This window comes from Streptomyces sp. NPDC017676, from assembly GCF_044329325.1.
Taxonomy (GTDB): domain Bacteria; phylum Actinomycetota; class Actinomycetes; order Streptomycetales; family Streptomycetaceae; genus Streptomyces.
Map to the genome: position 1 here is coordinate 1 of NZ_JBIRJA010000022.1, position 56402 is coordinate 56402.

At 70.9% G+C, this 56402-nt stretch carries 49 protein-coding genes and 2 pseudogenes (1 of these 51 running past the window's edge); 24 read left to right on the top strand and 27 right to left on the bottom strand.

What is annotated here, in order from left to right:
- A pseudogene (locus tag ACH4LD_RS36205) lies at positions 1 to 101 on the bottom strand (ketol-acid reductoisomerase); the annotation flags it as partial.
- Positions 102 to 650: 549 nt separating this feature from the next.
- Between ACH4LD_RS36205 and ACH4LD_RS36210 the strand changes: the two are divergent.
- Both ACH4LD_RS36210 and ACH4LD_RS36215 read left to right on the top strand, forming a co-directional pair.
- Positions 651 to 1718 carry a ferritin-like protein gene (locus ACH4LD_RS36210; protein WP_398058412.1) on the top strand — a complete coding sequence of 356 codons (1068 nt, stop codon included), beginning with the start codon at positions 651 to 653 and terminating at the stop codon, positions 1716 to 1718.
- A 185-nt stretch (positions 1719 to 1903) separates the two neighbouring features.
- On the top strand, positions 1904 to 3124 hold the full coding sequence (locus ACH4LD_RS36215) for an IS701 family transposase (RefSeq protein ID WP_398058413.1): 1221 nt from the start codon (positions 1904 to 1906) through the stop codon (positions 3122 to 3124).
- 301 nt (positions 3125 to 3425) lie between these two features.
- On the opposite strand, the gene ACH4LD_RS36220 is transcribed toward ACH4LD_RS36215, so the two are convergent.
- Positions 3426 to 4319, bottom strand: coding sequence for a helix-turn-helix transcriptional regulator (locus ACH4LD_RS36220; RefSeq protein WP_398058414.1), 894 nt, complete (start codon positions 4317 to 4319; stop codon positions 3426 to 3428).
- Between the two features lie 249 nt (positions 4320 to 4568).
- Between ACH4LD_RS36220 and ACH4LD_RS36225 the strand changes: the two genes are divergently transcribed.
- From ACH4LD_RS36225 to ACH4LD_RS36240, 4 genes are read left to right on the top strand one after another with little or no spacing between them, the layout of a single operon-like run.
- On the top strand, positions 4569 to 6032 hold the full coding sequence (locus ACH4LD_RS36225) for an MFS transporter (protein WP_398058415.1): 1464 nt from the start codon (positions 4569 to 4571) through the stop codon (positions 6030 to 6032).
- Complete coding sequence (locus ACH4LD_RS36230) at positions 6022 to 6915, top strand: alpha/beta hydrolase (protein ID WP_398058416.1); 894 nt, start codon at positions 6022 to 6024, stop codon at positions 6913 to 6915. The genes ACH4LD_RS36225 and ACH4LD_RS36230 overlap by 11 nt, the downstream gene beginning before the upstream one ends.
- Positions 6912 to 7433: a hypothetical protein gene (locus tag ACH4LD_RS36235; protein WP_132789331.1), complete on the top strand. Its 522-nt coding sequence runs from the start codon at positions 6912 to 6914 to the stop codon at positions 7431 to 7433. Before ACH4LD_RS36230 ends, ACH4LD_RS36235 begins: the two co-directional genes overlap by 4 nt.
- A gap of 14 nt (positions 7434 to 7447) precedes the next feature.
- Complete coding sequence (locus tag ACH4LD_RS36240) at positions 7448 to 8422, top strand: MsnO8 family LLM class oxidoreductase (protein WP_398058417.1); 975 nt, start codon at positions 7448 to 7450, stop codon at positions 8420 to 8422.
- Between the two features lie 67 nt (positions 8423 to 8489).
- Here the strand turns inward: ACH4LD_RS36240 and ACH4LD_RS36245 are convergent, their stop codons facing one another.
- The 7 genes from ACH4LD_RS36245 to ACH4LD_RS36275 all read right to left on the bottom strand — a co-directional run bounded on the left by ACH4LD_RS36245 (position 8490) and on the right by ACH4LD_RS36275 (position 16681).
- Positions 8490 to 9749, bottom strand: a complete 1260-nt coding sequence (locus tag ACH4LD_RS36245; protein ID WP_398058418.1) for an acyltransferase family protein — start codon at positions 9747 to 9749, stop codon at positions 8490 to 8492.
- Positions 9750 to 9858: 109 nt separating this feature from the next.
- Positions 9859 to 11100, bottom strand: coding sequence for an FG-GAP repeat domain-containing protein (locus ACH4LD_RS36250; RefSeq protein ID WP_398058419.1), 1242 nt, complete (start codon positions 11098 to 11100; stop codon positions 9859 to 9861).
- Between the two features lie 20 nt (positions 11101 to 11120).
- Positions 11121 to 11912: a hypothetical protein gene (locus ACH4LD_RS36255; protein ID WP_398058420.1), complete on the bottom strand. Its 792-nt coding sequence runs from the start codon at positions 11910 to 11912 to the stop codon at positions 11121 to 11123.
- Complete coding sequence (gene wecB / locus ACH4LD_RS36260; RefSeq protein ID WP_398058421.1) at positions 11909 to 13105, bottom strand: non-hydrolyzing UDP-N-acetylglucosamine 2-epimerase; 1197 nt, start codon at positions 13103 to 13105, stop codon at positions 11909 to 11911. The genes ACH4LD_RS36255 and wecB overlap by 4 nt, the downstream gene beginning before the upstream one ends.
- A 41-nt stretch (positions 13106 to 13146) precedes the next feature.
- Positions 13147 to 14850, bottom strand: coding sequence for an FAD-dependent oxidoreductase (locus tag ACH4LD_RS36265; RefSeq protein WP_398058422.1), 1704 nt, complete (start codon positions 14848 to 14850; stop codon positions 13147 to 13149).
- Between the two features lie 84 nt (positions 14851 to 14934).
- On the bottom strand, positions 14935 to 15720 hold the full coding sequence (locus tag ACH4LD_RS36270; RefSeq protein ID WP_398058423.1) for an SDR family NAD(P)-dependent oxidoreductase: 786 nt from the start codon (positions 15718 to 15720) through the stop codon (positions 14935 to 14937).
- A gap of 28 nt (positions 15721 to 15748) precedes the next feature.
- Positions 15749 to 16681: a UTP--glucose-1-phosphate uridylyltransferase gene (locus ACH4LD_RS36275; protein ID WP_398058424.1), complete on the bottom strand. Its 933-nt coding sequence runs from the start codon at positions 16679 to 16681 to the stop codon at positions 15749 to 15751.
- Positions 16682 to 17583: 902 nt separating this feature from the next.
- Between ACH4LD_RS36275 and ACH4LD_RS36280 the strand changes: the two genes are divergently transcribed.
- Complete coding sequence (locus ACH4LD_RS36280) at positions 17584 to 18237, top strand: NAD(P)H-binding protein (protein ID WP_398058425.1); 654 nt, start codon at positions 17584 to 17586, stop codon at positions 18235 to 18237.
- Between the two features lie 131 nt (positions 18238 to 18368).
- On the opposite strand, the gene ACH4LD_RS36285 is transcribed toward ACH4LD_RS36280, so the two are convergent.
- Positions 18369 to 19130 (bottom strand): DeoR/GlpR family DNA-binding transcription regulator, encoded by a 762-nt coding sequence (locus tag ACH4LD_RS36285; RefSeq protein WP_132789337.1) that lies wholly within the window; start codon positions 19128 to 19130, stop codon positions 18369 to 18371.
- Between the two features lie 87 nt (positions 19131 to 19217).
- Between ACH4LD_RS36285 and ACH4LD_RS36290 the strand changes: the two genes are divergently transcribed.
- The 3 genes and pseudogenes from ACH4LD_RS36290 to ACH4LD_RS36300 form a co-directional block, all read left to right on the top strand.
- A complete protein-coding gene (locus tag ACH4LD_RS36290; protein WP_398058426.1) occupies positions 19218 to 20405 on the top strand; it encodes an MFS transporter in 1188 nt (395 codons plus the stop codon).
- 814 nt (positions 20406 to 21219) lie between these two features.
- Positions 21220 to 22125, top strand: a complete 906-nt coding sequence (locus ACH4LD_RS36295) for a YceI family protein (RefSeq protein ID WP_398058427.1) — start codon at positions 21220 to 21222, stop codon at positions 22123 to 22125.
- Positions 22124 to 22278: pseudogene (locus tag ACH4LD_RS36300) on the top strand (zinc-binding dehydrogenase); the annotation flags it as partial. The gene ACH4LD_RS36295 and the pseudogene ACH4LD_RS36300, both read left to right, overlap by 2 nt.
- Here ACH4LD_RS36300 and ACH4LD_RS36305 read toward each other — a convergent pair.
- A complete protein-coding gene (locus ACH4LD_RS36305) occupies positions 22257 to 23354 on the bottom strand; it encodes an NAD(P)-dependent oxidoreductase (RefSeq protein ID WP_398058428.1) in 1098 nt (365 codons plus the stop codon). The pseudogene ACH4LD_RS36300 and the gene ACH4LD_RS36305 sit on opposite strands and share 22 nt — an antisense overlap.
- A gap of 167 nt (positions 23355 to 23521) precedes the next feature.
- Positions 23522 to 23842 carry a MoaF-related domain-containing protein gene (locus tag ACH4LD_RS36310; RefSeq protein WP_398058429.1) on the bottom strand — a complete coding sequence of 107 codons (321 nt, stop codon included), beginning with the start codon at positions 23840 to 23842 and terminating at the stop codon, positions 23522 to 23524.
- Positions 23843 to 24243: 401 nt separating this feature from the next.
- Between ACH4LD_RS36310 and ACH4LD_RS36315 the strand changes: the two genes are divergently transcribed.
- Together ACH4LD_RS36315 and ACH4LD_RS36320 are read left to right on the top strand one after the other, a co-directional pair.
- Positions 24244 to 24735, top strand: a complete 492-nt coding sequence (locus ACH4LD_RS36315; RefSeq protein ID WP_398058430.1) for a DUF2975 domain-containing protein — start codon at positions 24244 to 24246, stop codon at positions 24733 to 24735.
- Positions 24735 to 24956, top strand: coding sequence for a helix-turn-helix transcriptional regulator (locus tag ACH4LD_RS36320; RefSeq protein WP_132789344.1), 222 nt, complete (start codon positions 24735 to 24737; stop codon positions 24954 to 24956). The genes ACH4LD_RS36315 and ACH4LD_RS36320 overlap by 1 nt, the downstream gene beginning before the upstream one ends.
- A 120-nt stretch (positions 24957 to 25076) precedes the next feature.
- Here the strand turns inward: ACH4LD_RS36320 and ACH4LD_RS36325 are convergent, their stop codons facing one another.
- Positions 25077 to 26195, bottom strand: coding sequence for an FAD-dependent oxidoreductase (locus ACH4LD_RS36325; protein ID WP_398058431.1), 1119 nt, complete (start codon positions 26193 to 26195; stop codon positions 25077 to 25079).
- A gap of 53 nt (positions 26196 to 26248) precedes the next feature.
- On the opposite strand from ACH4LD_RS36325, the gene ACH4LD_RS36330 reads away from it, so the two are divergent.
- Positions 26249 to 26941 carry a TetR/AcrR family transcriptional regulator gene (locus ACH4LD_RS36330; RefSeq protein WP_398058432.1) on the top strand — a complete coding sequence of 231 codons (693 nt, stop codon included), beginning with the start codon at positions 26249 to 26251 and terminating at the stop codon, positions 26939 to 26941.
- Between the two features lie 349 nt (positions 26942 to 27290).
- Here the strand turns inward: ACH4LD_RS36330 and ACH4LD_RS36335 are convergent, their stop codons facing one another.
- Positions 27291 to 27506, bottom strand: coding sequence for a tautomerase family protein (locus ACH4LD_RS36335; protein WP_103812128.1), 216 nt, complete (start codon positions 27504 to 27506; stop codon positions 27291 to 27293).
- Positions 27507 to 27789: 283 nt separating this feature from the next.
- On the opposite strand from ACH4LD_RS36335, the gene ACH4LD_RS36340 reads away from it, so the two are divergent.
- From ACH4LD_RS36340 to ACH4LD_RS36360, 5 genes are all read left to right on the top strand, one after another.
- Positions 27790 to 28218 (top strand): Rrf2 family transcriptional regulator, encoded by a 429-nt coding sequence (locus ACH4LD_RS36340; protein WP_132789352.1) that lies wholly within the window; start codon positions 27790 to 27792, stop codon positions 28216 to 28218.
- 83 nt (positions 28219 to 28301) lie between these two features.
- Positions 28302 to 29039: an NIPSNAP family protein gene (locus ACH4LD_RS36345; protein WP_398058433.1), complete on the top strand. Its 738-nt coding sequence runs from the start codon at positions 28302 to 28304 to the stop codon at positions 29037 to 29039.
- 436 nt (positions 29040 to 29475) lie between these two features.
- Positions 29476 to 30165, top strand: coding sequence for a restriction endonuclease (locus ACH4LD_RS36350; protein WP_398058434.1), 690 nt, complete (start codon positions 29476 to 29478; stop codon positions 30163 to 30165).
- Positions 30166 to 30401: 236 nt separating this feature from the next.
- The gene (locus tag ACH4LD_RS36355; protein ID WP_398058435.1) at positions 30402 to 31301 is read left to right on the top strand and encodes an aminoglycoside phosphotransferase family protein; all 900 of its coding nucleotides are present in this window, start codon (positions 30402 to 30404) and stop codon (positions 31299 to 31301) included.
- Between the two features lie 240 nt (positions 31302 to 31541).
- A complete protein-coding gene (locus ACH4LD_RS36360) occupies positions 31542 to 32105 on the top strand; it encodes a dihydrofolate reductase family protein (RefSeq protein WP_398058436.1) in 564 nt (187 codons plus the stop codon).
- 142 nt (positions 32106 to 32247) lie between these two features.
- Here the strand turns inward: ACH4LD_RS36360 and ACH4LD_RS36365 are convergent, their stop codons facing one another.
- A complete protein-coding gene (locus tag ACH4LD_RS36365; protein WP_398058437.1) occupies positions 32248 to 32436 on the bottom strand; it encodes a hypothetical protein in 189 nt (62 codons plus the stop codon).
- Positions 32437 to 32450: 14 nt separating this feature from the next.
- On the bottom strand, positions 32451 to 33035 hold the full coding sequence (locus ACH4LD_RS36370) for an ArsR/SmtB family transcription factor (RefSeq protein WP_398058438.1): 585 nt from the start codon (positions 33033 to 33035) through the stop codon (positions 32451 to 32453).
- Between the two features lie 96 nt (positions 33036 to 33131).
- On the opposite strand from ACH4LD_RS36370, the gene ACH4LD_RS36375 reads away from it, so the two are divergent.
- On the top strand, positions 33132 to 36983 hold the full coding sequence (locus ACH4LD_RS36375; protein WP_398058440.1) for a protein kinase: 3852 nt from the start codon (positions 33132 to 33134) through the stop codon (positions 36981 to 36983).
- Here the strand turns inward: ACH4LD_RS36375 and ACH4LD_RS36380 are convergent.
- From ACH4LD_RS36380 to ACH4LD_RS36410, 7 genes are all read right to left on the bottom strand, one after another.
- On the bottom strand, positions 36931 to 37173 hold the full coding sequence (locus ACH4LD_RS36380; RefSeq protein WP_132789366.1) for a hypothetical protein: 243 nt from the start codon (positions 37171 to 37173) through the stop codon (positions 36931 to 36933). The genes ACH4LD_RS36375 and ACH4LD_RS36380 overlap by 53 nt on opposite strands.
- 62 nt (positions 37174 to 37235) lie before the next feature.
- On the bottom strand, positions 37236 to 39158 hold the full coding sequence (locus ACH4LD_RS36385) for a P-loop ATPase, Sll1717 family (protein ID WP_398058441.1): 1923 nt from the start codon (positions 39156 to 39158) through the stop codon (positions 37236 to 37238).
- A gap of 273 nt (positions 39159 to 39431) precedes the next feature.
- Positions 39432 to 40901, bottom strand: coding sequence for a hypothetical protein (locus ACH4LD_RS36390; protein ID WP_398058442.1), 1470 nt, complete (start codon positions 40899 to 40901; stop codon positions 39432 to 39434).
- A gap of 498 nt (positions 40902 to 41399) precedes the next feature.
- On the bottom strand, positions 41400 to 42647 hold the full coding sequence (fmdA, locus tag ACH4LD_RS36395; protein ID WP_398058443.1) for a formamidase: 1248 nt from the start codon (positions 42645 to 42647) through the stop codon (positions 41400 to 41402).
- Positions 42648 to 42679: 32 nt separating this feature from the next.
- Positions 42680 to 43333, bottom strand: a complete 654-nt coding sequence (locus tag ACH4LD_RS36400; protein ID WP_398058444.1) for an AmiS/UreI family transporter — start codon at positions 43331 to 43333, stop codon at positions 42680 to 42682.
- A 137-nt stretch (positions 43334 to 43470) separates the two neighbouring features.
- Entirely contained in the window at positions 43471 to 43746 is a 276-nt protein-coding gene (locus ACH4LD_RS36405) for an FmdB family zinc ribbon protein (RefSeq protein ID WP_398058445.1), read from the bottom strand.
- 607 nt (positions 43747 to 44353) lie between these two features.
- Positions 44354 to 44662, bottom strand: a complete 309-nt coding sequence (locus tag ACH4LD_RS36410) for a hypothetical protein (RefSeq protein ID WP_398058446.1) — start codon at positions 44660 to 44662, stop codon at positions 44354 to 44356.
- On the opposite strand from ACH4LD_RS36410, the gene ACH4LD_RS36415 reads away from it, so the two are divergent.
- The 3 genes from ACH4LD_RS36415 (at position 44663) to ACH4LD_RS36425 (ending at position 46115) form a co-directional block, all read left to right on the top strand.
- Positions 44663 to 44989 (top strand): hypothetical protein, encoded by a 327-nt coding sequence (locus ACH4LD_RS36415; RefSeq protein WP_398058447.1) that lies wholly within the window; start codon positions 44663 to 44665, stop codon positions 44987 to 44989.
- 257 nt (positions 44990 to 45246) lie between these two features.
- The gene (locus ACH4LD_RS36420; RefSeq protein WP_132789384.1) at positions 45247 to 45510 is read left to right on the top strand and encodes a hypothetical protein; all 264 of its coding nucleotides are present in this window, start codon (positions 45247 to 45249) and stop codon (positions 45508 to 45510) included.
- A gap of 347 nt (positions 45511 to 45857) precedes the next feature.
- Positions 45858 to 46115: a DUF2630 family protein gene (locus ACH4LD_RS36425; protein ID WP_398058448.1), complete on the top strand. Its 258-nt coding sequence runs from the start codon at positions 45858 to 45860 to the stop codon at positions 46113 to 46115.
- Positions 46116 to 46579: 464 nt separating this feature from the next.
- Here ACH4LD_RS36425 and ACH4LD_RS36430 read toward each other — a convergent pair whose 3' ends face one another.
- Positions 46580 to 48220, bottom strand: a complete 1641-nt coding sequence (locus ACH4LD_RS36430) for an alkaline phosphatase D family protein (RefSeq protein ID WP_398058449.1) — start codon at positions 48218 to 48220, stop codon at positions 46580 to 46582.
- A gap of 373 nt (positions 48221 to 48593) precedes the next feature.
- Complete coding sequence (locus tag ACH4LD_RS36435; protein WP_398058450.1) at positions 48594 to 49127, bottom strand: PaaI family thioesterase; 534 nt, start codon at positions 49125 to 49127, stop codon at positions 48594 to 48596.
- 113 nt (positions 49128 to 49240) lie between these two features.
- Between ACH4LD_RS36435 and ACH4LD_RS36440 the strand changes: the two genes are divergently transcribed.
- Positions 49241 to 50236 (top strand): helix-turn-helix domain-containing protein, encoded by a 996-nt coding sequence (locus ACH4LD_RS36440; RefSeq protein ID WP_398058451.1) that lies wholly within the window; start codon positions 49241 to 49243, stop codon positions 50234 to 50236.
- Between the two features lie 244 nt (positions 50237 to 50480).
- Here the strand turns inward: ACH4LD_RS36440 and ACH4LD_RS36445 are convergent, their stop codons facing one another.
- Entirely contained in the window at positions 50481 to 51692 is a 1212-nt protein-coding gene (locus tag ACH4LD_RS36445; RefSeq protein WP_398058452.1) for an MFS transporter, read from the bottom strand.
- A 702-nt stretch (positions 51693 to 52394) separates the two neighbouring features.
- Here ACH4LD_RS36445 and ACH4LD_RS36450 point away from each other — a divergent pair.
- Positions 52395 to 53375, top strand: coding sequence for a hypothetical protein (locus tag ACH4LD_RS36450; protein ID WP_398058453.1), 981 nt, complete (start codon positions 52395 to 52397; stop codon positions 53373 to 53375).
- A 157-nt stretch (positions 53376 to 53532) separates the two neighbouring features.
- Here ACH4LD_RS36450 and ACH4LD_RS36455 read toward each other — a convergent pair whose 3' ends face one another.
- Positions 53533 to 56402, bottom strand: the 3' portion of a protein-coding gene (locus ACH4LD_RS36455; RefSeq protein WP_398058454.1) for a family 78 glycoside hydrolase catalytic domain. It continues 400 nt past the right edge of the window; 2870 of the gene's 3270 nt are visible here — the last part of the coding sequence; its start codon lies off the right edge, out of view; it ends in the stop codon at positions 53533 to 53535.

A 56402-nucleotide genomic window follows, 5' to 3' on the forward strand; every position in this document is an offset into this window, starting at 1 on the left:
AGGGCGTGGGCGTGGCCCTGGCTGCCGTAGCCGATGACCGCGACCTTGCGGCCCTGGATGATGGACAGGTCGGCATCGGCGTCGTAGAACAGCTCAGCCATGGGATACACCTTTCATGGGTAACTCCCCAGGCGCATGCTTGGCGAGAGAGCGACCGAGAGCGAGCATGGCGCCTCCGGAGAGCGGGGAACACGAGAAACAGGGCCGGGGGAGTCCGGGTGTGTCCTGCCAGGCAGGAGTTCGGAAACCGCGGCAGGACCGCCGCCGTCGGCCCGGCGGTCGAAACACTATCTCACACCTACCATGCATCGACGGATGCACGCGCAGTGGTTCCTCAGCGTCCGAAGGTGTGTTGCGCGATGCTGGGGCGGGCAGGTCGTGCGACTGCTCCCGCCTGTGAGAGTGCCGCAGCACAACTACCCTCTGAGGACTGCCACTTCGGCTCGATCAGCACCGATGGTTGCCTGATCTCAGTCTCCGTGTCACAGATGGGTCGTCTGCCCTGTCAGTGAGGTGACTCCAGGGTATGGGCCTGTTCTTCCGGCTGCGAACGAAGAGCTCCGTCGTCCACTTGGCGGCTTCAACGCTTCGCAGTCAGTTGCCGGGGGTCTGTTCCCTTGCTTCTCCGACACCGAAATGAGCCTCTCCTCATGTTTCAGGACCAGCCCGACAAGGTCGACACCGCCTCGACGACAGGTATCGCCACGTTGGACGATCTTCGCAGGCACTTGCAGTGGGCCATCGAACTCGAACACGCCACGCTGCCGCCCTACCTCACGGCCCTGTACTCCCTCGACCCCGAACGGAACGCGGAGGCCGCACAGCTCATCGGAGGCGTCTTCGTCGAGGAGATGATCCACCTCGCCCTGGCTGCGAACCTCCTCAACGCGGTCGGCGGACAGCCCCGCCTGGACGCGCCGCACCTGCTGCCCCCACACCCGCGGACCATGCCGCACGCCGACCCCTCCATCGACCTGTCTCTCCTGCCGTTCGGGCCGGAGGCCCTGGAGATGTTCCTCCGCATCGAACAGCCGGCGCACCCGGGAGATCCGGCCGAGGGCGACAACTACGAGACGATCGGGCAGTTCTACGACGCCATCGAGAAGGGGCTGCGGCGCCTGTGCGCCGAACTGGGTGAGGACCAGGTCTTCACCGGCGACCCCGCCCGCCAGGTGGCCGGCGGCCCGTTCGCCCACACGGCAGGGCACCTCAACCCGGTCACCGACCTCAGCTCGGCGCTCGCGGCGCTTGAGGAGATCGTCGAGCAGGGTGAGGGCGCGGCCCGCGCTGACGTCTGGGACGGGGACATGGACCTGTTCCACCCCGAAACCAAGGCGGTCTCCCACTATTACCGTTTCCAGGAACTCGCGGCAGGGCGCCGCTACCAGCCCGGTGACACGCCCGAGTCCGGCCCCACCGGGGAGGCCGTGACCGTGGACCCCGCCGGCGTCCGCCCCTTGCGCCCCAACCCGCGGCTGGAGGACCACCCCGAGGGCAGCGCGATCCGCACCGCGCAGGAAGCGTTCAACCAGACGTACTGCAAGATGTTGCACCAGCTGGAGCAGGCCTTCAACGGCAACCCGGCCATGCTGGGCATGTCAGTCGGCACGATGTACGCGATCAAGGGACAGGCACAGAGCCTGATGGCGATGCAGGACGACGCCGGCCTGGCCGCCGGCCCCACCTTCGAGTACGTCGCACCCGAAAACCGGGCCTGAGCCCTCCATCTCCTCCGGCCCGGATCATGCCCGGATCATTTTAATCTGCCGTTATCCGGTCGTGAGGTCTGCGTCACGGTCCGTGCCGGACCTGGATGGTTTGATGTGCGGCGGACTTGTTCTCGCAGTGTGATGAGGGAGCAACAGCCGTGTTCTCGTTATCCGCACATCAGACCGCGGCGGACGTGGGCGCGCGATCCGTCGAAGGCTTCGCCCGGCAGATCTTCGGGTATCTGCCGAGAGCCGATCAACGCCGGTGGGCCGCCACCTATCTGAAGGGACTGCTGCTCACCGACGGCAAGAAGTCCGTGCGCCGACTGGCCGGGTCCGTGTCCGACTCGCCGACCGTCTGGTACTCGTTGCAGCAGTTCATCAACAGCAGCCCCTGGGACTGGGAGCCGGGCCGCGAGGCGCTCGTCCGGTGGATCGGGCAGCGCTCGTCCGTCCGGGCGTGGACCGTCACCCCGGTGATCCTGCCCAAACGCGGCGACCAGTCGGTGGGCGTGCACCAGCGCTTCGACCCGTTGTCCGGACGCAGTGTCAACTGCCAGATGGCGACGGTCCTCTTCCTGTCGTGCCCGGGAGCCAACTTCCCCGTCGACTGGCGGCTGTTCCTGCCCCGGCAGTGGGCCGACGACCCCGGACTGCGGAGCCGCGCCCGCATCCCGAAGGCCGAGACCTTCCGCCCGCAGTGGCGGCACGCCCTTGACCTGATCGCCGACCGGGCCTGTCGCACCGGCTCACCGCAGGTGCCGGTGGTGGCCGACATGACCGAGGCACCCGACGTGACGGAGCTGACCGAACTCCTCGATGCCACCGGACGGGACTTCGTCGTCGCCGTTCATCCGCGCGCTCTGTCCGAGGGCACGGGGCGGGTCAGCGAGCGGCGCCGCCCGGCAGGGCAGCCGCGCGGGGCGGTGCGGGGGCGGCCTCGGCGCGGGCCGGGGGAAGTGGCGGGCGTCGCGGCGGGCGCGGGCGCGCCGCGGATGTGGAACCGCCATGCCGCTGCCGTCACCGGTTCCGACGGCCGCTTCCGGCAGGCCCAGGTGCTGTCCGCACTGATCTGGCGGCCCGTGGGGGAGGGGCCGGGAACCGGCGGCGAACGGCGGGCCTACCGGCTGTTCAGCGAACTCGGCCCGGACGGGGCGCCGGACTCCCGGATGTGGCTCACCAACCTCGTGCACCACCGGCTCGACGAACTCCTGGAACTGGCCCGCTGCTACGTCAGCTCCCTCGACACGGCCGAGTGCCTGGACGGTCGGTACGAGCTGCTGGACTTCGCCGGGCGCTCCTTCCCCGCCTGGCACCACCACATGACCATGGTGTCCGCCGCGTACGCCCATCTGCGCCTCGTCGGCTCCGCCCGCCCGTCCGTGCTGGTGCCGACCGGGCGGCGACCCGCCTGAGCCGGGCCGCCCCGCCGGATCGTCTCGTCCGCGCTGGGCGGCCCGCATCGGCTCATCCGGTCCGGGCCGTCCGTAGTGGCCGGCTCGGACCGGACCGTCTGCCCCGGGCCCGTCCACACCAGGTCGCCCGCACAGGAGCGTCGACGCCAGGTCGCCCGCACCACACCCTTTGCCGGCCCGTCCACACCAGGTCGCCTGTACGGGACCCTCTGCCCGCGCCCGTCCATTCCGGGTCGCCCGCACCACATCGCCCGCCCGGCCGCTCCCGCCCGGCCGGTCTCGCCCGCCCGCGACCGCGCCGTCAGCGTCGCGCGGTCGCGGAGACGTCCTCGTCCGTCGAGCCCCCGGAGGCGGCCACGCTGCCCAGCAGGCGCAGCGCCGCCTCGGCGGGCGAGCCGGGCTCGGCGGTGTAGGCGATCAGCCGCTGTCCGGACGTACCGGGGATGACGAGGTTCTCGAAGCTGAGGTCCATCGCGCCGACGAGCGGATGGTGCAGCCGTTTCACGCCCGAGGTGCAGGTGCGCACCGGGTGCCGTGCCCAGCGGGAGGCGAACTCGTCGCACTGGACGGTGAGCTGGCCGACGAGCTCGGCCAGCCGGCGGTCGTCGGGGTGGCGGCCGGCCACCAGGCGCAGGGAGGCGACGGCGAGCTGCGCCTCCTCGTCCCAGTCGGTGTACAGCTCGCGGTACTGCTCGTCCAGGAACAGCATCCGCGTCAGGTTGGGCCGGCCGGCCGGGGTGTCGGGGCTGTCGGACGGCAGGTGTCCGGCGAGCAGGGCGTGGCCCAGCGCGTTCCAGGCGAGGACGTCGTTGCGGCGGTCCAGGACGAGCGCCGGCACGTCGGTCATCGCGGCCAGCAGCTGGCGTGCGGAGGCGCTGGCGTGTTCCACCCGCGGCGGTGCCGGGCGGGACGCGGCGGACGGCCGGGCCAGGTCCTTCAGGTGCGCGGTCTCGTCCTCGGTGAGCCGCAGGGTGCGGGCGAGCGCGTCCAGCACGGCGTCCGACGCGCTCGTGGCACGGCCCTGTTCGAGACGGGTGTAGTGGGTGATGCTGACGCCGGCGAGCATGGCCAGCTCCTCCCTGCGCAGCCCGGTGACGCGGCGGCGGGTCGGATGCGGCGTGATGCCGACGTCCTCGGGCCGCAGTGCGGCACGGCGGGACTTGAGGAAGTCTCCCAGCTCGGACGGAGCGTCCATCGATGCCTCCCCTGTCGTACATGCCCGGCCGCACGGCCGCCGGGCGACGGTGCTTGCGGGCGCAAGCGGCTCTTCGTCCATGATGCCCGCAGGTCACGGCAGTCGGGAGCGGTAAGGGTGGTCATGAGATGACCACCCTCGCGCTGACTGTGCGAGACAGGGTTCTGGCTGGCCTTCTGGAAGCGGACGAGTCTCTGTCCCGAGCGGCGCGCAAGACGCCCGCGCTTGAGAGAAAGGGATATCGACCTCATGTCCATCACCGATGCGGAAACCGCCGGTACGGCCGGTACTGCCGGTGCCCCCGGTGCGGCCGCCGGTACGGCCCCGGCCGTCCTCACCCCCCGGCTGCGGCTGGTGCTGGTGCTGCTGCTCGCGGCCCAGTTCATGCTGGCCGTGGACTTCTCCATCCTGAACGTCGCCCTGCCGGTGATCGGCGAGGGCCTCGGCTTCTCACTGGCGCACCTGCAGTGGATCGGGACCGCCTTCGCCCTGTGCGCGGCCGGGTTCACCCTGCTGTTCGGACGTGTCGCCGACCTGTTCGGGCGTCGGCGGCTGTTCCTCGGCGGCCTCGCGGTGCTGGGCGTGGCCTCGCTGGCGGGCGGCCTGGCGCAGAACCCCGAGGTGCTGATCGCGGCGCGGGTCTTCCAGGGTCTGGCCACCGCGGCGGTGACCCCGGCCGGGCTGTCCCTGCTCACCACGTCGTTCCCCGAGGGGCCGCTGCGTGAGAAGGCCCTCGGCCTGAACGGCGCGCTGATGTCCGCCGGGTTCACGACGGGCGCCATCCTCGGTGGTCTGCTGACCGACCTGCTGTCGTGGCGATGGGCGTTCTTCATCAACGTGCCGGTCGCCCTCGCCGTCCTCCTCGTCGCGCCGACCGTCATCAAGGAGTCCCGTCCCGACGAGCGCCCGAAGCTGGACGTGCCCGGCGCCGTCAGCGTCACGCTCGGTCTGCTCGCCATCGTCTTCGGCCTCACCCAGGCCGGCGAACACGGCTGGGGCTCGTCCTCGGCGCTGCTGCCCCTGGCCGTCGGCATCGTGCTGCTCCTGGTCTTCTACGCCGTCGAGCGCAAGGTGGCGGCGCCCCTGGTGCCGATCGGTGTGCTCGGCAAGCGGTCGGTGGCCTGGGGCAACCTCGCCGGTCTGATCGCCTTCCTGACCGAGACCTCCCTGGTCTTCCTGCTCACCCTCTACCTCCAGGAGGTCCTGGGCTTCTCGGCGCTGGCCGCGGGCCTCTCCTTCGGCGTGCTGGGCATCGGCACGGTCGTCGGCGGATCCGTCGCCCCGAAGGTCATCGGGAAGATCGGCAGCAAGAGCACGCTGATCACCGGCGGGCTGCTCCAGACGGTCTTCACGGCCGCCCTGCTCGGCCTCGGCGACGACCGCGGGTGGATGTGGCTGCTGCTGGTCGCCACCTTCGCCGGCGGCGTCGGGAACATGCTCGTCATCGTCGGCTTCATGGTCACCGCCACCTCCGGGCTGGCCGACCACGAACAGGGCCTGGCCACCGGGCTCGCCACCATGACGCAGCAGATCGGCATCACCATGGGCACGCCGATCATGAGCGCCATCGCCACCGCCGCGATGACCGGCACCGGCGCCCCGGCCATCCTCGGCGGTCTGAAGGTCGCGATCGCGGTGAACGCCGCCATCGTGCTCCTGGGTGTGCTCACCAGCGCCGTCTTCCTGCGCGGCGCGGCCTCCCGTGCGCAGTAACGCCCGGCGGTACGCGCCGCACGACGACCGTCCGGGCCGCCGCGAGGCCGTCGCGGCCCGCCCGGACGGCCGTCGGCCCGGCGGACCCGCCTGGGAGGCCCTGTGGCTCGACGCCGGGACGCACCGCGTCCCGGTCCGGGTCTACCGCCCCGGCGCGGAAGCCTTCGGCTGGCTCGTCTGGGCGCACGGCGGCAGCTGGCAGGCGGGCTCCCTGGAGCACTGGCACGAGCCGGTCATGGACCTGGCGCGGGTCTCGGGATGCACCGTGGTCAGCACCGGCTACCGCCTCGCCCCCCGCTACCGGCACCCGGCCCAGCTCGACGACCTGCTCACCGCGCTCGCCTGGGCCGAGGAGCAGGCGGACGGCGAGCCGCTGGCGGTCGGCGGGGACAGCGCGGGCGGGACGCTGGGCGCCTGCGCGGCCCTGGCCCGGCGCGACCGGAACGAGCCGCTGGCCGCGCAGGTGCTGGCCTACCCGCCGCTGGACCCCGGCTGCACCGCCCCCGCCTACACCCGCGACCCGGGCGCCTTCCCGGCCGCGGACGACCTGCGGCGGGCGTGGCGGATGTACCGCGGCGGAGCGGGTACGGCCGTACGTGGCGGCGTACCGCTGTACAGCACCCCCCTGGAGGCCGACCGGCTCACCGGGCTGGCGCCGGCCGTCCTCGCCGTCGGGGACCTCGACCCGGTCCGCGACGACGTGACGGAGTACGCCCGGCGGCTGCGCGAGGCGGGCACCTCCGTGCGGCTGCGGGTCTTCCCGCACACCCCGCACGCGGCCTTCCTCGCCGGTGACGGCCCCGGCCGGGGGAACCCACGTCTGCGGTGCTGGCTCGGCACGACCCTGCGCCGGCACCTCACGTCACCGAAGGAGACGACATGACCACCGCACACACCGAGACCGAGCTGCCCCACCTCGCCGCACTGGCCCGGCACTTCGCGGACCTGCGGGACGGCACCCACGGCGAGGGCGGCGACACGCACACGCGGCAGGGCAAGGAACGGCACTTCGAGCGCGCCGTGGAGCTGCTCCACCCCCACGCCGTCCAGGTCCTCCAGGAGTTCGACGCCGTCCTGCTGCTGAACACCGGCGAGGTGACGGCGAGCGGCGTGCGGCGCACCTCGGACGGAGGGCTCGGGGCCGAGTGGACGCTGTCCTGGCCCGAACAGCGGGCGGCCGGGATCGCCCCCATCACGCTGCTCGCCTTCTACGGCCGGGGCTTCCACCATCCGCACCTGCGGGGCGCGACCGTCCACGACTGGCCGCTGAACGTGTTCACCCCCGAGCAGGCCGCGGCCGAGGTGCCCACACTGCGGGCCATCGCCACCGGGGACCTGCACAACCTCGTCTTCCAGCGCGACTACCGGATCGTGCCCGCCGTCGTGCGGGCGGGACAGTGAGAGGAGGAGCGCCGATGGTCCCGCGGTTGTCGGTGCTGGACCAGTCGCCCGTCGGCGCGGGCTTCACCCCGGCCGACGCCCTGCGGGCCTCGGCCGACCTGGCGCAGGCCGCCGAGGAGTGGGGCTACGTCCGCTACTGGGTGGCCGAGCACCATGGATCGCCGGGGTTCGCCGGCAGCGCGCCGGAGGTCCTGGCGGCGGTCCTGCTGGCCCGCACGAGCCGGATGCGGGTCGGCACCGGCGGGGTGCTGCTGCCCCGCTACTCGCCGGTGAAGGTCGCCGAGGTCTTCGGCGTACTGGCCTCGCTGTACCCGGACCGGGTCGACCTGGGCCTCGGCCGGGCGGGTGGTCCGGCCCACGACTTCCCGGAGCGGGTGCGGGCGCTGCGGGTGCTCCTCGGCATGGACGGTGCCGAGGCGGAAGCGGGGGAGGGGGCGCAGGTCCCGCCCGTGCCGCCGCGGATGTGGCTGCTGGGCGCGGGCGGCGGGTCGGCCGCCCTCGCGGGGGAGCTGGGGACGGACTACGCGTTCGCCCACTTCCTCGACCCCCGCCCCGCGCGGGAGTCGCTCGCCGCCTACCGTACGGCCTTCGCCGAGCGGGTGGGCCGGCCGGCACCGGGCGGTGTCCTGGCGGTGCGCGTGGTCACCGCCGAGAGCGAGGACCGGGCCGAGGCGCTCGCGCACAGCGTCCTGCTGTGGCGCAGCCGCAAGGACCTGGGCGAGGACCTTCCGCTGCCCACCCCCGAGGAGGCGGTCGGCCACCGCTGGACCTCCCTGGAGGTGCAGCGAGCCGCCGTCCGCCGGGCCTCGCTGGTGTGGGGGACGCCGGAGCAGGTGACACGGCGGCTCGCCGCGCTGGCCGACGAGCACGGCGTCGACGAGATCATGGTCAACACGCTGACCTGCGACCCGTGGGACCGGTTGTCCTCGTACCGGCTGCTCGCCGAGTTCTCATCGGCCGGCGTGCTGCCGGCCCCGGCCGACGTCTGAGGGGCCGGTCGCGAAATACAACGGGGGGACCGGGACGATCCCGGTCCCCCGCCCGTGTTCCCAGGGATCAAAGGGCGCCCAGCGACGTGGGCCGCGGCTCGGCGGCCTCGGCCGGGGTGTCCGGGGCAGCCGGAACGGTCGGTTCCGCCGGGGTGGCCGGTGCCGGGCGGACCGCCCTGCGGCTGCGGCCGAAGCGGTGCATGGCCGGCGTCTCCACGAACCGGTACAGCAGCCAGCCGCCCAGCAGGGACGTGCAGAAGAACCCGACGACGACCAGCAGCGCCACGGGCACGCCGTAGGTGGCGCCGTCCAGCAGGGACCGCAGGTAGAAGATGGACACGCCCTGCACGAGGTAGAACCCGAAGGACACCTCGCCGAGCCAGACCATCGGCCGGCTGCGCAGCCAGGTGACGCGCCCGGCGGCGTCGGCCGCCGCCACCGAGGCGATCAGCGCACCGATCGGGACGATCGTCGCGACGACGAACGTGTACTGGAACGGCACGGCGAACCCGGCCGCGTACCCCAGCGCGCACAGCGCGAGCGACACCCCGATGCCCATCCACCGCGGCCAGCGGCCGGCCAGCACGATCCGCGCCAGCAGGATGCCGAGCACGAACTCGAAGAGACGGCCCGGCGGGAAGAGGTAGCCGAACCAGAACTGCTTGTCGGAGATCGGGGTGATCGCCGACTTGGGGGTGTCGGGCACCAGGTACGTCGAGACGAGCTGGACCACCACGGTGCCGGCGACCATGACCGCCGCCCAGCCCCACAAGGCGCCCTCCCGCAGCCTGCGCACCGGCACGATCAGCAGCGGGAACAGCAGGTAGAACAGCAGCTCGCTGCCGAGGGACCAACTCGGCGGATTCATGCTGAGGTTGATCTCCGGCTGCGGGAAGAAGGTGTGTACCAGCAGCAGGTTGGGCAGCCACTGCCCGACGGACGTGATCGTGGCGCCGGCGAAGAGCACGAGCGAGGCCGTGAACACCACGACGTGGTTCGGGAAGATCTTTGTCATCCGGCGGCGCCAGAAGGCGTGCGCGGACTGCCCTGGCCGCGCCGACCAGGTCAGCACGAAGCCGGAGAGCACGAAGAAGAACGACACCCCGATGTACCCGGTGTTGAGGAACGCCTTCTCGTAGGCGTGCGCGACGCCGGCGTCGGCGAACGGGTTGATCGGGTCGTTGGGCGGGATGGGCGAGTTGGACAGGGAGGTGTGGAAGAGGAAGACGAGCAGCGCCGCGAAGAACCTCAGGCCGGTCAGCGACGGCAGCCGGGCCGGACCCGTGGATCCGGTCTCCGCCGCGGAACGCATCGTGGAAATGCTCATGACATAGGCTCCAGTGGAGGTGTTCCCGGTCCCGGAGAAGACCTGTCGTACGGGGGGAAAGCGGTCCGGGGCGGCCGGTCGCGACCGCCCCGGAAGTCCGGCGCGCGCCCTACCTGGCGGTGCCGCCGGCCATGTCGATCTCGTTGCGGTGGACGACGATCTTCGCGTCCTTGGCCACGTAGTAGTTCTGCACCGAGTACGCGATGGTGGCGAAGTCGAGCCGGCCGTCGCCGCTGAAGTCGGCGGTGGCGATGCGCGCGACGGACTCGTCCGACACCCGCCACTTGGCCCAGACGCCCTTGGCCGCGTCGACGGCCTTGTAGTACATGACGCCCTGCCAGGGCCACGGGCCGCGCAGCGCCACCAGGAACTCGTCGTCGCCGTCGCCGTCGAAGTCGGCGCACACGATCTGGTGGCCGGGACCCTCGCCGTTCTCGTTCGGGTCGCCGTAGACGTCCAGCAGCGTCCGCTGCCAGCCGGCTCCGCCGTCCCGCTTGGTGTACACGGCCACCGTGTTGCCGTGGAACGGCTCCACCGCGGCGACGTACGCCATGGGGTCGCCCCCCAGCCGCCCGGCGTCCAGGTCACCGCTGCCCCGGAAGCCGGTCCGCTCGAACTGGGTCGGCTCGCCGGCGCCGATGCGTTCGCTGACCCACTCACCGCGCTCGGCGTCGTAGTACAGCCACGTGACCCCCTCGTCGGAGGCCAGCAGCAGCGAGTCGCGGTCCGAGCCGGGAATGAGCCCCCGCTTCTTCTCCGCCCCGTGGATCATGCGGAAGCTCGTGTCGTCGATGATCGTCATCGGCCATTCCTCGGCGGTCAGCACGTCGTCCGGCCGGGAGAACAACACCACCGGCAGCACCGCGTGCACGTCGGCCTCGGCCACGATGGGCAGGCCGATGATCTCCAGCCGCTCCGACTGGGTGAAGTAGCCCGCCCGCAGCCGGTGCATGCCGGTGGCGCGGCCGACGTAGTGCTTCTTCCAGCGCGTGGGGTCCTTGTCGGGCGCGCCCGGGTTCTCCAGCCAGGCGATCTTGCCGCCCTGCGGGTCGGGGTCGACGATGGTGCCGATCGGCCCGTACAGCTCGTAGCAGACGATGATGTCGGGCGAGCCGTTGCCGCTGACGTCGGCGAAGTCGGCGCCGACCGGCATGCGGAAGCCGTCGGCCGCCAGGCGCCGGGTCCACTCGCCGTCGTTCTGGTACCAGTAGATCTCGCCCAGGCGCAGCCCGTAGCCGAACAGGTCGGGCCGGCCGTCCCCGTCGATGTCCGGGGCCTCCAGCCAGTAGCCGTCGCGCAGTTGGTCGGCCACCAGCTCCGGGGTGAACTTCGGGATCCTGATGTCGCTCATGTCCTCACTCCGCTCAACGGTCACCGCGCCAGGCGGTGGTACTCGATCGCCAGCCACACGCAGTCGGTGTCGGCGTGGTACTGGTGCCAGGGGTGGACGAAGGCGCCGTCGGACCCGAGCGAGCAGAACGGGTCCGGTGTGGTGTGTCCGGGGCTCATCGGCAGGTCCTGGTAGAGCGTGCCGGGGTCCTGGCGCCGGAACTTCTGCATCCGGCCCCGGCCGGCCACCTGCGTGTGGACCTCGATGAACTCGTGCCGGTTGTGGATGAAACAGTCGGTGCCCGCCGGGGCGAACCACAGGTTGACCCGTACCTCGAAGAGCTCCTCCGGTCCGGGAACCGGGGCTTCGCGCAGGATGTGCGCCGGGTCGAACGCGACCCGCCCGGCGGTCTCCTGAGGGCCCCGCCACAGCGGGATCCGCGCGTCGAACGGCACACCGCCGGTGGTGCCGGGCCCGTCCGCGATCCGGTCGCCCAGCAACTCGCCCAGCCGGGCCCAGCCCGGCGCCCGCCTGATGGCGCCGATGTCCGCCGCGTCCTCGTCCTCCGTGCGCAGCACCAGCAGGAGCCCGGCCTCGACGATCACCGTGTCGGCCAGGATCGTCGAGGTCAACGGGGGGATCGGCCGGCGCGGGGACTCGGCGACGTACGCGTCGCGCGTCCCGCAGTTGACGACGATCGCCCGCCCGTCGACCCGGAACTCGCGCGCGTCCGCCACCGCGGTCGCCGTGACGTGGCCGCCGCCGAGGTCCAGGGCGCGCACCGCGCCCACGGCACCGGCGTCCACGGTCTGCGTGGTCGTCAGCCCCGTCATGAGCGCGCGAACTCCGCGGTCCGGGCCAGCTCCACGCTCAGCTCGTCGGTCTCGGTCTCCGGCACGAACGGCTCGGCCGGCGGGCCGTCGCCGAAGAAGTGCGCGATCGCGTCGACGGTGCGCCGGGTGGCGCGCCCGTCGCCGTACGGGTTGGCGGCGGAGGCCATCCGCGCGTAGGCCTCCTCGTCGCGCAGCAGCTCGACGGTGTGGGTGTACACGCCGTCGTAGGAGGTGCCGACCAGCCGCGCGGTGCCCGCGACCACGGCTTCCGACCTCTCGGTGACATTGCTGATCACCAGCGTCGGCTTGCCCAGCGCCGGACCCTCCTCCTGGGCGCCGCTGCTGTCCGACAGGATGATGTCGGCGCGCCGCATGAGCCGGCAGAAGTTCAGGTACGGCAGCGGGTCGACGACCGTGATGTCCGGGTGGCCCTCGATCGCGGGCAGCACCGCCCTGCGCACCGCCGGGTTGCGGTGCAGCGGTACGACGACACGGGTGCCGGGCTCGTCGGCGACGGCCGCGAAGGCGCGGGCGATCTGCGGCAGGTGGGGCCAGGCGTCCCGCCGGTGCGCGGAGGCGAGGACGACCTTGCGGGTGTCGGTGTCCAGGTCCTCCAGCGCCGGGTGGCCGAAGCCGTCCGCCTTGTTCCCGGCCCAGTGCAGGGCGTCGATGACCGTGTTGCCGGTCACCGCGATCGTCTCCTCGGCGATGCCCTCGCTCAGCAGGTTCGCCTTGTTGCCCGGCGTGGGGGCCAGGTGCAGCGCCGCGATCTGGGCGATCATGCGGCGGTTGCCCTCCTCCGGGAAGGGCGACCCGAGGAATCCGCTGCGCAGGCCCGCTTCCACGTGGATCAACGGGATCCGGTGGTGGAAGGCGGCGAGCGCGCCGGCCATGGTGGTGGCCGTGTCGCCGTGCACCAGCACGGCCTGAAGCTTCAGTGAGTCGAGTTGCCCCTCCAGTTCGCGCAGCGCACGGTAGGTGGTCTGCGAGAGCGTCTGCCCCGGAACCATGACCGCGAGGTCGATGTCGGGGCTCAGATCGAACTCGCGCATCGTCTCGTCCAGCATCTCCCGGTGCTGACCGGTCGAGATGACGATCGGCTCGAAGCGGGGGTCCTCCCGCAGAGCGTGTATCACCGGGGCGAGTTTGATGGCCTCCGGGCGGGTGCCCAGGACCACGGCGACGGTTCGCATCAGGTGTCTCCCGATTCGGATGTCGGATCGAGCCGGCGGGGTCACTTCCGGGCGGGCTCGACGGACAGGGCGTGACGGAAGAAGTTCCCCGGGTCCCAGCGCTTCTTGACCTGCTGCAGCCGGGGGTAGTTGTCCTTGTAGTAGAGGCTGTGCCAGGAGATGCCCGAGCGGTTGTGGCGCGGGTCCGCCATGTCGGTGTCGCAGTAGTTGATGTAGCAGCCGTCCGTACGGCCGCCGATCACCGGAACCCCCTTGGTCTCGGCGAAGAACTCGGCGTACAGGCCGCGGATCCAGTCCAGGTAGAAGTCGTCGTCCCGCGCGTCGGGCCAGAAGGTCTGGAAGGTCATCTTGAACACGGAGTCGCGCTGCGCGTTCGCCGTGGCGTCCGGCGCGACCGCGTTGACCTGGCCGCCGAAGGAGAACAGCACCAGCATGGTGTCCGGGTTCTCGAAGTCGGGCCGCGTCATGTACTTGTACAGGGCGGCGATCTGCTGGTCGCTGAAGTTGCGGCGCATGTAGCCGGACTTGTGCGCGGCCCGGGACACGGGGTTGGTGATGGTCGGGTTGTTCGTGCCGACCAGCCGGGCGGCGTTCAGCCACGGCATCACGCGGGGCTCCGCCAGGTCCGGCAGGTGCGGGATCTCCCCGTTGCCCTTGGCCATCGGCCGTGGGGTCAGACCGGTGCCGGCGGTGATCGCGGCGAAGTAGTCGTCCAGCAGCGTGCGGGCGCCGGGCACGGTCGCGTCGACCTGGGTGAACATGCCCAGGCTGCCGTGGGCCCGCGAGCTGACGTTGAAGAGGCTGGACAGGTGCCGGTAGGGGGAGTCCGGCGCGCTGTGGGCCTCGTGCCAGGCACCGAAGTTCTTCAGCAGCCGGGTGAACCTGGCCTCGTCGAGGTCCTCCCAGGGCAGGTCGACCGCGTGGACCAGGACCTTGGAGGGCGGGGACATCAACTGGTCCTCCGGAGCGGTGCCCCTGGCGTCGGGCGAGCGGAACCAGTAGCGGGTGACCAGGCCGAAGTTGCCGCCGCCCCCGCCGGTGTGCGCCCACCACAGGTCCCTGGCGGGGTCGTCCGCCTCGCGGGTGGCGACCGTGGTGCGGACCCGCCCCCGCTCGTCGACGGTGACGACCTCCACCGCGTACAGGTGGTCGACGACCAGGCCGTGGGCGCGGGAGAGCAGCCCGTAGCCGCCACCCGCTATGTGGCCGCCGGCGCCGACGCTGTAGCAGATGCCACCGGGGATGGTGACACCCCAGCCCTTGTACAGCGCCTCGTAGACGTTGAGCAGCCGGGCGCCGGGCTCGACGTAGAAGGCGCGTCTGGCAGGGTCGTAGCCGACGTCCGTCATCTCCGAGAAGTCCAGGATGACCTCGACCTCCGGGTTGCACACCAGCGGCGCGAAGCAGTGGCCCCCGCTGCGCACGGAGACCCGCTTGCCGGCCCGGTGGGCGGCGCTCAGCGCGCGTTCGGCGTCCCGGGTCGAGCGGATCATCTTCACGTAGTCGGGCCGGGCGACGTACCGCTGGTTGTTCCCCGTGGTCAGAAGGGGGTAGCGCGGGTCGTCGGGGCCGATGAGCGCGCCCTTCTCGTACGGCTCCGCGGCGTGCGCGGGGGAGGCGGTGGCGGTCAGCCCGGCCGCCGCCGCCGTCACACCGCCGGCAAGGGCGGCGCCGCGGGTGAGGAGGGAACGGCGGTCCAGGGGTGCGGCGGTCCTGCGCGTGGATGCCGTGGCAGGCGATGTCATGTACACCTCATGTGGAATCGATGGGTCGGGGAGGGAAAGTGCGATTGCTCACCGGGGTGAGGCGGTGGCTCCGTCCAGGTGTCGTCAGATCTGGCGCAGGGCGCCGCCGTCGACGGTCCATTCGGCGCCGGTGACCTGACCGGCGAGGGGGGAGAGCAGATAGGCGACGACCGTGGCCACGTCCCGGGGGTGACCGATGCGCCCGCTCGGCAGCCGGCGCTCCTCGCGGACGAAGCGGTCGACGGCCTCGTCGGGGGAGGTGCCGTAGCGCTGCGCGAGCTGCTCGGCGAAGCCGCCCGGCGCGTCGAACAGTTCGGTGCGGGTCGGGCCCGGCGAGACGACGTTCGAGCGCACGCCCACGGGCGCGAACTCCGCCGAGAGCGACTTGGAGACCGACAGCAGCGCCGTCTTGGCCGCCGCGTAGTCCAGCAGGGGCGGCGCCGGGTAACGGGCGGCCTCGCTCGCGATGTGCACGATGCTTCCCGAGCGCTGCTCGACGAGTGCCGGCAGCACCGCGCGGGTCATCCGGACCGCGGAATGCAGATTCAGTTCGAACGTGGCTTTCCAGTCGTCGTCGGTGGTTCCCAGGAATCCCGTACGGGCCGTCAGACCACCGGCGTTGTTCACCAGACCGTCGATACGCCCGTACCGGCCCAGCGCGGCTTCGGCAATACGCCGGGCAGCCTCGGGATCGGTGACGTCAGCGGTGAACGCCCATACGTTTCCGTCAGCCGGGTCCCACCTCTCGGCGCGGCGTGCGACACCGACCACGCGGGCTCCCTCGGCGGCCAGCAACCGTGTGACGGCCGCGCCGATCCCGGCAGACGCACCGGTGACGACGTACACCTTTCCGGAGAGTTCCAGGTCCACGGGGACTCCCTTCCGTGTCGCTTTCCCCTCAAGCGGCTTCCAGGCCTTCCGCGGCTGCCGGAAGGCGCGTGCGGGAGGCCACGAATTCGCCGAGCCACCGCCGGAAATCCGGTCCCAGGTCCTCGCGTTCCCAGGCCAGCCGGACCACGGCGCGCAGGTACTCGCCGGGATCGCCGGTGTCGTAGCGGCGCCCGGAGAAGACCACCGCGTGCACCGGGCCCGCGGTCCCGGTCCCGCACATCGTGCCGAGGGCGTCGGTGAGCTGGATCTCACCCCCGCGCCCCGGCCCGGTGCGGCGCAGGACACCGAAGACGCCGGGGTCGAGGACGTAACGGCCCAGCACCGCGTAGCGGCTCGGCGCCCGGTCCGCGGACGGCTTCTCCACCAGCGCGGTCACCCGCAGGACGTCGTGCTCGTCGGTCTCGGTCACCGCCGCGCACCCGTACCGGGAGATCTCGTGCGGGGCGACCTCCATCAGGGCCAGCACGCTGCCGCCGTACCGGTGGCGGACCTCGATCATCCGGGCCAGCAGCGGATCCCTGGGGTCGATCAGATCGTCGCCGAGAAGTACCGCGAAGGGGTCGTCGCCGACATGGGACGCCGCCCGCAGCACCGCGTGGCCGAGCCCCCGCGGTTCCCCCTGACGCACATAGTGGATGTTCGCGAAGGAAGCGGGAGAGGCGAGCCGGGACAGCTTGGTGTCCTCGCCTCTTTCCCGCAGCATGGTCTCGATTTCGAAACCGCGGTCGAAGTGGTCCTCCACGGGGCGCTTGTTCCGCCCCGTCACCATCAGGATGTCGGAGAGGCCCGACGAGACGGCCTCCTCCACCACGTACTGAATGGCCGGCCTGTCGACCAACGGCAGCATTTCCTTCGGCACGGCTTTCGTCGCCGGAAGGAATCGCGTGCCCAGTCCGGCGGCCGGGATGACGGCTTTCATCAAGCGGCGGGAACTGGTCATGCGGCGAATTTATCGACCGGGCGCCCGGCCGGACGAGGAGTTCCGGCCGACGCGGAACCGATTCAGTAGCTTCGCCCTTCACCTGCGCCCGCCAGGGCTGCCGACCGTCCGGTGAACTGCTGAGATCGCGCGGTGGGCGAGCCCGCGGAGCGTGAACTTACCGAAGACGTCGATCCGGTTTGCGTTTTCCCCTTCACCCACTCTCGGAGGAAGCGGCACACCGCCAGGTGGACACGGGGAGGCGACGCGCTGTGCCGAGGACGAGGCCGCCCGGTGCCCCGAGCACCAGCGCGAGCAGACCCGTACCGGCTCCGGCTCGGCGGCGGCCTCCGCCGGATCCGGGACAGCCCTGAAATGCGACGTCCCGGTGGTACGGGGGAGAACCACCGGGACGTCTCCACCCAGCCTACGCCGCACTTTTCGCCCGCGCGCGGAGATTGCGGGACGCGTCCGGATACGGTCGTGCGGGCCGACGGCTGCCCGGCCCGACGACGGCATCGGATGCCCAGAGCGGGCAGACCTCCACCAGCGTCCCGGTGGCAGGCCGGGGCACGGACGCGGCGAAGAGCACCGTGGCCGCAAGCGGAGCATCGTCACCGAGACCCTGTGACTGCTGCCGACGGTGCCGGTCACCGCGGCGAGCGCGCAGGACTCCGTCACAGGGACCGAGCTGATCGCGCCGGGCGGCAGTCATGACACGTATGGCAGCTCCAGCGCTCGGCAGCTGACCGCATGCGAAGGCGGCCTGGGTGACTGTGTCCGGCCGATGACGTGCCATCGAGCTCACGGGCCCGGCGGCCTGTGCGTGGCCGCAATACCTGTCGGACACGCGCCGTTGCTCGCATGGATCGGGTCTCGTGACCGAGCCCGAGCGTCGGCATCGAGAGAACGGAGCATCCGGCGTGGACGTCTTCATCATCGGCATCACCGGCGGCATCGGCGATGCGCTGGCGCGGAGACTGCGCTCTCGGGGAGACACCGTCCACGGGCTCGTTCGCCGGGGTGACCAGCAGGCCGCCCTCGTGGCGCACGGCGTGCGGGCAACGGTCGGCGACCTTGCCGGCATGACCGTGGAGGAACTGGCGGCGGCATTCGGCGACGTCGACGTGATCGTCTTCAGCGCCGGCTCGAACGGCGGCAGCAAGGAGGTCACGAAGGCCATCGACGGCGACGGGGCCGTCAAGGCGATCGATGCATCACGCCGCGCCGGTGTGGAGCGCTTCGTGCTGGTGTCGGTGCTTCCTGAAGCGTGGCGGGAACGCAGCCTCGGCGACGAGGTCGAGTACTACTTCGCCGTGAAGAAGGGGGCGGATGTCGCTCTCAGCCGCAGCGACCTGAACTGGCTGATCCTCCGTCCGTCCCTCCTTGTCGACGACCCGGGAATCGGCACCGTATCCCTCGGGCCGGCCGGGTTCCACGGCCGGATCGCCCGCGAGGACGTGGCCGCCACGCTCGCCGAACTGCTTCACGAGCCGCGGATCGGGCGGCAGATCCTCGAACTCGACACGGGATCGACATCCGTCGAAGAGGCGGTCCGGGCGAACGTCCGCTCCTGACCACCCGGTCGGCTCGCCGAGGCCGTGGGAGGAGGCCGCCAGCCGTGGACATGCCCCCGCCACCGCGCAGCCAACGGCTACCACGGCCGATCGCGACGTGCGTCTTCGTCGGGGGGATGCGGTGGACGAGTTCACACGATCTTGAGCGTGGTGCCGCTGTTCTCAAGCGCGGTGGTCTCGTCGGCGGGCGCGGTGGCGTCGGTGACGAGGATGTCGACCAAGGTGGAAGGGCCGACGTAGGCGTGTGTGGTGCGGCCGAGTTTGCTGCCGTCGGTGGCGGCGATGACGCGACGTGCCGATGTGATGACCGCCTTCTTCACCGCTGCTTCGTCGAGGTCGTAGGCGGTCATGCCGTCGCCGGCCGTCAGGCCGCAGCAGCCCAGGACGGCGGTGTCGAACCGCAACGCCGACAGGGAGGCCAGGGTGAGGGGCCCGGTGAGGGCTCCTTCGCCGGCGCGGGGCCGGCCCCCGGGCACGAGGAGTGCGGTCGGTTCGGGGGCGTCGCTGAGGACATCGATCGCCTGCAGTGACAGGGGCATCACGGTGATCTGGCGTCCGCGCAGCAGGCGCGCGACTTCCAGACAGGTCGTGCCGCTGTCCAGCAGGACGGTCTCACCGTCGGCGATGAGCGCGGCCACCTCCGCCGCGATCCGGCGTTTGGCGTCGACGGCTTCATGGGCGCGCAGCGCGAAGGGCGGTTCGTCTCCTCGCAGGAGGAGCGTGCGAGCCCCGCCGCGGAACCGTTCGAGGACGCCTTGGGCGGCCAGGTGGTCCAGATCGCGTCGGATGGTCATTTCCGAGGCACCCGTCAGGCCGGCCAGTTCGGCGACTGTGGCCGTTCCCGCCTTCTGGACGGCCTGGGCGATCAGTCGATGACGTTCCACGGTGCTCATACCGTGATTCAACACCACGCTCATCGAACATGTGGAGCGTTCGAATAGCGCGGTTACAAACAGAGGCATGTTCGTTATGGTGTTCCCATGAAAAGAGCGCTGCGCGTCTCCCGCGTTGTGACGTTTGTCTACTTCATCCTCAATGGCACGTTGCTGGGCATGTGGGTGGTACAGATCCCGGCCGTCGAGGAACGCGTGGGCATCAGTCACGCTGCCCTGGGCGGGTTCCTCGTGTTGCTGGGGGCAGGGGCCTTCGCCGGCATGCAGGTCGGCGGGCGTCTGTCCGACCGGCTCGGCACGCGCAGCGTCGTCCCGGCGGCCGGAGTGCTGTGCAGCGTGACCCTGGTGCTGCCTGGTCTCGCCCAGGAGCCATGGGCCCTCGGAGCAGCACTGCTGGTCTTCGGTTTCGGGAACGGCACCCTCGACGTGAGCATGAACGCGCACGCGGTGCAGGTGGAGAAGGCGTACGCACGGCCGGTCATGTCGGCCTTCCATGCCACGTTCTCCGTCGGCGGCGTCCTGGCCGCGCTCGCCGGCGCCGTGGCCATCGACATCGGATGGCACCCGACCACGACGCTGGGCGTTGCCGCAGGCGTCGGCGTCATCACCGCCCTGGTGTCGGCCCGTGGTCTGCTGCCCGCCGAGCCGGCCGCCCCCGTGGCCGATACGGAGGGGGAGCCAGAGGTGAGGAACCGCTCCGTTCCCACCCGGATCTGGCTCCTGGCCGTACTGGCTCTGCTGATCATGTTGTGTGAGGGCGCCGCCAACGACTGGAGCGTCCTGCATCTGAAGACCGTTCTGGGCGCGTCGGAGAGCACCGCCGCCTTCGCCTATGGGACGTACGCGGCGACGATGACCATCGGCAGGCTCCTGGCGGACCGGATATCCGCGCGGTTCGGGCCCGTCGCCGTCCTGCGGGGCGGCTCGGCCCTGGCCGCCGTCGGTATCACGGTCGTCACCTTCTCGCCATGGGTCCCGGGGGCACTGACCGGCTGGGCGCTCTTCGGTTTGGGCCTGTCCGGCTGTATCCCACAGCTGTTCAGCGCCGCGGGACACACCGACCCCGCGGCCGCCGGCACCAATGTGTCCCGGGTCGCCGGACTCGGCTACATCGGCATGCTCGCCGGACCCGCTGTCATCGGCTGGATGACCCATGTCATGGCCCTCAACCACACCTTCCTGCTCCTCGCCCTGTTCTGCGCGGCGGCTGCCGCGGCGGCCGGCGTCCTGCGGCCCTCGCCGGAACGGTCCCGGGTGGCCGAGCTGACATCCTGACCGCCTGCGCGGCGCGGCCTGACGACGCGCCGCGCAGGCTTGTTCCCCCTGATGCGGGGTCGCCTTCCCGACGCGTGGACCACCAGGAATGCGAGATTCCGACAACACGCGCCCGGCCGCGTGTCGGGGTGGCCAGGGCGGCCAGGGCGAGGGCGCTGACGGCCGAGACCACCACGAACACCTCACCGCGGCCGCCGCGTTCGGCAGCCCGCTGATGCTCGGTGGACTGGCGGCGGCCTGCCTGCCCTCGCTCCGTATCCGGCCCACCACACCATCGAGCGGGCAGTCCGCCGCTCCAGCCGGCCATCCTGGGCCGTCGGCAAGTGAGTTCTGCGCTCTCGGCGGTGACGGACGGTGCCGCCAAGAACAAGACTCCCACTGTGACGGATGTCCGCCGTTGGCGTGCCGTCCGATTCGCGGCGCCGGCGCGAGCAGCAGATACACAACTCTGCCGGTCTCGCGGTCGGGGCGCGCCGCCCGGCGCCTGTGTCAGGTCCGTGGGGAAGTCGCAGACCGGTTGTGAATATCCAGGTCCCCGTCCGTGCCCTTCGCCACAGCATTGCTGCAAAGCAGCGAAGTCGGCGTGCCGATATGGCCCCTCTATATCCTGATATCTGAGCCCACATCCACCGCCGGGCTGGGCGGGCAGTGCCGAGGGCGGGGCCAATCACCTGCGCCTGGAGGGCTTTATGATCTACGACGGAACTACTGGCTCCGCGTCCGTCCTCCTGTCGCCGACGATTCTTGGCGACCGCGAACGTAATCGTCTGAGCGGATCGCGTGACGGTGACGCAGGTGAAGAAGGGTGAACTCCATGGCTCTCGGGCTGCTCCGACGTCGGCGTTCCCGCGATGCCGGGCCGAGCATCTCGGTCCCCCTGCCGCCCGGTGCCGGCGCGTTCGGCTTCGAGGTCGTCGATCCCATGGAGCAGCCGATGGGCGGAGCCGAGGTCACTGTGACCGCGCTGGACAGCCACAGGGTCGCGACACGGGGCACCACGGATCCCCACGGCTACTTCATAGCGACGCTGCCACCGGGCTCCTACAGCGTGTTGATCGCGGCTGAGGGCCTGTCACCCGCCCGCGAGACCCTCGACATCGCCGCCGGGGTGGCCCTGTCCCCGGTGCGCGTCGCGCTCCACCCGGCCCGCCAGATGGAACTTCCGACAGCCGGAACCTGGCTGTTCGACCCTCCGCACACCGCTATCCGGTTCATCGCCAAGCACGTGGGCATGGCCCATGTCCACGGGCGGTTCACCCGCTTCCAGGGCGGCATCCGCATCGCACCGAACATGGCCGACTCAAGTGTCTCGGTGCGCATCGACGCCTCCAGCGTCACCACGGGCAACAACACCCGCGACAACCACCTGCGTTCCGCCGACTTCCTGGACGTCGAACGCTACCCGTACATCGACTTCGTCAGCACCCGGTTCGCCCACCGCGGCGGCTCCAAGTGGACCCTGCACGGCACACTCACCATGCACGGAACCAGCCGCTCCGTCGGCCTCGACACCACCTACCTCGGGATGGTCAACGGAGGCTACGAACAGGAACTGCGCTGCGCGGCTCTGGCGAAGGCGGAACTCCACCGGGAGGACTTCACCCTCAACTGGCGCTCCATGCTGGCCCGCGGCATCGCCGTCGTGGGTCCGACCGTCCAACTGGAGCTGGACGTCCAGGCGATGTACCGCACCCACGACACGCCGACGCCGCCGCAGTAGGTTCGGTGCCGATGGAATGATCGACTACGCGGCGCTCGACTTCACGAGACGGTCCGCGACATCGATGTCGTACTCGACACGATCGATGGCGACACCGTCGAGCGGTCGCTCGAAGTGCTCCGCCCAGACGGTCACCTGGTGACGGCGGTCGCCGGATGGCTTGCAAGGGTCCCGGACGATGTTTGTCGACGATCTGATCGAGAGCCAGCTGCCATGGCTGAGCGGTTACCTGCGGCCCATCGCACCCGCTCGGCGCAGGACGAAGGGCATCGCCCGGGAGCGGTCAGGACCGTGTTCTCAAGGGGCGTTCCCTCGGCGTAGCGCCGCAGCTGCCGCCGGAGAAACTCCCGGGAAGCATCCTCGAAGGCGTCCGTGAACGCTCCGACGTGTGGGGTCAGCAGCGCGTCGGGCAACTGCCACAGGGGGTGGCCGGCGGGCAGTGGCTCGGGGTCGGTGACGTCGAGGGCGGTCAGCAGCCGACCGCTCGCCACCTCGCTGGTCAGCGCGTCGGTGTCGACGAGTTCGCCCCGGCCGACATTGACCACTATGGCGCCGTCGGACAGCAGGGCCAGGGTCCGTGCGTCGAACATGGCACGCGTCCGCTCGGTCGCCGGCGCGCACAGGACGACCGCGTTCATGGCAGGAAGGAGGCCGTGGAGGGCCTCGGCGCCGTGAACCACGCCCTCCGCGGTGGTGCGGGGCGTGCGCGCGAGCCGGACCACCGTGCAGCCGAGCACCCCGAGCCGTTCGGCGACGGCACGGCCCACCGGCCCCTGCCCCACCACCAGGACGCGCTTGCCGCCGAGAGTGGTGAGACTACGCGGCCTCCACTCCTCGCGGCCCTGCTCACGCGCGAACCGGCCGATGCCGCGTGCGGAGGCGATGAGCAGGCCGACGGCCAGCTCGGCGGTCGGACCGGCGTGCACTCCGCGCCCCGTGCACAGCCGGGCACCGGACGGCAGCAGGTCCAGATGGGGCAGTAGATGGTCGTACCCGGAGCTGAGCACCTGGAGGACGTCGAGGCCGCGGCTGCGGGACAGCGCGTCGACGAGCGAGCCGTACCCGGTCGTGCCGGGGAAACCGGTCAGGAAGCGGACGTCCTCGACGGGGGTGGGGTACAACTCGGTGCCGCCCCAGAGGTGACAGTCCAGTTCCTCGGGGAGGTCTCCGAGTTCCTTCGGTTCGTACGGTATCCAGGCCACGGGTTTGCTGATGGCGTCTGCCGTCATGGTGCCTTCCTGCGTGCTCGTGCGGTCCACTCACGGACACCGGCCGTACGAGGCGGTGGCGGTCGGGGCTCGACCGGGGCTTCCGGCTGTGCCGTGAGTGGGTCGGTGGTGACGCGGAACTCCACGCGGTCGCGCGGCGTGCGGGCCGTCCGAACGCGCCGCAGTCGTCAGTCCAGGGGCTTGATGGTGCCGGTGAGGGCCAGCGGGGTGCCGTCCGGCAGGGTGATGCGCGAGTGGACCACACCGCGTTCGAAGTCGTCCAGATGAGTGACGGTGGCGCCGGACTCCTCCTTCCAGGATGTGAGGAACACGTCGGGCCGGATCTCCGCCGCGGTGATGGCCACCGTCTCCACGTAGCCGTCCGGCACCATGCCTCCGCCGGCGACGACGGTGAAGGTCATGCGTTCCTCGGACTCGAAGTGCTCTTCCAGGGTCAGTGGACCCAAGTCGACGAAGTACCGGCGCTGGGTCATCCGCTCCTGCGACATGACATACCTTCCTGAGGGGACTCATGCGGTCCCCATCAGGTTTTCTCAGGTCCGGCACCGGGCCATCCGTCATCCGACCTACAACTCCACATCGCAGACCCGGACTCGGGCGACGGTCGTCTCGCCGTGGTGCCGTGGCGGCAGGTGAACGCGCGGCGGGCGCTGGACGGCGTTCACTGCCGCTGTCGACGGCGCGCAGGACCGCGTGCACCTGCGCGCCGCTCACAGGCGGAACGGCGGGACAGCGGAGCGGCGGAACGGCGGGACGCGCGGGTCCTCGATGTGGGAGACGGGGACATCCCGCCACCGTGCGACAACTACTGCATACCTTCCATCCCGGCCCTTGCCTCACCTATCGAATATCGATAGATTCCGATCGCGATTCGATGGAAGGATGGATCATGGGAAAGCTGACCGTACGTGCCCTGCGGGCTGTGCTCGTGGTGGTGCTCACCGGCACCGTGTTCGTGCAGGCATTGATGGTGTGGACATTGGTCAGCGGGAGCGACCCGGAGGACGGTTCGCTCCCGCTGACCGCGCTGCGTCTGATCACGGTCCTGGGCATGGTGGCGGTCCAGGTCGCCCTGGTCTGCGTATGGCGGCTGGTGACGATGGTGCGACGCGGAACCGTGTTCTCCCACGCCGCCTTCCGGTACGTGGACGGCGTGATCGGCGCGATCGTGGCGGCTGCCCTCGTGTGGTTCGCGGTCACGGTCATCAATGCGCCGGGCCAGCGGGACGACCCGGGCGTCACCGTCATCATGGGTGGGGTGGGCGTGGCCATCCTGGGAGTCGCGCTCATCGTGCTCGTGCTGCGAATGCTGCTCGCCCAGGCCGTCGCGCGCGACGTCGAAGCGTCGCAGATGCAGGCCGAGTTGGACGAGGTGATCTGATGCCGATCGTCGTCGACATCGACGTGATGCTGGCCAGGCGCAAGATGTCCGTGGGCGAGCTCGCGGACCGTGTGGGGATCACCCCCGCCAACCTGGCGGTGCTCAAGAACGGCCGCGCCAAGGCGGTGCGCTTCGCGACGCTCGCCGCGCTCTGCGAGGTGCTCCAGTGCCAGCCGGGCGACCTGCTGCGCTGGGAGGCCGAGGACGCCGCGGGCGAATGACGTGCCCTTCCAAGAATTCTGGAAGGGACTGCGGCGGTGCCGTACTGTCCCTTGAAGCCGCGGCGAGCTGGGGGGTGCTGGCGTTGCTGCCGGGGGTGCTGGTGGTCCGGCGCTCAGCGATCAGGATGGCTGGACTTGGTCGAAGAGGGCGAGGGCCTCGGCGGGGTCCGGGCTCACGAGGCGTTCCAGACCGGCCGTCGTGATCTTCGCCCACCTGCCGGCCCGTGCCCACATCTGTTCCTCGAAGGCGCGGACGGCCTCGTCCGGGTTCTCAGGGCCGGTGGCGATGGACTCGGCGAGCTCGGCGCCGTCCAGCATCGCGAGGTTCGCGCCTGCCCCCAGTGGGGGCATCAGATGGGCGGCGTCACCCAGTAGCGTCACTCCGGAGACGTGGGTCCAGGTGTGGGACACCGGCAGGACATAGATGGGGCGGTGGATGAACGCGTTGCCGTGGCGGAGGAGGTCGAGGACGGGGGCGGCCCAGCCGTCGAACAGAGCCAGCAGGCTCGATCGCACGGCCTCGACGTCGTCCAGGTCCAGGTTCGAGTGCCAGTCCACCGGCGCGCGGAACTTGGCGTACACCTTGACGTGGCCTCCGCTGTTGCGCTGGGCGACGAGGGAGCGGTTCACGCCGTACACAGCCACGGAACCGTCGCCGATCAACCGCGCGAGGTCGGGGTGGCGGGTGTCGACCTCGTCCAAGGAGGTCTCCACCGAGGTGACGCCGGTGTAGTACGGCGTGGCCGACGAGACTGCGGGGCGCACCCGGGACCAGGCGCCGTCCGCGCCGACCACGAGGTCGAACGTCTCCTGTCGCCCGTCCGCGAAGTGGACCAGTACGCCGTCCCGGGTCTCCGGCACCACCCGCGTCACACCCCGCCCCCACTGGACGTCGAGAGGGCCGAGCAGCAGGTCACGGAGTCGCCCGCGGTCGATCTCGGGATGGGCCCGATCGTCTGGACGGGGTCGCCAGTCACGCAGAACGGCGCCGGCCGTGTCCAGGATGCGCATGGCCTGCCCCTCGGGGCGGGACAGCGCCCGGAACTCCGCCAACAGGCCCGCCTTGTCCATCGCGAGCTGGCCCAGCCCTTCGTGCAGGTCCAGTGTGCCGCCCGGAGGGCGAGCGTCGGGGGCCGAGTCGCGTTCCAGGACTGCGACGGGGTGACCGTGGCGGTGCAGGACACGGGCGAAGGTGAGGCCGGCAGGACCGCTCCCGACCACGGCGATACGACGTCTCATGGCGATACACCGTATTGCCTCGATACAACGCATCGCAACAGTACGATGTCGCCATGACTGTGTGGGACCGGCCGGAGCCGACGAATCGCCCCGTGCCGCTGGACCGGGAGCGGATCGTCGCCGCCGCCATCGCGCTGGCCGACGAGGGCGGGCTGGACGCGGTGTCGTTGCGCAAGGTCGCCGCCCGGCTGAACGCCGGCCCGATGCGGCTGTACGGATACATCTCCACCAAGGAGGAGTTGTTCGACCTCATGGTGGACGAGGTCCAGGCCGAGATCCTCCCCGAGGAGCAGCCTGGTGACTGGCGGGAGGCGCTGCGCACCCTCGCCCACCGCACCAGGCAGGCCGCTCTCCGCCACGAATGGCTCGCCGATCTGCTCGGCGGCCGCCCGACCCTGGGCCCGAACGGCCTCGCCGTCACCGAGGCCACGCTGGCCGCCCTCGACGGCCTCGGCGACATCGACACCGTCATGCGCGCCGTGGAGACTGTCAGCGCCTACTTCACTGGCGCCATCAGGCGCGAGATCGCGAACCTGCGGGCCGAGCGCGCCACGGGCCTGTCCAAGCGCGACTGGCAGCGCGCCTCCGGTCCGCATGTGATGAGGATGTTGGCCACGGGCCGCTTCCCGGCGCTGGCCAAGGCGGTGCACGACGGCACAGACGTGGATGCCGAGGCATCCTTCGCGACCGGCCTGGACTGGGTCCTCGACGCCGTGGCCGTCAAACTCACCCGGCCGCAGCCGTGACGCCCTGCCCGTGCCCGAGCGTCAGTCGTGCGCATGACCCGGTGATCATTCGAGTTGCTGGACGCCGGGTTGACCGACGTACGGGAATGTTCGCCGGGCGGGTGTGGTGGAAGGGATCGTGATGGTGAAGGGGACAGTGTCCCCGGGCCTCATCCATTGCATGCGAGGACGATCGTTCGGCTGAAGCCCCGCATTGCCTTTCGCCGCGTAGGCGACCGCCCTTCACGATCACACCCCTCGCGGGTTCAGCCCCGGCCGGCACGCCGGCCGGGGCTCATGTGCTCCAGGGCGCGTTACGGAGGGGCTTGTCCGGTCGGCAGTGCACGCACTGCGGTACCTGGTTCCGAGGTCAGGAGCCTCGCATGGCCTTGATGTCTTCGGCCTGCTTCGCCGCGCCACCGATCGCCCACTCCGCGCTCGGTGTCTCAGTGATGAACGCGTGCGTGGACTGGCGCATCGGCTCGCCCGCGATCTCGATGAGTGTTTCGGAAAGGCGTTCCACCAGTTGGCGCTTCTCCTCGTGAGTGAAGACACCCTCGATAACCTTGATCTCCACGACAGGCATAGGACCCTTCCCTTCCTCGTGATCGTGCCTATCGGTGAGGCTAAACAGCGCATATGACCGCCGCGCGATGTGCGGGGCCATTCAGCGCACCAGGGCATGTCCGGTCCATCGGAGCCTGGCGCTTCCCTGACTCACCGTTCCCCACGGCTGCCTCGGCAGGCCGTCGTGCGGCAGCTGTCAGCCCACCCGGCGTGGTCACATGGCGCCGGGCTCCGGTTGATCGAAGTGGCTTGACTGCGAGGGGGAATGCAACAGAAGCTGTTACAACAAGCGAGGAGGGTTGATGGCGGCGAACAGTCGACTGACCATCGCGACGCATGCGCTGGCGTGGCTGGCGTTGGCGCAGCGCCGTGGCCAGGAGGTCCTGACTTCGGATCAGGTCGCGGCCAGCGTCAACACCAACCCCGTGATCATCCGGCGCAGCCTCGGTGACCTGCGACGAGCCGGCCTGGTGGAGGTCCGCCATGGCGCAGGTGCGGGTTGGAGTCTGGCCCGTGCGCCCGAGGAGATCACCCTGCTTGAGGTGTATGACGCCGTCGATGCGCAGCCACCGTTCGGCCTGCACCGCACCGAGCCCAATCTGGAGTGTCCGGTCGGCCGGGGCATCCGGCCCGCCCTGAGCGGCGTCTACGGCCGGGTCGAGCGGGTCATGCGGCAGGAGCTGGCGGGAACGTCGATCGCCGATGTGCTGCGCGAGACGCTGGTGAGCTAGCCGACAGGCCGGTGCTCAGGCAGCCGGGCCTACCGCTTGCTGTAACAAACACTGTTCCAACAATCGAACGAGGGGGAGGACCGGTGGAAGCCTTACGGTGTCCAGTCGTCGAACTGCGGCAGTACACGCTGCACCCAGGACAGCGAGACGTACTGATCGATCTGTTCGACCGGGAGTTCGTGGAGTCGCAGGAGGCAGTGGGTGCGACCGTCCTGGGGCAATTCCGTGACCTGGACGACCCTGACCGGTTCGTGTGGCTCCGCGGCTTCGAAGACATGCCGCGCCGGGCCAAGGCCCTGGAGAGCTTCTACGGCGGGCCGGTCTGGCAGGCACACCGCGACGCGGCGAACGCGACGATGATCGACTCCGACGACGTACTGCTGCTGCGGCCGGCCTCGGCGCGCGGTGGGTTCCCGGCGCCGGTCGGCTCCCGGCCGATCCCCGGCGAGCCGGCCTCATCGCCACCGTCGCTCGTCCTCGCCACGATCTGGTACGGGACCACTCCGTTCGACGCAGCATTCGTCGAGTTCTTCCAGCAGCACGTGCGCCCCGTACTGGCCGAGACCGGCGGCGAGCCACTGGCACACCTGCGGTCGGAACACTCCCCGAACACCTTCCCGGCGCTGCCGGTACGGATGAACGAGGAGGTCTTCGTATGGTTCGCACGTTTCGCCGACGAAGGCCACATGGACCAGCACCTGAACCGCTTGCAGCTTTCACAGCGCTGGCGCGAGGAGGTGCTGCCGACCCTTTCGCAACGGTGGGCCAGAGCCCCACAGCGGCTACGGCTGGCACCCACCGAGCGGTCAATACTGTGGTGAGTGCCAAGGCGCGCTGGCGATCGTCGTGACCTTCGTCGGATGAGCGGGAGGACGGTCAAGTGATCCGAATCCTGCAAGTGAGCACTCGCCCTGAAGTGTTTCGCGCGCAGGTGCCGGTGCCCACGAGGCCGGCCCGCTGCAGCACCCGTTGGGCGCCCTCCGCCGCATCATGGCGAACCGAGGGCCGCCGGCCGGTCGTCCGAACGCAGCCGCTGCGCTATCCGGCCAGGTGCGATGCCTTTGTGCCATTCGCAGGCAACTTGCCTCCGGCATCACCGGCGCCCGGCTACACAAGAAGGCTGGGGTGGCGTTCTGCCGTCCCGGTGCAGTGGTGGCCGGTCGGTGGGGGAGGTCATGAGCCCCGCACACGCCAAGGACCGGCGGCACCCGGCGGCGCCCACCGCGGGCCACGGGTCTGGGAAACGGGGGAGGAGCGATGGCAGCACGTCGACCGCGCCTGCGCCTGAAGAAGCGGACGCGCAGGCAGTTGCGGGGCTGGGGTGCGGTGGTGGTGGTGATCGCCGCGGTGTGGGTGGCCGGGCACTGGTCGGTGATGTGGCCCGTCCTGGTGGTCGTGCTCGCCGTGGCCGTGGTGGGCGGGGTCGGATGGGCGCTGTTGCGGGCGCATCGCCTGGCGGTCGGCCAGGACCGTGGGTGGCGCGAGCAGGAGGAGGCCAGGGCGCGGGAGTTGTCGATGGCCGAGGTCGACGCGTTGTCGTGGCAGGAGTTCGAGGCGTACGTCGCCGATCTGTGCCGGCGCGACGGCTGCACGAAGGTCGTCGTCAGCGGCAAGAGCGGCGATCTGGGCGCGGATGTCGTCGGCTACCTGGCCGACGGGCGCAAGCTGGTCGTCCAGTGCAAGAAGTATGCGCCGCACCGGAGTGTGTCCTCGCAGGACATGCAGAAGTTCGTCGGCACCGCCCGCCCCGAACACGGCGCCGACGTCGCCCTGTTCGTCGCCACCTGCCGCGCGTTCACGAAGGACGCCCTGGGCCTGGCGCTGCGCCAGGACATCGTGGCCCTCCACCGCGACCTGCTGGGCTCCTGGGTCAGGGGGGCGCATCTGGAGACCCTGATCCCGCTGAGCGGAAGCGGGGGAGGCACGCGACGGCGCCGTTCTGCCTGACCGCGCCCCCCGGGGCCGTGGCCGCCTGGCGAAACACCGACCGGGTACCGCTGTCCTGAGCGGCGTCGGCCGGGCTTCCTGGAGGTGGGCGGCTCACCGCCCCCGTTGGTGACGGGGGCACAGCCTGCGGTGCTCAGCGGGTGGGTTCTTCGAGAGGGCTCGGGGATTCCAAGCGGGGATCTGGATCCCCCCGGGAACCAGGTCGCCTCCGTGTGCGCCGAGTAATGTGACTCCGCATGATCGAATCCGAGACTGAGATCAGCGAGGATCTGGTCCGCGACCTGCTGCGGGACCAGCATCCGGACTTGGCCGCGCTGCCCATCCGCGAGGTGGCGGGCGGCTGGGGCAACCAGATGTGGCGCCTCGGGGACGAGTTGGCGGTCCGTATGCAGCGGATGGACACCAACCCGGATCCGCAGCTAAAGGAGCACCGGTGGCTGCCGACCCTGGCCCCACGCCTGCCGCTGTCGATCCCGGTCCCCGTGCGGGACGGTGCGCCGTCCGAGCGCTTTCCCAAGATCTGGACCGTCATGACGTGGGTCGAGGGCACGCCGCTGGACCACGACTCGATCACCCGCAGCGACGATGCGGCCGACGTCCTGGCGGCCTTCCTCAAGGCACTGCATGTGGAGGCGCCCGCCGAAGCACCGGACGCCTCGGACCGTGGCGGTCACCCCAAGGAGTGCACGGAGGGCTTCGAGCGATTTCTGCGGGCCGTGGACCTCGGCCACTTCGTCGAGGACGACATCCGGGCCGTGTGGGACGATGCGGCCGCGGCTCCCGGATGGCAGGGCCCGCGAGTGTGGGTTCACGGCGACCTGCATCCCGCGAACGTCGTCGTCGCGGAGGGGACCCTGGCGGGCGTCGTCGACTTCGGCGATGTCTTCGCCGGCGACCCGGCCTGGGACCTTGCGGCCGCCTGGGTGCTGCTCCCCGCGGGCGGCGCCTCGCGGTTCTTCGACAGCTATGCGCAGGCGGACGAGGCGGCGGTCAGACGGGCGCGTGGACTGGCCGCTATGAAGAGCCTGTTCCTGATGCTGATGGGCCAGAACGGGGACCGCGGCCTGCCGGGCGGCAAGCCGAACTGGGGTCCCGCAGGCCGGTCGGCGCTTGAGCGCGTCCTGAAGGGCTTTTGACGTCGGCATCGATCGGCCGACGCGGGATGCCCCCGGCCTCCGGGGACGGGGCGGCCACGTGAGGTTGTGGCTCAGCGATGGTCTGGGCAGACCGGAAGCGTCCATCTCAGGGCGTAGTCCTGGAACAGGTGGCCGAGGCTGTCACGGCACCCCCGGACCAGCGGATCCTGCGAGTCGCGATGAGTCCTGCGGCGCCCGGCGGTCGTACTGTCGAACCCGTCTCGTCAAGGAGGACTTCCGATGCGCAGCGTGACCTGTTCGATGAGTGTCTCACTCGACGGCTACATCGTCGGACCGGACGGCGGCTTCGACTGGACGGCGCCCGACGAGGAGGTCTTTCGCTTCGCCACCGACGAGGTGCGAGGGCTCGGCGTCCACCTGTTGGGACGACGGCTGTACGAGACGATGCTGTACTGGGAGACCGCCGATCGGAATCCATCGCTGGACTTCTCGACGCTGGAGTTCGCCGCGATCTGGAAGGCGCTGCCCAAGGTGGTGTTCTCCACCACGCTGCCGGCGGTCCAGGGCAATGCCCGCCTGGCCTCCGGCGGCCTGGCGGAGGAGATCGAGCGGTTGCGGGTCGAACCGGGAGAGGGGAACATCGCGATCGGTGGCGCGACACTCGCCGCCGAGGCGGCCGCGTCGGGTCTGATCGACGAGTACCGGATCAGGGTTCACCCGGTGCTGGTCGGCGGTGGCATCCCGTTCTTCCCCCAGCACGAGCGCCGGGTGGATCTCGAACTCGTCGAGACCCGCACCTTCGGCTCAAGAATCGTCTACCTCCGCTACCGCGTGGCGCGCTAGCCGGCTCGTCCGCCGAACGCCGAGTCCGGGTCTCCCTGACACACCGCTCGCCCGCCGAGCGCCGAGTCCCGGCTGCCTCCCTGACACACCGCCGGGCGGCCTCCTCGTGTCGACCGAGGCAGCTTGATCCGTCGGGCAGGGCCTATGGCATGGCGGCGGCTGCCTTGGGGACGTCGGCCAGCCGCAGGCCGACGTCCACGAGGGCCCAGCCGAGGCGGTGGCGGAGATCCCGCGGACGCCGGGCTGCCGCGGCGAGGCGGTACATGTCGGCTTCGGCGCGGAGTTCGGCGGCACGGAAGTGGTACAGGGCGTGCTGGATGTCGGGGCGCATCGGACTGTGGCCTTTCATTCCGTGGTGAGGGGGAAGGCGTGTGTGTGGATGCGTACCTGGGCGGTGCGGGCCTCGTCCTCGTCGGCGGCCCGGTCGCGGTACGTGTCGACGAGCGCGTGCATCTTCTCGACGAGTTCCCGGGTCAGTTCGGGCGTCAGCCGCAGCGTCGCGCTGCTCATCTCAAAGGTGCGGCTCCACTCCTCGGGCCACGCGTGGCGGTTGCCGAGCCAGGTCGACAGGTCCCGGGTCTGGGTCGTCGCCACCTCGTGGAGGTACATGTCGGCGGCCCCGCGCACGTCCGGGTTGGCGTCCGTGAGCAGTGTGTCGTCGAAGCGCAGGCCCTTGTGAACGGCCTTCCACCACCGCTCGCGGCCCCTGCCGCGTTCGGGAGCGTCTTCGATGAAGCCGTGGGCTGCGAGCTGCCGGAGGTGGTAGCTGGTCGCGCCGCTCGACTCGCCCAGCTTCTCGGCGAGTCGGGACGCGGTGGCCGGACCGCCGAAGCGCAGGGCGTCGAGCAGTCGCATGCGGAGTGGGTGTGCGAGCCCGCGCAGGGACCGGGCATCGAGATGGCGGACGTGCGAGTCCTGGGGCTCGTTCATGGCTACAAAGGTAGTGATGCAAAGGAATGCTTGCAACGGGTTCTTTGCAAGTTTCCGCTCAAGTGCAAGCCGAGCCGGGCGCATTACCCTGAGTCCATGCGGCAGGGGGCGGCGGCAGCGGCGGGGGAGTGGCGGGACTGGCGGGTCGGTGACCGGGTCCTCGGGGTGTACGAGGTGACGGGGGCTCTCGGTCAGGGCGGCATGGGGCGCGTTCACCGGGTGCGGCACCTGGGATGGGGCACCGATCTCGCCGTCAAGAGCCCGCGGCCGGAGCTCTTCCGGGACGAGGCGGACAAGGAACGGTTCGTCCGTGAGGCGGAGACATGGGTGGGGCTGGAACTCCATCCGCACCTGTGCGGATGCCACTACGTGCGCACGATCGACGGGGTGCCGAGGGTGTTCGCGGAGTACGTGAACGGCGGAAGCCTGCGCGAGTCGATCGACGACGGCCGGCTCTACCACGGAGCACGCGACGAGGTGGTGGGCCGGATACTGGACATCGCGATCCAGATGGCGCGCGGACTGGCGCACGCCCACCTCAGCGGGGTGGTGCACCAGGACGTCAAGCCGGGCAACGTGCTGCTCGACCGGCAGGGCACCGCGAAGATCACCGACTTCGGTCTCGCGCGCGCCCGGCACTTCGGCACCCGCACCCCCTCCGCCGGCCGAGTGGCAGATGGGGCAGCACCGCACGAGACGGCACCGCACGAGACGGCACCTCACTACACAGCACCTCATGAAGCGGCACTTGACGAGGCGGCACTTCTCGTGACCCACGGCGGATTGACGCCCGCGTACGCCTCACCCGAGCAGGTGCGGGGCGCGCTCCTGAGCCGTCGCACCGACGTGTGGAGCTTCGCGGTCAGCGTGCTGGAGATGTTCACCGGGGCGGTGACGTGGGGCGTGGGGTCCGCCGCGGGTGCGGCACTCGCGGCGTACCGGCTGGGCCCGCCGGCCGACGCCGCGGTGGCCTCGATGCCGGAAGCGCTCGCGGATCTGCTGGAACGCTGTCTGCGCGAGAGCGTCGAGGAGCGGCAAGACGACCTGGCGGCGGTGGCCGGGGAGCTGGCCGAGGTGTACGCACGGGAGGTCGCCCGGCCGTATCCACGCCGGGCGGAGGATGCCGCCGTACACCGGGCCGACGGGCTGAACAACCGGGCGATGTCCCTGCTCGACCTCGGCCGGACGCGGGAGGCGGAGGCCGCGCTGGCCGAGGCGCACGCCGTCGACCCGCAGCACCCGCAGGCCACGTACAACCTGGGGTTGCTGAGGTGGCGGGCCGGCACGCTCGCGGACGACGCGCTGGTGGACCAGATGGAATCGGCCAGGGCGAGCGCGGAAGGGCCCTCGACCGCCGACCACCTCCTCGCCCACGTGCACCTCGAACGCGGCGACCACGAGTCCGCCCTGCCCCTCCTGCGTGCCGCGGCCGCGACCGCGGGGGCGACCGCGGACGCGGACGCCGGCACGGCCCTGCGCGACGCGCTCGCGCACGCCGAGCGCGAACACGCCGCCGGCGGGCGCCTGCTCGCCACCTTCACCGGGCACCGGGCGCTCGTGCACGCGGTGAGTCTCAGCGCGGACGGCAGCCGCGCGCTGTCCGGTGACGAAGCCGGGGAGGTACGGCTGTGGGACACGGCCACCGGCCGCCCGCGCGCGCTCAAGGGACATCGGGCCGCCGTGCACGCGGTGTCCCTGAGCCCGGACGGCCGTCTCGCCCTCACGGGTGGGCACGACGGCGACGTGCGGGTGTGGGACACCGGGACCGGCCGCTGCCTGCGCGGGCTCTCCGGGCACACCGGCTCGGTCCGCGCCGTCCGCCTCGCCCCCGACGGGAACACCGCCCTGACCGGTGGCTGGGACGGCACCCTGCGCTGGTGGGACGTGGCCACCGGCCGCTGTCTGCGGGTCGTCGGCTCCCCTGGGGGTCCGGGTGGCGCGGGCCGCGGGATCAACGCCGCCTGCCTGAGCGCCGACGGCCGGCTCGCCCTGTTCGTGGGCGGTCGGACCGTACTCTGGGACCTGGTGGACGACCGGCCCGTGCGGACCCTGGACCCCGGCACGATCTGGCCGGCCGCGCTGAGCCACGACCGGCGGCACGCGCTGACCGGCGGGGACGACCGGGCTCTGGTGTGGTGGGACCTGGCGACCGGCCGGTCCCTGCGCATCCTGCGGGGGGACGCACGGCCACCCTGGACGGCCGAGCTGAGCGCCGACGGGCGGTTCGCGGTGTCCGGGGCCATCGGCGGCACGTTGCGCTGGTGGGAGCCCGCCACCGGGCGTTGTCTGCGCACCTACGACGCGCACTTCTCCCAGGTGACCTCGGTCAGCCTGAGCGCGGACGGGCGGCGGGTGCTGACCGGGGGCGACCACCGGGTACGACTCTGGCAGCTGCCCACCCCCGACGCGTACACCGCGCCCTTCCAGATCTGCCGCCCCCGCTCCCACACCGAACTCACGAAGTACGACGACCGGGTCGCTGCGCTGCTGGACGACGCCGAGTCGGCCGCGGGGCGGCAGCGGTACGCGGACGCGGTCGCCCTGGTGGCCGAGGCACGCGCCCTGCCGGGGCACGAGCGGGACACCCGCGCCCTGGCCGCCTGGCACCGGCTCTCGCTGGTCACCGTACGGACGGGGGTGCGGGGCGCCTGGCCCGCCGGGACCGTCGAGCTGCCCACGTCCGGTACGCAGGCCCACGCCACCGCCGACGGCCGGCGCGCCCTGTGCGCGGACCTCGACACCCTGCGCCTGTGGGACTTCGAGGACGGCGGCCGGTGCGTGCGTACCTTCGACGGCCACGACGGAGCGGTCCAGGCCGTCTCCCTCAGCGCCGACGATCGCCTCGCCCTGTCGGGCGGCGAGGACGGGACGGTCCGCCTGTGGGACGTCCGCACCGGTCGCTGCCTGAGCGTCCTTGAGGGGCACGCGGCGAAGGTCCGCTCGGTGAGCTTCAGCGGCGACGGACGCTTCGCCTTCTCCGGCGGGGAGGACGGCTCCGTGCGCTGGTGGGAACTGGCGACCGGACGGATGCTGCGGGCCTACGAGTACGGAGGGCAGAGGGTGTACTCGGTGTGCCCCAGCGCCGACGGGCGGTTCGTCCTCTCCTCCGGGCAGGGCAGCAGGGCGCGGCTGTGGGAGCTGGACTCCGGCCACCGAGAGCGGACCTTCGAGGACCTCAGCCGCGACGCCACGACCCGGTCGCCGCTCCTGGGGGCCCTGCACTCGGCCCAGCTCACCACGGACGGACGGCACGCGGTGACCGCCAACGGCGACGGGCGGGTGGTGCTGTGGGACGTGGCGGCCGGGCGGCGTCTGCACGTCTTCGAGGAACACGCCGGAAGCGACGGGCACGCGGAGCCGACGACGTCGCTGTCCCTGAGCCCGGACGGCCGATTCGCGCTCGCCGCCGGCTGGGACACGACGGTACGGCTGCTGGACCTGCGGGCCGGACGCTGCCTGCGCACCCTGGGCGGGCACCGGCGCTGGGTGCTGTCGGTCCATCTGAGCGTCGACGGGCGGTACGCGGTCTCCACCGGGACGGACCGGACCCTGCGCCGGTGGGAGCTCGACTGGGAGCTGGAGGCCAGGGAACCGGCGGACTGGGACGAGGGCGCCCGCCCGCACCTGGAGGCGTTCCTCGCCACGCACACACCGTTCGGGCGGCCTGTGCCGCACGGCCTCCAGATGGTGTCGTACGACCCCCAACTGGCCCGGCACGGACAGCCGGTGTGGTCCGACGCCGACGCGGACCTGCTGCTGCGCCACCTCGCCCGGGCCGGATACGGGTGGCTGCGGGCGGACGGTGTGCGGGCGGAGCTGGAGCGGATGGCGGCGGCGTGGCAGGGTCCGCGTCCGCTGCCCGCACCAGGGCGGGAGCCGACACCGGCGCGGGTGCTCAGTTCAGCAAGGTCTCGATATCGGGCTTGGCGAGGACGCCGGCGCAGCTGACGCAGACCGGCCTGCGCAGCACACGCCGGGTCACGCACCGGTCGCAGAAGTAGGCGCGGCAGCCCGCACAGTGCCAGAAGACCACGGCCCAGTGCTCCGGGTCGTTCCTGGCGACCGGGTTGCCCCCCGGGACGCGCGACACCGACAGCAGGCGATCACAGCCCCTCCGGGAACACATCATGACGGCCATGGAACGGACCGTAGCAGCGCGGGGAGACGGATGACAGTGCCCGGGCAACAGCGGGCGGGGAATCAGGAGTTGGAGGAGCCACCGCCTCCCGTGTGACTGCCGCCCGCCGTACGGGTCAGCCGCCGGGCCTCGTCCTCGATCCTGCGGACCACGCTGCCGCCGCTGCCGTCGTCCACCCCGCTGGCCAGCAACTGCGCGGCGACCGTGGTGAAGTACTGCGCGGCGGCCAGCACATGGCCGTAGGCGTCGACGGCCTCGCCGTTCCGCAGCCGCAGCAGTGCCTGGGAGGCGTCGCTCATCACCCGGACGACCTGCTGCGAGAGCTGTGCGCGGGTCTCGGCGGGCAGCCCCACCGCCCGCCCCAACTGCCGTTGGATGCTGTTGCAGGACCGCTCCAGCTCCTCCAGCAGCGTGAAGTCACGGCGCACCGGGGGGCCGGCCACCGCCGACGGGTACGAGCTGCTGCGCAGCAGCAGGTGGGTGAGCACCTGCGGCTCGTACCGGTGCAGGTCGATGGCGTGGGTGGCACCCAGCGCGGGCCGGAAGCACGGATGGATGTGGAACTCCGTCTCGTGCGGCTGCACGGGCACGTGGGCCCCGCCCGTGTAGACCACGTCGTTGCCGCGCCGCACCCCCAGGAAGCCCACCCCGTACAGCGTGTCGACCACGCCGGGCGCGGTGAGCCCCTCGGCGTACGCCGGGTACTGGCGGTGGAGCGTCTCGGCGACGGTGTCGAAGCGGGCCTCCAGCGCACTGCGCGTCACCACGTAGCCGGTGTTCTGGAACATCACGAACAGCTGTGCCAGGAAGGGGTGGGTGACCAGGTACTCCTTCGCCAGGTCCTGGAGCTTCCACTCCGAGAACTGGCGGGTGGCGAGCAGGACATCGCTCTCGTGGATGCTCTCGTGCCCTCGCTCGACGGCGGTGTCCCGGCACACGTTGAGGTACTGGATCGCGTCGCGCGGGCGGGGCAGGGCGCGGCCGAAGAGGAAGTCGGCGGTGTCCTCGCCGCCCACGGCCGGCGGGAAGACCTCCCGCCACAGCCGGTCGCCGGTCAGCTCGGCGCCGGCCGACGCCCGGGCCCGGGCGAGAGCGAGGTCCCGCAGGCCGCCGGCGGTCCACTGGATGCGCAGCTCCTCGCTGTGGAACTTGTCGCCCTCGCTGAAGTTCAGGGTGTCGTAGATGTCGGAGCGCAGGAAGAGCAGACAGCGCAGCGCCTTGCCGTACGCGCCCGAGACGTGCTTCGCCGCCAGCAGCAGCCCGATGACCATGGCGTTGCTGTCCGGGTCGCTCGACCAGATCTGCTCCAGCTGGTCCACGAGCAGCAGAAGCGGGGCGTGCGAGCCCGCGCAGTCCAGATCGGCGAACGCCTCCGCCACGCCCCGCTCGACGACCTCCAGCTGACGTGCGGCGCGGGCGCCTTCGGAGGCCGGCGGGGCACCGCCCAGATCCACCGCCGCCTTGACGCCGAAGGCTTCGAGGGACAGCGACGTCTGCAGCCCGGTCACGCCGTGGAGCAGCCGGTCGTACAGGCCGGGCTCGTCGGAGGACTCGCCGTTCGCGCGGAGGAACCGCCGCAGCGTCTTCACCGGGCGGGGCAGTCGGCGCAGCCCGTGCACCTGCTTGGCGTGGGCGACGATGTGCCGCGCGGCTTGGACGGCGAAGACGTAACGCCAGATCAGCGACTTGGCCGTGTCACCGGTGAGCCCCTGCAACTCGAACCGGCGGATCTCGTCGCCCGCCGCGTCGTCGGGGGTGATCAGGGCGGTGCCGCCGGGGTGGACGCCGTCGGCGGTCAGATGCATGCAGATGGCGCTCTTCCCGGAGCCCTTGCGGCCGATGATGAGCATCTTGCGGCCGGACACGGCCGCGTCGTAGGCGGCGGTCCGCAGGAACCCCTCCCGCAGCAGACCGTCGGACATGTCCCGCTCGGCGTCCTCCCGCCCGAAGTAGAGGCGCTCGACCACACCCGACGACCCCGTCATGGATCCCCCGACTCCCCTGCTCGGCTCGCACCTTGCTGCGCATGATGCCAGCTTGCGGCCATCGGTTCCCGCCGCTTTCCACCAGGCCGTCGGACCGTCGGGCGGAACTGCGCCGCCGTGATCACGGCGGCGAGCACGTGGTGCGGCTCTTGCCGCGCAAGCAGTCGAGGACCAGTACGGCTCGGCGGCGAGGCCACACGCCGACGAGGCCGGTCGTGGGCAGCACGTACCCCCTCCGCACCCACTTCCGGTGCGGTCCGCGGGCGGGCTCGGTCAGGACGACGAGTGGCATGCGGGGTCCACTGAGGGGTCCGGCAGGTAGACCTTCCGTTCCTGTGGAGTCAGGTCCCGGTTGACGGCGCGACAGATCTTGTCGATCGCTGTAGCTGATTTCACAAAGGCGGTGTCTCTCAGCCACACGGTGTGATCTTTGCTGCCGCTGGCGAGGGTCGTGCCGTCCGGGCTCAGGTCCACGGACCACACCGCGTCCGTGTGGCCCGTCAGGACGGCGCGGCTCCTGTGTGTGGCCATGTCCCACAAGCGCACGGTCCGGTCATCACTGCCACTGGAGAGAGTCCGCCCGTCGGGGCTGAAGGCCACCGCCTTCACCGCTCCCGTGTGACCCGTCAAGGCGCTGATGTCCCGGTGACCGGCAACGTCCCACAACCGCACGGTGTGATCCTCGCAGCCGGCGGCGAGCGTCTTTCCGTCGGGGCTGAAAGCCACCGACTCCACCGGTCCGCTGGAGCCCGTCAAGGTGACAGAGCCGGCGTTGGTGGTGAACAACTCGACACTGCCATCGCCGAGGCCGACGGCAAGGTGTTGTCCGTCCGGACTGTACGCCACCGACTTGACGGCGTCGGCCTGGTCCAGACTACCGAGATACGCTCCGGTGGCCACGTCCCACAACCGCACGGTGCGGTCGGAACTGCCGGTGGCGAGTGTCTTCCCGTCAGGACTGTACGCGACCGACTTCACCCACTTTTTATGGCCCCTCAACGTGGTGCGGGTCCTGCCGGAGGCAACGTCCCACAACCGCACGGTCTGATCGCCGCCGGCCGTCGCGAGCGTCCTCCCGTCCGGGCTGAACGCCACGGAAGAGACCCAGCTCGCGTGGCCGGTCAATGTGGTGCGGGCCTTGCTGGTGGTCACGTCCCACAACCGCACGGTGCCGTCCTTGCTGCTGGTGGCGAGAGTCTTTCCGTCCGGACTGAACGTCACCGCCTGGAGCGCTTGCGCGTGGCCGCTCAACGTGATGCGGGTTCTGCCGGTGGCCACATCCCACAGTCGCGCGTTCTGGTCGGCGCCGGCAGTCGCGAGGGTCTTCCCGTCGGGGCTGAACGCCACGGCGGTCACCCAGTCCGTATGGCCGGGCAGCGTCGCACGGGCTCTGCCGGTGGCCGGCAGCAGATCCCCGGCCACGCCGAAACCGAAGTGGCCTCCCGCCGGGGTCTGGGCCGGCAACCCGAACGAGCGAACCGTATGACCCCGGCATCCCGTCGCCGACCCCAACCGCAACGCCGTCGCGCCCTCGACCCCGCCGCTCAACCGGATCACGGCCACGTCCTCGTCCTCCGGCGCGCGCCACCCCTCCGCCTGTACCGCCCCCTCGACCCGCGGGGCCCCGGGCGCGTGCGGGAACGCCAGCCGAATCGTGTCACCGGGTCCGGCTCCGGCCGCCAGCGTGACGTGCGCGCAGGTGACGACGATGTCCTTCGCGACCAGGAATCCGGCCCCGGCCACTTCGCCGTCCGGTCTCAGGATCCGGGTGACCGCGGCGAGCAGTCCGGACGCGCCCCCGCTGCCGACGCCCGTACGCGTGCCGTCCATCCGATCACTCCTGGTCTTCCGCAGCGCCCCCGGGGCGGCCCCGCCGCCAGGCCGCCGTCACCCTGATGCGGCAGCCGGCTCCGCACATGGTGATCACGGCTCTGATGTGCGCCGCGAGGCCGGACCGACAATCCCCGCCCACCAGGCGATCACCAGCCGGGCATGTCAAGGCTCCTCCTCGGGGCGGTGACGGCATCGGCGCCACCGACTGGCCAGGGACCGCGCCGACGCTCCTCTGCCCTGAGCATCACCAGGGCCGGTGCCCACCGCGTCCGGATTCGGCCGTACGGACGGCAGCGCGCCTGTGTACGGATACAAGGAGCAGGTCCTGGACTGTGTCCAGGACCTGGTAGGGGGTGAGGCGGGAGTCGGGGGCCGCCGGTCGGGGGGCCGCGCGTCGGCCTCTGTGCGCTAGCTGGTCACCGCACACTGCCCGCGGTCCGCGGCCTTCGGTCCATCCGCGGTGGGGCGGACGTCGAAGTCGAAGATCCCGGTCGGCAGGTAGAGGGAGCAGCAGGCGTTCGGTATGTCGACGATTCCGCTGATGCGCCCCTCGATGGGGGCCGCGCCGAGCAGCAGGTATGCCTGCTCTCCCGTGTAGCCGAACCTCTTCAGGTACTCGACGGCGTTGAGACAGGCACGGCGGTAGGCGACCGTCGCGTCCAGGTAGTAGTTCGTGTCGGTGTCGTGGTCCACGGAGATCCCGATGAACGACATGAACTCCGTGTACCGCGGCTCGACGTTGCCGGGCATGAAGACGGGGTTGGTGCTGATGCCGTACTTCTCCATGCCGCCCTTGATGAGATCGACGTGGAAGTCGATGTAGCCGCCCATCTCGATGGCGCCGCAGAAGGTGATCTCACCGTCTCCCTGGCTGAAGTGCAGATCTCCACCCGACAGCTTGGCGTCCTTGACGTGGACGGGGTAGAAGACGCGCGATCCACGGGTGAAGTTCTTGATGTCGTGGTTGCCTCCGTTCTCCCGGGCAGGGACGGTGCGCGCGCCCTCCTGGGCTATGCGTTCGGCATCCGATCCTGTCGCCTGGCCACCGAGGGCCTGGTCCGGGTCGGGCGTGAGCCCCAGCGGCGGGACACGGTCCGGGTCGGTGTCGACCAGGGCCTGCTCTCGCCTGTTCCACCGCTCCAGCAGCTCCGCGGACGGCGCTGTGCCGAAGAGGCCGGGGTGTGTGATGCCGGTGAAGCGGACGCCGGGAAGGTGCCTGGACGTCGCCACCTGCCCGTGGAACTCCCATATCGCCTTGTAGGCGTCCGGGAAGTAGTCGGTCAGGAATCCTCCACCGTTGGCCTTGGCGAAGACGCCGGTGTACCCCCAGCCCTGACCGGGGGCGTCCCCGACCTGCTGTGGCACCGGCCCGAGGTCAAGGATGTCCACGATCAGCAGGTCACCCGGCTCCGCGCCCTCGACACCGATCGGCCCGCTGAGCATGTGAGCCCGCTTGAGGTCGACGTCACGCACATCGTTGGCGGAATCGTTGTTGCCGATCTGCGCGTCGGTCCACTCGCGGCATTCGACGCGGAACTCGTCCCCCGGGCGGACCATGGCAACCGTCGGTACGTCCGGATGCCACCTGTTGTGTCCGGGCACCTCCTGGTCACGCATCGACCGGGACTGATCGACGCTGAAGATCACTTCAGGCATGTCAACTCCTCGTGTTGCTTCCCTCAGGAGGATCAGCCGTGGCTTCCGGCCGGATATCCCGAGGTGCCGTAATCCTGCACAGGCGTGCGGGGAGTCCTACGGCGGAGTACGAACCAGAGTGCGGCGAAGGTCAGCACGCCGAAGGCGCCCAACGCGATCGCCGTCTCGGAGTAGTTCCCCGGGACCCAGTAACCGGTCAAGAGCAGATATGCCGGGATGACGCCGGTCACCCAGCCCTCGATCGCGGTCACCCAGCCCACATAGGTCGTCAGCGCCTCGATTTTCAGCCCCAGCAGCAGGAAGAAGAGGAACCAGAGGAACGCCCAGTAGAGCCATATCACGCCGAATGGCTTATCGTTCACGAGTCGGAAACTGACGAACGAATAGCCAAGGGCCACGATGGCCACGAACAGTGAGTAATAACCCACACCGGTCGTGTCCAGCCCTATGAGCAGCCCGATTCCTACGTAGAGGTACGTGAAGCCGAAGAGGAAAATGCCTGACGCCAGCATGATGCGCTTGGGATCGTCGTTCGCGGCGATGATGAGATACGTGGGTGTAAGGACCTGGAGTCCACCCACGAAGAGGTTGAATATGGCTGCTGCCCGGCTGTCCACCTTTCCCAGCAGCATCAACCCGTTCATGAACAGCACAGCGCCGACGAAGAGAAGTCCGACGTTGGCCAAGAGGACACACCTCCCGCAGTTTCCGCTCCCGTCGGTGACACGCCCGCAAGCGGTCATGCGACCACCAGCCGGTGCGCGCGGTTCCGCGCCATGGCCGCCGGGAAGACGCAGACACTCGCGCCGGCCCGGCCTGCCCGTCAGGGCCGGGGAAGCCGAGCGAGCGCCGGATGAACGGGACTTGGCGTGGTGTTCCTCGCGACTCGCGTGACCACCTCGGGGTTCTCCCGGGATCTCTCCGAACGCTCGCGCAGCGCCGTCACCGCGGGCGGTGTCGAGGCGAGTGCCGGGGAGGAGTACACACGCCGCGCGGCGCCGTTGCACCGCGAGCACTTCCACTGCGTCGGCGCGGTGCCGATCGGCAGCTTCACATCGAACGAGCCGCAGCGGCTGCAGGAATATTCATACGTAGCCATAAAGTCTCCGCCCCGCCGCGCGCCTCCGGCCCCGGGACGTACACCGAGCCTGAGCCGATGGGACGCCGCAGAAGTAGCGTCCTTATTCAAGGCAACCCTCCGGATGGCGGCGTGTCAAGGCGAGTTGGGCGCTGCCCGGCAGGGGTCGGCCGCACCCGCTGGAAAAGGGGGTGGGAGCGGGTGGCCCGGGCGGTGTCGCCGACCAGCGACGTCATTTCGTTCGCACCGCCCACTCGCGGGCCGCGTACCAGTCGTTTTCGCTCAGGCGCGGGCTGGGACCGGAACGGTGGGGGCTGCTACCGGCGCGGTGAATCGACAGGCGCCGCGCCGATTGGGAGACCGAGGAGTCGGGCAGCAGTGCGCGCCACGAAAAAGCAGGCCCGACCGCACATGCACGGCCGGGCCCGTTCAGCAGGGGACATATATTCAATTAAGCCTTGAACTGGATGCGCCCTCTTTGAGCTGAATACGCGCTCGCTATTCCACGGGAAAGGCGGCGAAATCCGGCACCGGCCGCGTCGACGTCCAAGTGGCGGCACGTGTGTCGCTCGGACGTCACGGCCGCACGCCCGTCGTCTCCTGCGAGTCCGGCCCCCGGGGCCCGGCGTCAGGGTGCGCCCACGATCGCGCAAGCGCGGCACGGCGGCCGGCCACAGGTGCACTGCAGGATGCCGTCCAGTACTCCCCGGTCGTGGTAGAGGCATTCGTCGCGGCACGTGTGACGCGGGACGAAGCCCGCCTGGAGCTCGTCCGGCCAGGGCTCCTCGCCCTCCCGGCAGCGCACGAACCGCTCGGGGTCCTCGGCGTGCAGCTCGTGCATCCTCTCCTGCGCCTCGCCCTCCAGGTCACGCGCTGCGGCGACCGCGCCCTTGAGCTGGTCGGCGAGACCGGAGAACCTGGCGTCGCCGGTTCTCACATGGGCAGCATTCAGTGCCATGACAGCATTGCCCAGAAACCGCCGAGCATCCTGGATATTGGTGACGTGGTGCAGTTGGATGCCGGTCACGCCTCGGACCCACACGGCGTCTTCGCTCACTTCTTCCGCCTTCCGAGCTTGAAATTCCCTCTGGCGATGCCGGCGACGAATGCGCCGCATCTCCTCACATGTTCTGAAGTGTCTGGAAACAGCGACCATTACCCGAGTTCCGGTCGGCCGCTCCCGTCGCCCACGCGGCTGCTGCGTGAGGAGATCACCTATGAGGCTTGCACACTGTCTGAAGAGGCTAAAGTGCGCGATACGTAATAATCCAGCCAAACCCTGGTGAACTCAATCACAAGCGGTGATCCGCTTTTACGAGTGCGGCCACGAAGGTTTGATCAGCGGGAGGTGCTGGAGTCGGCGCAGCGGCCGACCGGGGCGAGGCGGCGATCCGGACGTTGCGGCAACCGCCGACTCACGGGGGGCGTCTCCTGCATGCGCGGTCCGGGCTGACCCGGTTCTCTGCCCGGCCCGCGCCCATGTTCACCGTTCCGTGCAGCCTGCGGCGTCGTTGAATCGGCATGAGAGAGCACACGAACCCAGACGTCCACGGCGCGTGGGCCGCCCAGTGCACGCCGCCCACCAGCGTGAAGATCAACACGTTGCTCCGGCATCTCGGCGAGGAGCATCCCGGCGACGAGGAGGTCATCGGCTGGGAGTTCGAGGACGCGCTGCGGTCTGCCTGGGTGGACGGGGAGCCGTGGGCGGTGGAGTACATGGCCTGGCGGACCGCGCATGCCGACCTGGTCGGCAGCCCGTTCGAAGAGGACATGGTCGGTCTGTAGCGGGGATGCGGGAAGGCCCCCGAGGTGACGCCACTGGGCGCAGCTGCCGGCCCCGCAGGTGACCCACAGGCTTGAGCCGGACTGTGTGGCCGGGTGGTCTGATCATGGTCAAGGGGCGGCAGCATCCGCCGCTTACACGCTGCTCAGGTACCCGATCATCGCCCACCCGACGACGGCGGAAGCCTGAACGTGCCGTTCAATGCCTGACCGGCCGACCCGACGGCCTGACCGCAGGCACAGTCGTCTGACCGATGCGGTCCGCGCTCCGGTCGGCGAAGGTGTCGGTGGCGGTTCTCGCAGACGTGCGGGGACCGCCGGGAGTGGCCATACCGACCAGGGAGGGAACCATGACGGAATCCGAAGCCGAGAAGCAGATCCTCGGCCGCATCACGGAGATGATCAGCCAGGAGAGGGAGCTGCGGGACCGCCTGGCGCAACACACCATCGACCCGACGACCGAGCACGCGCACCTGACCCGGCTGGAGACAGAACTCGACCAGTGCTGGGACCTGCTGCGTCAGCGCAGGGCCCGGGTTGCCGCCGGTCAGGATCCGGAAGAGGTGCATGTGCGGCCGGCCGCGCAGGTGGAGCGCTATCTCTCCTGAACGGAGGACAGGGCTGACGGGCCGGCGAGGACGACGACCGGGTCGAACCGGAGCGGAGGGCGTTCACCCCGAGGCGGGTGTCGCCCTCCTCGTGTCGCCGGGGAGCCGTTCGGCGACACCGGCGACACCGGCGATGACGCCGAGCAGTACGGCCGGGAACCCAACCGGTCTGTCCAACATGCTGGAGGACCGCGACAAGCTGTCGCGCTCCTCGTTCAGGGCACGTTCGCTGCGATGCGGACGCTCGACGCGACCTGTTTCCGTGTCGGCGTCCGTCACCCGGGCAGGAGGGCCGGAACCGGATCCGCCCCGGTCCCGGACCATTCGCTGCCCGCGCCTGCCCGCGCCTGCCCGACCGGGCTCGGCCCGGTCGGGACCCGCCTGGCTCACGGGGCGTCGGGCCGGCCCTGGCCCGCTGCCGCAAGGGGCTTCGGGCCGGCCCGGGCGCGCCCGTCTCACCGGGTTCAGGCCGGCTTGAGTCCCGGGGCACCGGCTTCCGTGACGAAGGAGGCCGCGGTCGTGACGGGCGCGCCCGGCCTGGTCACGTAGGGGACGGTCTTGAAGTCGGCGCGGGCCGCTTCCCGGCCGAGCGTGACGGTCACGTAGCCGCGCCGTCCGTTGTAGAACTTCATGTGCGGGTTGGCCGCGAGATAGGTGGCCCAGTTGCTGGGCCGGTCCGCCCCGTCGCGCCCGCTGGTGATCGACGTGGTGACGATCTCCGTGCCCACGGTCCGGGAACCGGGGTCGCCGAAGTCGCGCTTGATGTCGAACGCGTAGTGCACGTGCACGTCGCCGGTGAGGACCATGAGGTTCTCCACGCCGGCGGCCTCGGCCCCCGCCAGGATCCGCTCGCGGGAGGCCGGGTAGCCGTCCCAGGAGTCCATGGAGACCTTGGACGGGGCAGCGGTGGTGTTGTACCGCTGGGAGAAGGTGACCTGTTGCGGTACGACGTTCCACAGCGCCCGCGAGTCGCGCCAGCCGTCGATCAGCCACCGCTCCTGCGTGGCACCGGTGAGCGTGCGCGCCGGGTCCTCGGACTCGGGGCCGGGGTACTGCCAGCCGTCGCCGTAGGCCTGGTCCGAGCGGTACTGGCGGGTGTCCAGGACGTCGAACTGGGCGAGCCGGCCCCAGTGCAGGCGGCGGTAGAGCCGCATGTCGGAGCCGGTGGGCAGCTGGGGCCGGCGCAGCGGCTGGTTCTCCCAGTAGGCGCGGTAGGCGGAGGCGCGGCGCAGCAGGAACTCCTCGGAGGAACCGTTGTCCTCCGGAACGTCGTCGGCGTAGTTGTTCTCCGTCTCGTGGTCGTCCCAGGTGACGACGAAGGGGTGCGCGGCGTGCGCGGCCATCAGGTCCGGGTCGGACTTGAACAGGGCGTAGCGCAGCCGGTAGTCCTCCAGCGTCACCGTCTCGCGGTTGTAGTGCGCCGGGAGGGTGCGGTCGGTGTACTTGCGGTCGTTGCCGGTGGCGTTGACGGCGTACTCGTACAGGTAGTCGCCCAGGTGGAAGACGACGTCCACGTCGTCCTCGGCGAGGTGGCGGTAGGCGGTGTAGTAGCCGTCGGCGTAGGCCTGGCAGGAGACGGCGCCCAGGGTGAGTGCGGCGGGGCGGGTGCCGGGCAGCGGGGCGGTGCGGGTGCGGCCGGTGGGGCTGAGCCAGGATCCGGCCCGGAAGCGGTAGAAGAAGACGCGGTCCGCCGGCAGGTGGGGCACCTCGACGTGGACGGTGTGGCTGAACTCGGGGTGGGCGGGGGCCGTACCGCGCCTGACGATCCGGCGGAAGTTCTCGTCGTGGGCCAGTTCCCAGTGCACGGTGACGCGCTGCGCGGGCAGTCCGCCGTCGGGCTGGTACGGCTGCGGGGCCAGCCGGGTCCACAGCAGGACCGAGCCGGGCAGCGGGTCGCCGGAGGCCACGCCCAGCGTGAAGGGGTCGTCGGTGATTCTCCGGGCGTCGAACTCGGCGGCGGCGGCCGTGCCGGCGGTGGGCAGGTTCACGGCGAAGGCGAGCGCGGCGGCGGCGCCGGTCACGGTGAGGAAGCGGCGCCGGCCGAGGTTCCTGGCGGCGGCGCGCAGTTCGGGGGCGTGCTGGGACGGGCGGGCTGCGGGTGTCATCCGGTCTCTCCCCTGTCGCGGTGAATGCAAGGGGCAGTTGACCGGGCCGTGACTACCGCGACGGGGCAGGAGCTTGGCAGACTCATGACGTTCACATGGCGGAAGGATGAGTTCCGGAACCGGGCGAACCGCCCCGCCCTCCGCCTGCCGTCGTCGTCCCCGGCGCCGACTCCGGCTCTGGCATCGGCCGCGCGGTCATCGCCGAAGTTCCTTACGGGCTGGACGGTGGCCCTGGCCGGGCTGCGCCGAACCCCAAAGCCGCGCCGACCAGTTCCGCCCGACCTCGGGGAATCCGGCCGTGCTGCGTACGGTCCCACACTCCTTACGCTCCGGTCACTCTCACGAGGGACGCGTGTCCACGACTTCGCCGCGTTCATTCCGAGGCCGCTCGTGAGGAGGTCTGCGGCAGTCCTCCCTCCGCGGCCCGGACCGGTGGGCCGGCGGCGGCACGCAGAGTGACCGTCGCGGTAGCGGCCAGAGTGCCGGCGCTGTCGCGGAGTTCGGCGAGGACGACGCAGAGGCTCCTGCCGGACTTGGCCATCTTCGCGTGCGTACGGAGCAGGCCGGGGCGGGGACGGCTGAGGTAGCTGATCTGGAGGGAACTGGTCAGGGCCATCGGGGTGGGCCGGCCGAGTCGGGCGTTGAGGAGGAGGAAGGCCGCCAGGTCGACGAGGGCGGCCTGTTCGGGGCCGGAGCTTCTGGCACCGGAACGGCGCTGCGGGCGGGTTCCGGCACTCGGTACGGAGCGGGAGTCAGGCGCAGTACTCCCTCCGGAGCCGTGCGAGTATTGCCAGAGCCGGGCCGGCGCGACCGAGCAGCGGGCCGAAACCGGCGAACCCGACCCGGGCACCCAGTGGGACGGGCAAGCCCGCGGCGCTCCTGAGCCCGCGGCGGTACCCCTGTGCACGCAGCGGCACCCATCCTCTTACCGTTGGTCTCACTGATTCACGCGATGTCAGGCCCCGTTCCGCGCTGCCACCATGGGTGCCGCGAAACGTATGGTGAAAGACGGGGGTTTCCATGTCGCCGGACCCATCGACCACCCTCCACACCACGGACGCGGTGCCGGCCCACCGCCGACGGGTGTACTGGCGAGAGGCGCTGTCCCAGACCTTCGGAGCCGTGGACATCAGCGTTCCCGAAGAGGTGTATTCCGGCTCGGTCCGTGCGTCGGCGCTCGGCCGCATCCGGGGCGTCACTGTGGAGGGCGACCCCATGCAGACCCTCCGCACCCGGCGCCTCATCGCTGGGAGCACCAACGACCACCACGTCGTCGTGATGCTGCTCAGCAGGGGGAACGCCCGCGTCGAGCAGGACACGCGCGACGTGCACGTGGGGCCAGGGGCGCTGTTCGTCTACGACAGGGCGCGCCCCCTACGGCTGACCTTCCCCGAACCGTTCCAGACGAAGTCCCTCGTCCTGCCACGGCACGTCCTGGGACTGGGCGAGTCCGACCTGCGGCAGATCACGGCCGCGCCGCTCGGCCGCGAGTCGACGCTCGGCACGTTGCTGACGCCGTTGCTGTCCCGGCTCGTGGAGACCGCCGCGACGTACCCGCAGCGGACGGGCGAGTCGATCGCCCGCAACGTCGTGGACATGGTGCAGACCCTGGCCGAGGAGCGACTCGGCAGACGCCCCACGGACACCCCGACCGCCGCCCGGATGTCGCTGCTGCGCATCCGGGCCTACATCGAACAGCACCTGTCGGACCGGGACCTGACGCCGGAGGCCATCGCCCGGGCCCACCACATCTCCGTCCGCTATCTGCACAAACTGTTCGAGCTGGAGGACATCACCGTCAGCCGCTGGATACTGAAGCGCAGACTGGAACACTGCCGACGCGACCTGTCCCGCCGGTCGGTGGAGCTCACGATCGCCGCGGTGGCCCACCGCTGGGGGTTCACGAGCGCCTCGCACTTCAGCCGGGTGTTCCGCGCCACCTACGGCGTCTCGCCCGCCGAGTGGCGGAACTCCGTTGTGCTCGCAGCCACCGCTTCCGCGCTGCCCCAGGGCTGAGATGCAGGGCCTTGAAGGCCGACGTCACGCGAGCCGCCGGAGTGACCAAGCTGCGCCCTCGGTCACCGCCCACCGAAGGGAGCGAAGGAGCCACCGCGATGACCACGCACCGACCACCGGCAGGCACTTGGCGCCCCCCCGACCACGAGCCCGACCGGCCGAGCGGCCCCGGCCCCCCTCCTGAGCCACCCCGGCCCCCTCCTGCACTGTGAAGTGACACCCCGGGCAGGGGCTCAGGTCGTCCTCAGCTCCGCTGCCTGGCGTGGCGCGCCCGGGGGCGGGTGCCGCGCGTGAAGGCGCAGGCCAGGCCGAGGCATTGGAGGACAGCGCAGACGGTGATCGTCGTGTGCAGGGCGGCGGGGTCGATGACTGCCATGAGGATGCCGGCGACGGGGTAGGGCGTGAGCAGGATCAGCACGGTGACGGCCAACGTGCTGCCGAAGACCTCGGCGGGGATGAGATGGGATCGCAGGGTGCGCAGTACGACGGCCAGCACGCTGTCGCCCGCCATGAAGACGGCGATGAGGACCAGGTACGCCAGGTAGGAACCCGTGTGCGCGATCAGGAAGCACGGCACGACGGTCACGAGAGCGGCGCACCGGCCCACCCCCGGCAGCCCGTACCGGTCGATCGCGACGCGGCTGGTGGCGACCGCGAGCAGCGAGGCCGCGGCCGCGCAGGACCACACCACCCCGACGAAGGCGCTGGACCGGCCGAGTTGCTGCACCACGATCACCGGGGTGGCCGCCTCCAGCAGGCCGAGCGCCAGGTTGGACAACGCCAGCCCCACCACGAGCCAGGCGAGTGCCGGCAGCGCACGCAAGGTCGCCCAGCCGGTGCGCCATCCCCTGGCGGCCGGCCCGGTCGCTTCCGCTGTCCGCGCGGGCGGCCGCTGCATGCGCGGGGTGATGGCGGCCGACACCACCGACAAACCACCGATCGCCGCGAGCATGCCGCTGGACCCGGACCACTGCAGGAGGAGCCCGCCTCCCGCGGGGCCGGCCAGGGCCGCTGCCTGATCGATGCCCAGCAGGACGGACTGGAGGCGGTGCGCGGCATCGCCGGCGTCCCGGCTGGCGACGGCGCCGACACTCTCGGCCGCGATGAAGCTGAACTGGGTCAGGCACCCCGCGCACGCCGCCAGGAGCATGACCAGCCCCGGGGCGGTTGTGCCGTCCGCCGTCGCCAAGGCGGGCACGGCAAGAGCGGCGACGAGCGCCCGCGCCGTGGCGGCCAGCCGGAAGACCCGGGTGGGCCCGAAACGGTCGACGGCCAGGCCGGCCAGAGCGAACGTGCACAGCCGCGGCGCCCACGCCATGATGAAGGCGATCCCGGTCAGCGACGACGACTTGGTCGTGCCCAGTACCAGCAAGGGGATGCCGTAGGTGGCCATGGACGAGGCGAGGGCGTCCGCGAGGCGCGGCAGATAGACACCGCGGACCCGACCGTAGGTCACGGTCCGGGCATGCCGGGGTCCGGCGGAACGGACTTTCGTGGGTATCAAAGGGACGTGTTGTTTCTGTGAACCGTGGCGGCGGTCATAAGAGCGACCCGGGCGAGAAGAGGCGCAAGTGCGCACACAACAGATGTGTCTGAGTGAACTCCGTTCCTGCGAGAGCGAGGTCGGCCGCATGCCGGACGCGGGGCACGGGAGCGGGGTTCGCACTCGGACCGGTGGAAGCGGGCGCCCGACACGGGACAGTCCGCAACGGGCGCGCGGTCCTGTCACCTACCATCAGCGTGATCACCGCACAGGATGTTACGCCCGGGTAAACCCAGGTCGCGCCCGCGAGTCGCGGCGATCGTGAGGGACCCCGCCCCGCATGACCGGCCTGGGCCGCCACCACTGCTGCTCGTCGGGTCAACAGGTACGGCGAGATTCCGAAGACGGCCGGGACGACGGGCCTGCACCCGCTCGTGGTCCTGTCGTACGGCGCGAGTGGGAAGCCGGTCCACTGACGTGGCGCGGTCGCTCTGAGGAAGCAGGGGTACAACCCGGCCCGGCCATCAAGGGCGGGACACCGCCCGCAATGCGCTCCGAGCTTCCGCGCCACCTCTGGCGCCCGGCTGTCAGCCTGCGCGTTTAGTGATCCCTGCGCGTTTAGTGATCACCGACGTATTCATCACATTCTCCCAGGCACTTGGCGGAGGATGGGAGATGACCCTCATGCACGAGGAGGCGCGCAGCGTCATCGGAATCGACCCGGTGCGGCAGGTCTTCGAAGAGTGCGTCGCGGCCCGGCCCTGCGTCATGAGCCGCCACGAGGACAACGAGATCGTCTGCCCGACCCACGGAACCCTGTTCCTGCCCGCGCTGCCGCGCGGTTCGCCGCTGTGGAAGCGGATCCTCGAAGGCTCGCGGCTGTTCGGCGTCGCCGAGGAGGACCTCAGCGCGATCACGTCGTTCCGGCTGGACATGGTGCAGCGCCCGCGGTTCACCGCGCAGCTCACCCGTCCGACCGCCGACCGTCCGGGGACGTACGGGTTCCTCCTGGGCGATGCGGCCAACGCGATCCACTTCTGGCCCGACCGCGGCCTCAACAGCGGCCTGGCCTCGGCCATGTCCCTCGCCCGCTCCCTCAGTCGCGCCTGGCGGGGCCGGCCGCTGCGCGACGCGGACTTCATCCGGCACGAGGCGGCGATGTCGATGCTGCAGTACCGCCACAAGAGCCGCGCGTGGAACGCGATGGTCACGACGGACGAGCGGGGCGTGACCCGCGCGATCAAGGACATCATCGACAGCAGCATGGAGAGCACGGCGGGACCGGCGGCCGCCGCACTCGCCCCATCGTCCGCATCCGCCTCGGGAGGTGCCGGCAACGCGGTGCCCTCAGGTTCCGCGGAGACGGACCTCGAAATCCTCCTGGACCGCGTGCGGGCGATCCGCGACCGCCTCGCGACTCGCCTCCCCGGCCTGCCCGACGACGGGGAACTGCGCGCCCACCTCTCCGCGCTGGCCCCCGCGACGCTGCGGACACTTCAGGGGAGCGGCGCGTGGGACACGCTGGTCGTCGGCGGCGAGGAGGCGGACATCGACATCTGCTACCAGAATGACGCCCCTGTCTTCGTCCCCGCCGCTCCGGCCGCGGCCCTCCCGCTCCCTGACCCCCGCACCTCGGTACTGCTCGACCCGGCCTGACGCCAGGTCACCCGCCCGCACCCGGCCCCGCAGGCGTCCGCGCGGCGGGGCTCAGGACGCCGGGCGGCGCGAACGGAGGAGCGGTGGGTGAGGTGGGGGAACCAGCCGCTCCCGGCCCCGGGCCGGGAGGAACGCGCCGACGTCGGCTGACATCGCGTCAGTTCGGATTCGTGGGTCGATCCGTCGGCAGCGTCGAGCCGAACTCCCAGTGGCCCGAACCGACCTGGTACACCGCCTCCGTGCTGTCCGTGCGCAGCGGTCGCGCCCCGTGTGGTGCCCGCGCGGAGCCCTCGGTCGCGGGAACGTGGACCTCCGCGGTGCTGCCGGCCGGGACGTCGACCGTCAGCCGGAAGGTGCCGGCGTCCCGCTGCCACGCGGTGCGGGCGGTGCCGTAGGGGGTGTGGTGGGAGGCGGACGCGGACGTCATGTCGCCCTCCACGGCCGGGTCGACGAGCAGTTCGGCGTAGCCGACGGAATCGGCGGTCTGCGAGAGGCCGGCGACCCGGGTGGTGAACCAGGAGTCGATCGCGCCGAGCATGAAGTGGTTCTGCGACTGACCGGGGCCGCCGTCCCAGGACTCGCCCAGAGTGGTGTTGCCGGCCCTCACCTGGTAGCCGTAGCTGGGGCTGGTCGTCTGCGTGGCGACGGCGTGGACGATGTCGTCCCGGCCGGCGGCGCTGAGTACGCGGAAGGCCGCGGGCAGGGAGATCTCGCCCAGCAGCAGGTGGTGGCCGGCGTTCTGCACGGACGAGGTGAAGTGGGCGAGCAGGCGGTCGCGTTCCCCTGCCGGGTAGGCGCCCATGTCGAGGGCGAGCGCCTCGGCGCCCTGACCGCCCCCGCCGAAGGTCCCGGTGGCGGCGTCGTAGTACTTGGCGGCCAGTGCCCGGGCGGTGGCGTCGGCCTCGGCCCGGTAGGTGGCGGCGGCCTCCCCGTCGCCGAGGACTCCGGCGATGCGGCTCAGGGCGTCGACGACCCGCCAGTAGCCGTAGGTGCCGGCGACGGCGCGCGGGAAGGTGCGGTCGGGGGTGAACCAGTCGCCCAGCCCGTAGTCGAGGATGCCCCCGCTGACCTGCCGTTCGAGGAAGGCCGCGTACGCGCGCATGCGTGGGTAGTACGTCTGGAGGGTCTGCCGGTCGCCGTAGGTGGTGTAGAGCTGCCAGGGGACGAGGACGAAGGCGCCGCCCCAGTTGGAGTCGTTGCGGTAGGCGCCGGGCAGGCTGGTGTACTCGGGGACCGTGCTGGGGATCAGCCCGTCGGCGGTCTGGGCGTCCGCCATGTCGCGGACGATCTTGCGTAGGTAGGCCTGCATGTCGTAATTGGCGGCGAGGGTGGGGAACACGAGCTGGTCCTGTTCGAGCCAGCCCAGCTTCTCCCGGCTCGGGCAGTCCGTGAGGACGCTCATCATGTTGCCCTCGACGGCCCGCCGGATCAGCCCGTGGATGCCGTTGATCAGTGGGTCGGAGCTGGTGAAGTCGCCGGCCGAGGCGTTGTCGGTGCGCAGGACCTTGCCGCGGACGGTGACCGTCGCACCCTCGGGCAGGCCCTTGACCTCCAGGTAGCGGAAGCCGTGGTAGCCGAAGCGGGGGTGCCAGGTCTCGCCGCCGTCACCGCGGGTGGTGTAGCTGTCCCACAGGGGCGCGCCGACGTTGCTGATCGACTGGAACGCGTGACCGTCCTTGAGGCTCTCGGCCGGGTAGACGCGGACGGTGGTGCCGGCGGGGGCGTCGACGGTGAGCTCTGGCCAGCCGGCGATGTTGCGTCCGAGGTCGAAGACGCGGCTGCCCGCGGCGCCGGCGACCTCGGTGCCGGTGAGGGTCTCCACGACCTTGACGGGTTCGGTCTCGCGGGCGCTGAGGACGGCGGGCCGGTCGGCTGTTCCGGGTGCGCTCACCGCCACCGCGTGCGGCCAGGTGTGCCGGTCGCCGCCGGGCTCGTCCCACCGCGGGATCTCGCGGCGGGCGTCGTAGTCCTCGCCGCCGTACCAGTTGCTGGAGGTCGTGGGGCCGAGCGTGGTGCGCCAGTCGTCGCCGCTGGTGACGGTGCGGACACTGCCGTCGGCGAGGGTGACCTCCAGGCGGGCGATCAGCTTGGGGTCGCTGAGGTTGCCGTAGAGCTTGCGGTAGCGGTCGGCGGTGCTGACGACGTCGGCCATGCCGTTGCCGAGGGCGACGCCGATGGTGTTGGCCCCGGTGCGCAGCAGGCCGGTGACGTCGTAGGTGGCGTACTGGACGCGCTCGGCGTAGGTGGTGTTCGCGGGTTCCAGGACGGCGTCGCCCACCGGCCTGCCGTTGAGGGTGGCGTCGTAGACGCCGAGGCCCGCGATGTACAGGCGGGCGCTGCGCGCGTCCTTCGGGAGCGTGAAGTCGTCGGTGAGCAGCGGCAGTCCGGCCGGCAGGTAGGGCCTGGGCGGCTGCTGACCGGTGACCTGGGCGAGGGGGGTGAAGGGGCCGCTCGCGGTGTCGGCGGCGGAGACGGCGTAGTCGACGGGGAAGCCGGGGACGCGGCCGTCGTCGGTGAGGACGTCGGCGCGCGGGTAGAGGGCGACCTCGTCGAAGGTCTTGGCGCTCTTCAGGTCGAGGGTGAGCGTCACGGGCGCGGCGGAGACATCCGGTCCGGTGTGGGCGGCGCTCGCGTATCCGGCCGCGGTCTGCAGGGCGCTGTTGGGCAGGCCGTCGACCGCCAGCGCCGGTTCCCACGTCTTGCGGACGGTGTTGCTCTCCGAAGCGGTGACGGCGGCGCCGCGGGCGAGGCCGGTGGTGGAGGTGGCGGAGTCGCGCAGGTCGATCTCGCCGAGCTGGAGGCGCCAGGTGCGGTCCGGGAAGCTCTCGGCGAGCGGGAGTCCGAGCCTGGTGACGTCGAGGCGCACGTGGCGGGCGGTGGTGCGGGGCAGGCGGACGACGACGGGTTCGACGGTGCGCTCGCTCAGCTGCCAGGCGGGGTGGGTGATCCAGTCGGCGCCCCAGTCGGACGGCCGGGTGAGGCCGGTCTCGAAGACGGCGGGCCGGCTCCAGGCCGAGTGCCGCGGTC

Excerpts from the sequence above, each read along its gene's own strand:
- ACH4LD_RS36210 (WP_398058412.1), top strand. The coding sequence starts at position 651 with ATGTTTCAGGACCAGCCCGACAAGGTCGACACCGCCTCGACGACAGGT.
- ACH4LD_RS36220 (WP_398058414.1), bottom strand. The coding sequence starts at position 4,319 with ATGGACGCTCCGTCCGAGCTGGGAGACTTCCTCAAGTCCCGCCGTGCC.
- ACH4LD_RS36225 (WP_398058415.1), top strand. The coding sequence starts at position 4,569 with ATGTCCATCACCGATGCGGAAACCGCCGGTACGGCCGGTACTGCCGGT.
- ACH4LD_RS36235 (WP_132789331.1), top strand. The coding sequence starts at position 6,912 with ATGACCACCGCACACACCGAGACCGAGCTGCCCCACCTCGCCGCACTG.
- ACH4LD_RS36240 (WP_398058417.1), top strand. The coding sequence starts at position 7,448 with ATGGTCCCGCGGTTGTCGGTGCTGGACCAGTCGCCCGTCGGCGCGGGC.
- ACH4LD_RS36245 (WP_398058418.1), bottom strand. The coding sequence starts at position 9,749 with ATGAGCATTTCCACGATGCGTTCCGCGGCGGAGACCGGATCCACGGGT.
- ACH4LD_RS36250 (WP_398058419.1), bottom strand. The coding sequence starts at position 11,100 with ATGAGCGACATCAGGATCCCGAAGTTCACCCCGGAGCTGGTGGCCGAC.
- ACH4LD_RS36255 (WP_398058420.1), bottom strand. The coding sequence starts at position 11,912 with ATGACGGGGCTGACGACCACGCAGACCGTGGACGCCGGTGCCGTGGGC.
- wecB (WP_398058421.1), bottom strand. The coding sequence starts at position 13,105 with ATGCGAACCGTCGCCGTGGTCCTGGGCACCCGCCCGGAGGCCATCAAA.
- ACH4LD_RS36265 (WP_398058422.1), bottom strand. The coding sequence starts at position 14,850 with ATGACATCGCCTGCCACGGCATCCACGCGCAGGACCGCCGCACCCCTG.
- ACH4LD_RS36275 (WP_398058424.1), bottom strand. The coding sequence starts at position 16,681 with ATGACCAGTTCCCGCCGCTTGATGAAAGCCGTCATCCCGGCCGCCGGA.
- ACH4LD_RS36285 (WP_132789337.1), bottom strand. The coding sequence starts at position 19,130 with ATGAGCACCGTGGAACGTCATCGACTGATCGCCCAGGCCGTCCAGAAG.
- ACH4LD_RS36290 (WP_398058426.1), top strand. The coding sequence starts at position 19,218 with ATGAAAAGAGCGCTGCGCGTCTCCCGCGTTGTGACGTTTGTCTACTTC.
- ACH4LD_RS36295 (WP_398058427.1), top strand. The coding sequence starts at position 21,220 with ATGGCTCTCGGGCTGCTCCGACGTCGGCGTTCCCGCGATGCCGGGCCG.
- ACH4LD_RS36305 (WP_398058428.1), bottom strand. The coding sequence starts at position 23,354 with ATGACGGCAGACGCCATCAGCAAACCCGTGGCCTGGATACCGTACGAA.
- ACH4LD_RS36310 (WP_398058429.1), bottom strand. The coding sequence starts at position 23,842 with ATGTCGCAGGAGCGGATGACCCAGCGCCGGTACTTCGTCGACTTGGGT.
- ACH4LD_RS36315 (WP_398058430.1), top strand. The coding sequence starts at position 24,244 with ATGGGAAAGCTGACCGTACGTGCCCTGCGGGCTGTGCTCGTGGTGGTG.
- ACH4LD_RS36320 (WP_132789344.1), top strand. The coding sequence starts at position 24,735 with ATGCCGATCGTCGTCGACATCGACGTGATGCTGGCCAGGCGCAAGATG.
- ACH4LD_RS36325 (WP_398058431.1), bottom strand. The coding sequence starts at position 26,195 with ATGAGACGTCGTATCGCCGTGGTCGGGAGCGGTCCTGCCGGCCTCACC.
- ACH4LD_RS36330 (WP_398058432.1), top strand. The coding sequence starts at position 26,249 with ATGACTGTGTGGGACCGGCCGGAGCCGACGAATCGCCCCGTGCCGCTG.
- ACH4LD_RS36335 (WP_103812128.1), bottom strand. The coding sequence starts at position 27,506 with ATGCCTGTCGTGGAGATCAAGGTTATCGAGGGTGTCTTCACTCACGAG.
- ACH4LD_RS36340 (WP_132789352.1), top strand. The coding sequence starts at position 27,790 with ATGGCGGCGAACAGTCGACTGACCATCGCGACGCATGCGCTGGCGTGG.
- ACH4LD_RS36350 (WP_398058434.1), top strand. The coding sequence starts at position 29,476 with ATGGCAGCACGTCGACCGCGCCTGCGCCTGAAGAAGCGGACGCGCAGG.
- ACH4LD_RS36355 (WP_398058435.1), top strand. The coding sequence starts at position 30,402 with ATGATCGAATCCGAGACTGAGATCAGCGAGGATCTGGTCCGCGACCTG.
- ACH4LD_RS36360 (WP_398058436.1), top strand. The coding sequence starts at position 31,542 with ATGCGCAGCGTGACCTGTTCGATGAGTGTCTCACTCGACGGCTACATC.
- ACH4LD_RS36365 (WP_398058437.1), bottom strand. The coding sequence starts at position 32,436 with ATGCGCCCCGACATCCAGCACGCCCTGTACCACTTCCGTGCCGCCGAA.
- ACH4LD_RS36370 (WP_398058438.1), bottom strand. The coding sequence starts at position 33,035 with ATGAACGAGCCCCAGGACTCGCACGTCCGCCATCTCGATGCCCGGTCC.
- ACH4LD_RS36375 (WP_398058440.1), top strand. The coding sequence starts at position 33,132 with ATGCGGCAGGGGGCGGCGGCAGCGGCGGGGGAGTGGCGGGACTGGCGG.
- ACH4LD_RS36380 (WP_132789366.1), bottom strand. The coding sequence starts at position 37,173 with ATGGCCGTCATGATGTGTTCCCGGAGGGGCTGTGATCGCCTGCTGTCG.
- ACH4LD_RS36385 (WP_398058441.1), bottom strand. The coding sequence starts at position 39,158 with ATGACGGGGTCGTCGGGTGTGGTCGAGCGCCTCTACTTCGGGCGGGAG.
- fmdA (WP_398058443.1), bottom strand. The coding sequence starts at position 42,647 with ATGCCTGAAGTGATCTTCAGCGTCGATCAGTCCCGGTCGATGCGTGAC.
- ACH4LD_RS36405 (WP_398058445.1), bottom strand. The coding sequence starts at position 43,746 with ATGGCTACGTATGAATATTCCTGCAGCCGCTGCGGCTCGTTCGATGTG.
- ACH4LD_RS36415 (WP_398058447.1), top strand. The coding sequence starts at position 44,663 with ATGGGCAGCATTCAGTGCCATGACAGCATTGCCCAGAAACCGCCGAGC.
- ACH4LD_RS36420 (WP_132789384.1), top strand. The coding sequence starts at position 45,247 with ATGAGAGAGCACACGAACCCAGACGTCCACGGCGCGTGGGCCGCCCAG.
- ACH4LD_RS36425 (WP_398058448.1), top strand. The coding sequence starts at position 45,858 with ATGACGGAATCCGAAGCCGAGAAGCAGATCCTCGGCCGCATCACGGAG.
- ACH4LD_RS36430 (WP_398058449.1), bottom strand. The coding sequence starts at position 48,220 with ATGACACCCGCAGCCCGCCCGTCCCAGCACGCCCCCGAACTGCGCGCC.
- ACH4LD_RS36440 (WP_398058451.1), top strand. The coding sequence starts at position 49,241 with ATGTCGCCGGACCCATCGACCACCCTCCACACCACGGACGCGGTGCCG.
- ACH4LD_RS36450 (WP_398058453.1), top strand. The coding sequence starts at position 52,395 with ATGACCCTCATGCACGAGGAGGCGCGCAGCGTCATCGGAATCGACCCG.